Source organism: Mesorhizobium sp. B4-1-3, from assembly GCF_006439355.1.
Classification (GTDB): Bacteria; Pseudomonadota; Alphaproteobacteria; order Rhizobiales; family Rhizobiaceae; genus Mesorhizobium.
Genome location: NZ_VFTG01000035.1, coordinates 1 through 40,989 on the forward strand (window position 1 = coordinate 1; position 40,989 = coordinate 40,989).

Here is a 40,989-nt window from a genome sequence, read left to right on the forward strand (position 1 = left end):
CTGCTTCGAGAAAGCCTCTCAAGAATCCTTCTTTTGCTGCCTGGCAATAGACATTCGACTTATCTGCGATTCCCCTAGGCCCGATCGAAGCCGACATTTTCGCGCTCACTTGTTGGAGATTGGCCTACCACCAACGCCGGCGGCAAAGGCGTGTTGAGATTCGGGTCAAGCCGAGCCGAAAATAGCGGTCTCCGAGAACCGGAGCGGAGCGTACTTAAAAGTACGTGAGCACCGGAAGCGCAGGAGACTGCCATTTGCAGGCCGGCCTCACCCGAATCTCAACATGCCGTGGATGGTCTTCCGCCGCGTCCGCGCTATAGTCACAAGGAGCGCCGGCGCCTGCCGGCGCAAACCCCGACAAGGCAGGAGGACTCCATGGACCGCACCGCAAACGCCGTCTGGAAAGGCAATCTGAAGGAGGGCAACGGCACGCTGGACACCCAGAGCGGCACCTTGAACGGCACGCCCTATTCCTTCAAGGCGCGTTTCGAGGACGAGAGCGGCAAATCCGGCACCAACCCGGAGGAGTTGATCGCCGCAGCGCATGCCGGCTGCTACGCGATGCAGCTTTCGCACTTCCTCGCCGAAAACGGCACGCCGGCCGCCGAGCTCAACGCCAAGGCGGTGGTGACGCTGGTGCCCGGCACCGGCATCACCGGCAGCGCCATCACCTTGGTTGGCAAAGTGCCGGGCATCGACGCCGCGAAGTTCAAGGAACTGGCCGAGAAGGCCAAGGCCGAATGCCCCGTCTCGAAGGCGCTGGGGGCGATCAAGGTATCGCTGGATGCGAAGCTGGGGTGAGCGGCGTTTCTATCTGCAGGGGTTGCGATCCTTCGCGCCCCCTCTGGCCTGCCGGCCATCTCCCCCACTTTGGGGGGAGATCGGATGTCGCGCCGGCTTTCGCTAATCACCGCCGTTGAAAGAAGAGCGCCGACGCTGGAGCGCTAATCTCCCCCTTGTGGGTCCCTTGTGGGGGAGATGTCCGGCAGGACAGAGGGGGGCGCTGTCCCGCCAACATTTCGGTCAATGGACCTACAAACCCAGCGCCTCGATCTTCGCCCGTAGCGCCGCGACCTCTTCTTCCAACGCCTTCACCCGCGCCTCAAGGTCAGTATCCGTAACTGACGCCGCCGGCTGCCAAGGTCCCGCCGTCGCCGCCGCTTCCACCGGGCCGCTCAAGAGATGCACATAGCGCTCCTCGCGCTGCCCGGGCGCGCGTTCGAGCAGCTGGATCAGCGGCGGCCGGCGGCCGATCATCAAATCGAGATTGTCCCGCAGCTCCTCGATCGAAGCAAAGCGCGCCATGCGCTCTGAACGGGCAAGCAGCTCATGCGCCGTCTGCGCGCCGCGCAGCAGCAAAAGCCCGATCACCGCGATCTGCGGCGTGGTCAGCGAAAAGCGCTGCGCCATCAGGTGCTCGTAACGCTCGACGCGCGAAGCGAAGGCCTGCCGTACCAGACCCTTCTGCTCCAGCGTGCTCAGCGCCCGCCGGACCTCGGTCAATTCCAGCGCCATGACAGGCTCGCGCGCCGTCTTCTGGTTGGCGGCCTGATGCGCGCCGTTGAGCGTCAGCGGATAGACGTCCGGCGTCAGCTCCTTCTTCTCGATCAGCGAGCCGAGGACACGGGCTTCGACGGGTGAGAGGATGGGAAGATCTTCGCTCATTGAGTTGCCTATCCTTCGAGGTTGGAGGGACAGCACCCCTCTGTCCTGCCGGACATCTTCCCACAAGACAAGGGAGAGATCAGCTGTTGCAGCGCCGCTCGTCCATTGTTGCAACGCTGAAGATTGGCGAAAGCCGGAATGACGGCCAATCTGCCCCTTGCGGGCCCACAAGGGGGGAGATGTACGGCAGGACAGAGGGGGGTGTGACGGAACGCTACTTTTGCGATTTGGAAGCGACCACCTCTGGTAACTACACCCTTCTCTCCACCATCATCTTCTTGATCTCCGCGATCGCCTTGGCCGGATTGAGCCCCTTCGGGCAGGTCTGCGCGCAGTTCATGATGGTGTGGCAGCGATAGAGCCGGAAAGGGTCTTCGAGATTGTCGAGCCGTTCGCCCGTCGCCTCGTCGCGGCTGTCGATCAGCCAGCGATAGGCCTGCAGAAGGGTGGCCGGGCCGAGATAGCGGTCGCCGTTCCACCAGTAGCTCGGGCAGGAGGTTGAGCAGCAGGCGCACAGGATGCATTCATAAAGCCCATCGAGCTTCTCGCGATCTGCATGGCTCTGCAGCCATTCCTTGGCGGGTGTCGGTGACACGGTCTGCAGCCAGGGCTGGATCGAAGCGTGCTGGGCGTAGAAATTGGTGAGGTCGGGCACCAGGTCCTTGATCACCGGCATATGCGGCAGCGGATAGATCTTCACCGCGCCGGAAATATCGTCAGCGCCCTTGGTGCAGGCGAGCGTGTTCGAGCCGTCGATGTTCATGGCGCAGGAGCCGCAAATGCCCTCACGGCAGGAACGGCGCAGCGTCAGCGTCGGGTCGATCTTGTTCTTGATCCACAGAAGCGCGTCCAGCACCATCGGCCCGCAATCGTCCATGTCGACGAAATAAGTGTCCATGCGCGGGTTTTCGTCGTCGTCCGGGGACCAGCGGTAAATGCGATATTCGCGCAGATTGGTGGCGCCTTCCGGCTTCGGCCAGGTCTTGCCCTGCTTGATCTGCGAATTCTTGGGAAGCGTGAGTTCGACCATTACCTGCGGTCCTTTCGGATGACGAGCTTCAGCCCGGACCAGATTTCGTTGACGGCGGCGACCTTGACGTCGACCAGGTCGCGCTTCAGCGCCTCCGACCGGATGACGTCCTCGGTGATGTCTGTGGCGACCTTCGAGGCCTTCTTCGGCCAGGAGACCCAGACCATGCCGTCGCGCTTGATCGCCGTCTCGATGCCGGCCAGGCCGTCCTCGATTTCGGCGCGCTGCCGGGTGAAGGCGTGCACGGCATCGTATGTGCGGCTGCCCGAGATCACCGACCACTTCGGCAGCCGATCGACCTTGGCGAAGGACACCGCTTCAGCCAGATCGCCCAGTTCCGGCGGCAGCGCAATAAAAGCGGCGACCATGCCGTCCTTCAAGCCGAGCTTGGCCGGGAGGGGCGTGCCGGAATATCCGGTGGCCGCGAGCGCCATGATCAGTACACCCTGGCCTTCGGCGCGATCTTGGCCAGGCTGATGCCGCCGTCCTTTTCCGCCAGCAACGGCTCGGTGTGCACCGGCCGGTAGGTGAGCGTCACCTTGCCGTCCTCGCTCAGATGGGCAAGCGTATGCTTACGCCAGTTCGCGTCGTCGCGCTTGTCGAAATCCTCACGCGCATGCGCGCCCCGGCTCTCCTTGCGCGCCTCGGCGCCGTAGACCGTGGTGATGGCGTTGGCCATCAGGTTTTCCAGTTCCAGCGTTTCGACCAAGTCGGAATTCCAGATCATCGAGCGGTCGGTGACCTTGAGGTCCTTGAGCTCGCCCCAGAGCTCCGAGATGCGCTTGCAGCCGTTCTCGAGCGATTCCTGCGTGCGGAACACGGCGGCGTCTTCCTGCATGGCGCGCTGCATTCTCTCGCGCAGCACCGCGGTCGGGATCGAGCCGTTGGCGTGGCGCAGCCTGTCGAAGCGCTCCATGATCTTTTCGACCGAAGCTTCGTTGGGCGACGGGATCGCCGACTTGCGGTCGATCACCTGGCCGGCCCGGATAGCTGCCGCCCGGCCGAACACGACGAGATCGATCAGCGAGTTCGAGCCAAGCCGGTTGGCGCCGTGTACCGAAGCGCAGCCTGCCTCGCCGACCGCCATCAGGCCGGGCGACACGCGGTCCGGATTGTCGAAGGTCGGATTGAGCACCTCGCCCCAGTAATTGGTCGGCACGCCGCCCATATTGTAATGCACCGTCGGCAGCACCGGGATCGGCTCCTTGGTAAGGTCGACGCCGGCAAAGATCTTGGCCGATTCCGAGATGCCCGGCAGCCGTTCATGCAGCACGGCCGGATCGAGATGGTCGAGATGCAGGAAGATGTGGTCCTTCTTCTTGCCGACGCCGCGGCCTTCGCGGATCTCCAGCGTCATGCAGCGGGAAACCACGTCGCGAGAGGCAAGGTCCTTGGCAGACGGCGCATAGCGCTCCATGAAGCGCTCGCCCTCGGAATTGACGAGATAGCCGCCCTCGCCGCGCGCGCCTTCGGTGATCAGGCAGCCGGCTCCGTAGATGCCGGTCGGGTGGAACTGCACGAACTCCATGTCCTGGAGAGGAAGCCCAGCCCGCGCGGCCATGCCGCCGCCGTCGCCGGTGCAGGTATGCGCCGAGGTGGCGGAGAAATAGGCGCGGCCATACCCGCCGGTCGCCAGCACCACCATCTTGGCCGAGAAGCGGTGGATGGTGCCGTCATCGAGGTTCCAGGCCACCACGCCGGTGCAGGTGCCGTCCGGCTCCATGATCAGGTCGAGCGCGAAATACTCGATGAAGAACTGCGCGTTGTTCTTCAGCGACTGGCCGTAGAGCGTGTGCAGGATGGCGTGACCGGTGCGGTCGGCGGCAGCGCAGGTGCGCTGCACCGGCGGACCGTCGCCATAGTTCATCATGTGACCGCCGAACGGCCGCTGATAGATCTTGCCTTCCTCGGTGCGCGAGAACGGCACGCCGTAATGCTCGAGCTCGTAGACGGCGGCCGGCGCCTCGCGCACCATGTATTCCATGGCGTCGACATCGCCCAGCCAGTCCGACCCCTTGACGGTGTCGTACATGTGCCACTGCCACGAATCCGGACCCATGTTGGACAGCGAGGCGGCGATGCCGCCTTGCGCGGCCACCGTGTGCGAGCGGGTCGGGAACACCTTGGTGATGCAGGCGGTGCGCAGCCCCTGTTCGGCCATGCCGAGCGTGGCGCGCAGGCCGGCGCCGCCGGCACCGACGATCACGACGTCGAATTTGTGATCGACAAAGGTGTAGGCGGAAGCCGTGCCGGCTGTATTTGCGTTGGCCAAGACGTCAGCCTCCGAATGCGAGTTTGAGCAGGGCAAACAGCGAGGCAACGCCGACCGCGACTGCGAAGAATGTGTTGAGGGCGATCAGCGCCAGCTTCAGGCCTTCGCCATGCACATAATCCTCAATGATCACCTGCATGCCGATGCGCATATGATAGAGCGGCGAGATCAGCACCAGCCCGAGCATGACCACCACGAACGGGTTCGCAAGCGCCGCTCGCACCTCCGCGTAGCCATGGCCGTTGATCGCGATCAAGAAGCCGACGAAGAACAGGATCAAAGGAATATTGGCGATGGCGGTCAGCCGCTGCCGCCAGAAATGCCCGGTGCCTTCCCGGGCCGAACCGAGGCCGCGGACCCTCGCCAGCGGCGTGCGCATGTCCGAATTGTTGGTGGCCATCAGAATGCTCCCCGCGCCATATAGCCGGCGATCCAGATTAGCAGCGTGAGCACGATCGAACCGGCAAGCGTCGCCCAGGCGATCCTGGACGCGGTGTGTTTTTCAAGCCCCGCGCCGGTGTCCCAGATGAGGTGGCGCAGCCCGCCCAGCATGTGGTGCATCAGCGCCCAGGTGTAGCCGAAGAGAACCAGTCGGCCGAGCCACGAGCCGAAGGCCCAGTTGACCCAGTCGAAGGCGGCCTGCGAGCTCGCAGCAGCAATCAGCCAGGCCGCCACCAGCAGCGTCCCGAAATAGAGCGCGCCGCCGGTGATGCGATGGATAATCGACATCGTCATGGTGATCGGCGGCCGGTAGACCGTCAGATGCGGCGAGAGCGGCCTTTCACGTCTGGCAACTGCGCGGGTGGCTGGTGATTTGCTCATGGCTCCCCCAGATCGGCATCCTGGAAGCCGCGATGGGAATGCGGCGTTCGCCGCCTTCATATATGGCCCCGGACAGCCGGTTTCTAATGCTCTTTTTGCACCGCGTCAAAGCCGGAAAATCGTTTTGAAAACATCATTTAGTCTGACAAATTGACCGCCGCGCGCTTCAATCGATTAGCGGCTGTTTCGAAGCCGGCGCAATGTTTCGTTGCAGTGCAACAACATCGCGCGCCGGGTGGGTTGAGATTCAGGTCAGGCCGAGCCGGAGTCGAAGACGGGCGCGAAGCGACCAAACTGGGTGGCTTCCGAGAACCGGAGCGGAGCGTACTTAAAGTACGTGAGCACCGGAAGCGCAGGAAGCTGCCGTTTGCAGGCCGGCCTGACCTGAAGATCTGCCCACCCGCTATCTCCGACAGGTCTGCGGGGTCGATCCCCTCTTCATCACCAGCGCTTCGCGTCCGTCGATCACGATTGCGTCATGGGTGGCCGCTTCCTGGTAGCGGCTGCTCTGGTTGGCGGGCGAGGCCGCGAATTCCTCGGCCGTGCCGTCCGGGCGGACCACGCGCAGCGACGAGCCGAGATTCTGGATGGTGATCATGCCGCCATTGCCGCATCTGTAGGCCGCCGTGCCGATGCCGGACCGTGGCACGGTAAGGTCGGTGATGATCTTCGTCTCGGGCGCAAGCGTCTTGCCTGTTGCAGGTGGGGGGGCCGTTGTAGATACCGGGGCCGTCGCAGGGAGCGGAGGCGTGGCAGCCGCCGTCGGCACCACGGGTGCGGCGGACTGCGAGGCCGGGGCAGGCGAGGCGGCGGGCGCGGCATTCGCCGCCTTCGGCGCGTCGCCCTGCGGCACGCAGGCCGCGGCCGCGAGAAGCAGCGGGATGGTGATCGACACCCGAACCGTGTGGCCAAAGCTCATGCGCTGCCCTTTCGTGCGCGGCACGCTAGCCACGCGACGCATCAAGATCAAGCTCACCCAGAGTCAGCCGGCTGCATGCCCGCCCTGCGGCGGCAAGAGCCGGGCCCTCCAGAATTAACCATGTTCCTTAAGAACCGGCACCGAAGGCCCCCCGGCTCTTAACAAAGGTAAAGAAAGGGTTAATTTCCGATTCGAAGCGGAATCCGGGCGCGATCCATCGCGTCATCAAGGGAGAGCGACATGCGTTCGAATTCAGTGCGGGCAAGCGTTGCCGCCGCGGCGCTGGCGGGACTGGCGACGACAATCGCCGCGCCGGCAGAAGCCGGACTGCGCCATCACGACCGCGTCTATGCCGATTCCTTCAGCAATCTCGTCATCGACAGCGCCGCCGGCTACAAGCGCATCATCGTCGGCGAGGGCAAGCTTGCCAAGAAACTTTCCGAATACACCGGCGCCGGCCAGCCGGATGTCGTCTATGACGATGCGGACGAAGCCGGCGCGCCCGGCTGTTACCAGCCGCCGGTGCTGGTCAAGGGCCGCTCCTACATGTACGGGCTTTCCGACGGCGAGATGCCCAATCTCAGCCCTTGCCGTTGAGGATAGCCGGCGTCTGGCGCCGCCTGACACGCGCCTGGTGTCATGGACGGCAACCGCGGCGCCCCCAACAGCCTCGCGACAAGCAGGTTGATCATCAACTGAAGTCGGCGCTGCGCACATCCTCCTTCGTCGGACGTTCCGCGTCAGACTGCCTCAGCCGACGGCAGGCCGCTCGGCAGCGAAGGCGGTTTCAGGTCTCTCATAAGAAAGCCGCACGCTGTCGCGGCCGTTCTTCTTGGCCTTGTAGAGCGCCTCGTCGGCGCGCCGCATCAACGGCATCAGCCCTTCCTTGCCGGAGCGGGCAGCGACGCCGAAGCTCGCGGTGACCCTGGTGCCGGGCGGCAGGCCATCCACCGCGCCAGCTGAATAAAGGTTGCGGATCGCTTCGGCGAAAAGCCTTGCCGCCCCCAGGTCGCTCAGCGGCAGAAGCACGGCGAACTCCTCGCCGCCGATGCGGCCCGCGGCCCCGCGCGCGCCGGTGGCGGAGCGCAGCTTGGAAGCGAAGTCGGCGATCACGCGGTCGCCGGCCTCATGCCCATGCTGGTCGTTCAGCGCCTTGAAGTGATCGAGGTCGGCCAGCACCAGGGCGACGGGAAACCCGGCCTTGCCGCACTGGTCGAGCAAGAGGGCCGCTCGCTCCTCGAAACCGCGGCGGTTGAGGATGCCGGAGAGCGGATCGGTATGGTTCTCGGTCTTCAATGTCCTCATCACGTCGAGCGCCGCGGCCGTGAACAGGCTAAGCGCGATCAGCAGCGACAACAACGCGTGCGAGAGCAGCGCCGTCGTCCAGTAGGACGAGCCGTAGAAGCCGTCATAGCCGGGGAACGGCCCGTGCGCGATCACGACGATCAGTGTGCGGGCGATGAAGTTCAGCCCCGAAAGCAGCGACAGCGCGAACAGGATCTTTTCGGTCGGCCCGTAGCTGCGCACGGTCCTCAGTTCCGCCGCGACCAGCAGGCTGAGCGCGCCGAAGCCGAAATTCATGACCAGCACGCGCCAGGTGAGGTCCGGCTGGACGAACATGAACCAGATGAAGGCGGCGAGCCCGCCGCCGGTCGTGACGGCGATGCCGACATAGGGCACGCGCCGCCCGTAGCGCGCGATTATCGCGCTGGAAAGGCAGCAGGCCGCGATCGTGAAGCAGACGTTGGAGACCAGCTTGGTCAGCGCTACGCCGACCGGAAGCGTGAAATATTGCAGCAGGAAACCCGCTGCCGACAGGCAGTAGCTCGCGCCAAGCGCGGCCAGATACGGCCGATGGCGCTGATAGGACCACAGCACGAGGAACGCAGCGCCGAGCGCCAGCGCTATCGTCGGATTGAGCAGCGCTATGAGCAGACCGGTGTCCAAAGGACTGCGACTTTCCCCAACTTACCCAGGGGCAGATGCTAGGGCTTAAGCCCAAACAAGCGGTTAAGCCTCCGATAGATACGCCGTGAAGCCGTGCGGAACCGGCCTGCCGGAGCGGCGTTGTCCGGCCAGGATAGGAGACGCCAGACGGGAGACGATCGAGATGGCCGGCACAATCACTTTGACGAACCACGATGAAATCCGCTCCTGGGCAGCGGCGCGCGCCGGCTTCCCGGCCATCGTCGACGTCTCGCCCGAGGCCGGAACGCAGCCCATGCTGCGGCTGGTGTTCGGCCAGCAGGCCTATGAAGATACCGACCGCCCGGAACGTCCGATCAACAGCGGCGGCTACGAGCTTGTGGAGTGGGACGAGTGGTTCAGGATTTTCGACGAGCGGCAGCTGGCCTTGGTCGTCGCCGCCGACGAGCCCGGCCGGCGCGAGGAGTTTCACGAGATTATTCGCAGATAGAGCGCTGAAAGCAAAGGGCCCGGACGTCCAGTCCGGGCCTTTGTTGAGAGACGCAGCAGGCTGTTACTTCCAGTCCCGGATGTCGACGAAATGGCCGGCAATCGCGGCGGCCGCCGCCATGGCCGGCGACACCAGATGGGTGCGGCCCTTGAAGCCCTGCCGGCCCTCGAAATTGCGGTTCGAGGTCGAGGCGCAGCGTTCATGCGGCTTCAGCCGGTCGTCGTTCATGGCCAGGCACATCGAGCAGCCCGGTTCGCGCCAGTCGAAGCCGGCGGCGACGAAGATCTTGTCGAGGCCCTCGGCCTCGGCCTGTTCCTTGACCAGACCCGAACCCGGCACGATCATGGCGTTGACTCGCGGATTGACCTTCTTGCCCTCGACCACCTTGGCGGCGGCGCGCAGGTCCTCGATGCGGCCGTTGGTGCAGGAGCCGATGAAGACGCGGTCAAGCGCGATGTCGGTGATCTTGGTTCCCGGCGTCAGCCCCATATAGTCGAGCGCGCGGATCTTCGAGGTGCGCTTATTTTCGTCCGCAATCTCTTGCGGATCGGGCACGATGCCCTGCACCGAGACGACGTCTTCGGGCGAGGATCCCCAGGAGACAATCGGCGGCAGTTTTTGCGCGTCGAGCACCACGACCTTGTCGAAATGCGCGCCTTCGTCCGAATGCAGCGTCTTCCAATAGGCGAGCGCGGCATCCCAGGCGGCGCCCTTCGGGGCGCGCGGCTTGTCCTTCACATAGGCGAAGGTCGTCTCGTCCGGCGCGATCAGGCCGGCCCGCGCTCCGCCTTCGATCGACATGTTGCAGATCGTCATGCGGCCTTCCATCGACAGCGAGCGGATCGCTTCGCCGGCATATTCGATGACATAGCCGGTGCCGCCGGCGGTACCGATCTCGCCGATGATGGCCAGGATGATGTCCTTGGCGGTGACGCCTTCCGGCAGCTGGCCGTCGACGCGCACCAGCATATTCTTGGCCTTGCGCTGGATCAGCGTCTGCGTTGCCAGCACGTGCTCGACCTCGGACGTGCCGATGCCGTGCGCCAATGCCCCGAAAGCACCATGCGTGGAGGTGTGGCTGTCGCCGCACACGATGGTCATGCCCGGCAGCGTAAAACCCTGCTCCGGCCCGATGATGTGGACGATGCCCTGGCGGACGTCGTTCTCGGAATAGTATTCGATGCCGAAGTCCTTGGCGTTCTTGGCCAGCGCCTCGACCTGGATGCGGCTTTCCTCGTTCTTGATGCCGAACTTGCGCTCGGGCGAGGTCGGCACGTTGTGGTCGACCACGGCCAGCGTCTTTTCCGGATGCCGGACCTTGCGGTTCGACATGCGCAGGCCTTCGAAGGCCTGCGGGCTGGTGACCTCGTGCACCAGGTGGCGGTCGATATAGAGCAGGCAGGTTCCGTCGTCCTGGCGGTCGACCGTGTGGTCGTCGAAGATCTTGTCGTAGAGGGTGCGCGGTGCGCTCATGTGCGTAAATCCGTCGATACGAGAAATGGGAAAAGGACGCCGGCAACCGGCGCGACAACTGCGATCAGTCGGCCAGGCTAAGTCGGCTGGTGAGCGCGCCGCAGACCCGCGCGGAGAAACGCGACGGCAGGCGCTTCCTGTCCTGCAGCACGAAACCCTTATAGGCCGGATCGCTGAAAAGCTTTTCCATGGCGGGGTAGATAGCAATGTTTTGGCTTTTCGGCAATTAGCGGCCGGAACCTGGTTCCTCACTCCACGAAGTGGGCGAGGAACCGGTGCCAAGCTTATTCAAACCACCTCGAACACGAACGTCTTCACCAGCGCGTCCGGGTCGCCGATCGCATAGCAGCGGAACCACGGGCTCTGCTCGACCAGACGCCATTTCTTCGCCTGCGTCAGCTCGTCGAACACCGCCTGAAAGCCGCCGCTCTCGAACACCTGGTCGCGGACGGTGAAGATGGCGTGGCCGCCGCTCTTGGTGATTCGCACCAGTTCGTGCAGGCCGGAAGCAGGCGCGTGGCCGATGGTGAAGACGCCGGTCGAGAAGAAGGCGCGGAAATGCCGGTCGGGCCAGGGCAGCGGGCCGCCGAGCATCGCCTTCTTCAACGCGCTATAGGCCGGCTTGCCACTGGCCTGGCGGCTGCCGGCGATCTTCAGCATGTCGTCGGAGAGGTCGAGCCCGGCGATGTCGCCATAGCCAAGCGCCTTCAGCGACGGTCCCGACAGGCCCGTGCCGCAGCCGGCGTCGAGCAGCGGGCCTTCGCCGGCCGGCACGTGCCGCGCCACCCAAGCGGTGATCAGGAAGGGCAGGAGATAGCCGAGCGAGGCGGTCTCGCTGTCATAGGTCGCGGCCCAGTCGGCATAGGCCTTGGCGAGCCCTTCCGGCGAGTCGGCCGAGTAGACGGAATCCAGCGCCGCATTGGCCTTGTCGAAATTCATGGGGCGTGTCCTCCGCGATGATGAGCCGAAGGATCGTAGCGTGCTCCGAAGCCGCCGGCTATTCCTGATGCTGTCGGCGCAGCCGCTGTTCCAGCACACGCAGCGCCAGCGACAGGCCGACGGTCAGGATAAGGTAGATATAGGCGACGATCGAATAGGTCTCGAAGAAGCGGAACGAGCCCGCGGCATAAACCTTGCCCATCTGGGTGATGTCGGCGACGCCGAGCACGGAGACCAGCGAGGAATCCTTGACCATGGCGACGAAGTCGTTGCCGAGCGGCGGCAAGATGGTGCGGATCGCCTGCGGGAAGACGATCAGCCGAAAGCGCTGCGCCCGGCTGAGCCCGAGCGCCTTGGCCGCCTCGATCTGGCCCTTCTCGACCGACTGGATGCCGGCGCGGAACACCTCCGAGATGAAGGCCGAGTAGCCGATGGTCAAAGCCATGATGGCGCGCCAGAGCAGCGAGACGTCGCGCACCAGGAGTTCGCCGATCAGTCCGGCGCTCTGCAGCGGCGCGGTCAGCGCATTCCAGGCGGCGACGAAGGCCGGCGCGCCGGCAAAGGCGATCCAGAACAACAGCACCAGGATCGGCACGCCGCGGATGATCTCGACATAGAAACGCGCGATCTGGCGCAGCCACTGTGATCCCGACAGCGCCATAAGCGCGATGCCGAGCCCAAGCGCGGAGGCAAGCGCGAACGCGACTGCCGTGACGAAGATGGTGATGCCGATGCCCTTGGTGACGGTGGCGAAGACTTGCGCGTAGAGGTCGCTGGACGCGATGACGAGGGCGGCGGCAAGCGCCAGCACGGCGGACGCGGCCAGCCACCAGGGGAATTCGGGTTTGGAGGCAGACGCGGGCGCTGTCATCAGGAGATGCCATCGCGGCTATTTTTGCGATGGCAGCGCTCTACGAGACCCCCCTCTGTCCTGCCGGACATCTCCCCCTCAAGGGGGGAGATTGGCAGCTTCGGCCTCGCCCCCCATCCTGCAGCGTTGGAGATTGGCGAAAGCCGGCGCGATGTCCGATCTCGCCCCTTGAGGGGGAGACGGCCGGCAGGCCAGAGAGGGGGGCCTTGGCGCAACGTCAGCGCAATTTCCTGCAAACCCACTGCGCGCAACAAGACGAGCTCACTGCCCCATCTTGTAGTCGAGAAACCACTTCTTGTTGAGCTTGTCGAAGGTGCCGTCGGCCTTCAGCGCGGCTATGGCGGCGTTAACCGGCTTCACCAGGTCGGAGCCCTTCGGGAAGATGAAGCCGAAATCCTCGGTGCCGAGCGGTCCGCCGATCAGCTTCAGCTTGCCTTCGGAAGCGTCGACATAGCCCTGGCCGGCGGTGCCGTCGGTCAAGACGACATCGACGTCGCCCGTTTTCAGCGCCTGGACGGTCGCGCCGAAGGTCTCGAACAGTTTGATGCGCGGATTCTGCTCATTGCCGTCGAGCACGCTGTAAACGGCGGTGTAAAAGGGCGTGGTGCCGGGCTGGGCGCCGATCAGCCCATCCTTGAAGGCGGCGAAGCTCTTGGCGTCGGTGAAGCGGCTTTCGTCGCCGCGCACCAGCATGAACTGCTCCGAACGCATATAGGGATCGGAGAAGTCGACCTTCTCCTTGCGGTCGTCCTTGATGGTGATGCCGGTCATGCCGATATTGTACTGATTGTCGGAAACCGCCTGGATCATCGCGTCCCAGGAGCTGTTCTGGTACTCGACCTTGAAGTTCAGCCGCTTGGCGATCTCGTCCATGGCATCATATTCCCAGCCGATCTGCTTGCCGGTCTTCTTGTCGATGAACTGCAGCGGCGGATAGGCGTTTTCTGTCACCACCACGACCTTCTTGCCGCCGAGGTTGGGCAGGTTGTCGGCGAGCGCGGCGACAGGCGCGAGAAGCCAGGCCACCATGGCGACCAGCAGCAGTTTCGACTTGGTCATGACAATCTCCGAAGGTGATCGGCACACGGTTTCGGCGCGGCCGGGAAAATCCGGCGCCGACTTTAGAGCAATTCCAGGAAAAGTGTGAAGCGGTTTTCCGTCCGGAATTGCGTAAAAACAAGGAGATAGAGCGGCCGCCGTTTCGGTGAAACGGCGAACCGCTTTAGCTTGCCGCAAGCGCCTTGCAAGCCGGTCCGCTGCGACGTTGCGCCGTCTAGGCAAATGCAACGCTCTACCGGAATGGCTTGGAGGATGTCCGTTGCCGTGATCAGTCCCGATCGGCCGTGGCCTCGCGCAACCCGGCGACCAACCGCGTCAGCGTGCCGTGCAGGGCTTTGAGCTCAGTCCGCTCCAGCGGCATGCCGCAGCTCAGTCCTTCCTGCACGTCCTTCATCTTTGTCCGCAGCGCCTCGCCCTTGGCGGTCGGCTCGACCAGCACGCGGCGCTCGTCGGCGGCATCGCGCCGGCGCGTCACCAGGCCGCCTGCTTCCATCCGCTTGATGAGCGGCGTCAGCGTCGCCGAATCCAGACCGAGTGCCGCGCCGAGCTCACCGATCGTGCTCGGCGAATGCTGCCACAGCGCCAGCATCGCCAGATATTGCGGATAGGTAAGGCCGAGCGGATCGAGCAGCGGCCGGTAGAGCTTGGTCATCAGCCCGCTTGCCGAATAGAGCGCGAAGCAAAGCTGCTGGTCGAGGCGCGGCACGTCGGGCGCCCCGGCATCCTGCGCCGGGGCTTGCTTGGTCATTGGTTCGGTTGTCGTCGTCATGCAGCCTTTGCCGAGAGCGCCACGTCGATATTGCCCCGGATGGCGTTGGAATAAGGGCATATCTTGTGCGCTTCCGATACAAGCGCCTCGGCGCCCGCCTGATCAAGCCCCTTGATCTCGGCCGCCAGTGCGACGCCGAGCCGGAAGCCGCCCTGGTCGTTCGGGTAGAGGCTGACCGTGGAGGTGACCGATGCGTCCTCGAGCGGCAGCTTCTGCTGGCGGGCGACGAAGCGGACCGCGCTTTCGAAGCAGGCGGCATAGCCGACCGCGAAGAGCTGCTCGGGATTGGTGGCGCCACCCTTGCCGCCGAGTTCCTTCGGCATGGCCAGATCGACCCTGAGCAGGCCGTCGCTGGTCTCGCCGTGACCGTTTCGGCCGCCGCTGACGTGAGCCTGGGCAGTGTAGAGTGCAGACATTTTCATCTCCGTTAATTTGTACACGATTATTTTGTGCACTAGATAATTGGCTGTCAACCCCGATTTCGTCATCCACGGGCGGAGCGACGCGAAAGCGGACCGCAGACCCGAGGGGCAAAGCGCTGCTGCGGCGTGGAAACTTGAAACGCTGGGGGGCGGAAGGGAGCGAAGGAACGCTGGCCTATCGCCTTCGTCGTTCTAGGGCGGAGCAAGGAGCGAAGCGACGCGCGCGGACCCTAGAATGACGAAACGCGAGGGCTTCGATCAATTCCGAACGCTTGCGACAGCTGCCCAAACGAAAAAAGGCGGCCGAAGCCGCCTTTCTGGAACCTATTTCGCAAAACCTTATTCGGCCGAAGCGGCCTCGGCGGCAGCCTTCTTCTCGGCAGCTTCCTTGGCGGCCGTCTCGGCGGCCAGCGCCTGGGCGGCGGCGACCTTCTCTGCCTCGATGCGGGCGCGCTCGGCGTTCAGCGCATCGCGCTCTTCATCGTTCAGCTTGCGGGCGCGAACGCCGGTGTTTTCCGAAATGCGGGCCGACTTGCCGCGACGGTCACGCAGGTAATAGAGCTTGGCGCGGCGAACCTTGCCGCGGCGCACGATCTCGACGCCCTCGACCATCGGCGAATAGACCGGGAAAACGCGCTCGACGCCTTCGCCGTAGGAAATCTTGCGTACGGTGAAATTCTCCTGGAAGCCCGAGCCGGCGCGGGCGATGACGACGCCCTCATAGGCCTGGACGCGGGTGCGGGTGCCTTCAGTGACGCGCACCTGGACGCGCACGGTGTCGCCCGGCTGGAATTCGGGCAGCTTGCGCTTGGCTTCGATCTTGGCGGCCTGTTCGGCCTCGAGCTGACGGATGAGATCCATCTCAAATATCCACTTCTTGTTCTTCCGACAGTCAGAGCGTCCTCGGCTCGCCTTGCAGTTCCAATGACCGCTCGGCTATGCCCTTTGTCGAAACATCGGGCAGGGACGGCTACACCGCACTTGTTGACGGGTCCAGAAGATCGTTCTTCCGGTTCGGGCGGCGACATACAGCCATTTTGCCGCTTTGTCACGCCCTAATGCATGTCGACCGGACGTGTGCGCGGTTCCGGGATGACGACATGCATCAAATTTTTGCGCTCGCTGCCCCCATGACATTGACGTCGTGCCGGGTTGCGCTCGCACGGGAAGCTTTCTAAGCGGGGAAAATGAGTTTCTTCGACGCCGTCCTGCTTTTCTTCGCGGGTTTTACCTCGGGCGCCGCCAATGCGGTCGCCGGCGGAGGCACTTTCCTCACCTTCGGCGCCATGACGCTGGTCGGCCTGCCGCCGATCGTCGCCAACGCCACCTCCTCGGTGACGCAGCTGCCGGGCTACATCACCTCGACGCTCGCCTATTGGACCGATATCCGGCATTTCTGGCGCGGCGCTCTCCTGCTTTGCCTGATTTCCGCGCTCGGCGCGCTGGCCGGCTCGCTCATCCTGCTCGCGCTCTCCAACCCGTCCTTCCGCGCCCTTGTGCCCTGGTTGCTCATCGCCGCCACCGCGCTGTTTGCAGCCGGGCCGTGGCTGAAGCCTGCGGCGGGGCCGGAGCACCAGGCTTCGGTGGGCTCGCTCACCGGTTCGCTTGTTCAATTCGCGACCGCCGTCTATGGCGGCTTCTTCGGCGCCGGCATGGGCGTGATGATGCTGGCCACCCTCGGCCTGACGCAAGCCGGCGATTATCACCGGCTCAACGCGCTGAAGAACATGCTGTCCATCGTGATCGCGGTCGTCGCCATCCTGGTCTTCGTTTCCGGCGGCGTCGTCGCCTGGCCGCAGGCGATCGTCATGATCCCGGGCGTAGCGCTCGGCGGCTATGCCGGGGTGTGGATCGCCAAGCGCGTGCCGCAGAGCGTCGTTCGCGGCTTCGTCGTCGCCGTCGGCCTGCTCCTAGCGTTCTACTACTTCACCAAGGGCTAGATCATGATCCCGAAAAGTGGGAACCGGTTTTCGGAGAAAGATCATGCTCCAACAAAGAGTTAGATCGTGAGGGCGATTCAACGAAACGCCATCACGATCTAAGGCGCGAGCAGATCCGGCCGCCGCTCCTGCGTGAGCTTCTCGGCCTCGGCGCGCCGCCACTCGGCAATCTTCTTGTGGTTGCCGGAAATCAGCACATCCGGGATTTGCCTGCCCTCGAACTCCTGCGGCCGCGTATAATGCGGGTGCTCGAGCAGGCCATTCTCGAAGCTCTCCTCCTCGCCCGACACCGCATTGCCCATGACGCCCGGCAAAAGCCGCACCACGGCGTCGAGCAGCACCAGCGCCGCCGGCTCGCCGCCCGACAGGATGAAGTCGCCGATCGAGACTTCCTCCAGCCCCCGCGCGTCGATCACCCGCTGGTCGACGCCTTCGAAGCGGCCGCACAGGATGACCGCGCCCGGACCGGCGGCGAGCTGCCGCACGCGGGTTTGGGTCAGCGGTTTTCCGCGCGGGCTCATCAGCAGCCTCGGCCGCTCGTCGCCCGGCGGCGAGGCGTGGTCGATGGCCTTGGCCAGCACGTCGGCGCGCATCACCATTCCGGCGCCGCCGCCGGCCGGCGTGTCGTCGACGGTGCGATGCTTGTCGGTGGCGAAGTCGCGGATCTGGATCGCTTCCAGCGACCACGTGCCTGCCTCCAGCGCCCGTCCCGCCAGCGACAGGCCGAGCGCGCCCGGGAACATCTCGGGATAGAGCGTCAGCACCGAAGCGGCAAAGCTCAACGGTTGCCCCCGGCGTCCTTCGGCCCGCGTGGCCTGCCCTTGGGGTCGAAGCCGGAACGGCCAGGCGCCGCCCCTTCTTCCTCATCCTCGACCAGGCCTGCCGCGAGCGGTTCGATCTCGACGAAGCCGTCGGCGATCGAGACATGCGGCACCGCCGCCTGCGTGAACGGGATCAGCACACCCTTGCGGCCGGCAAGCGTGACGTCGAGTATGTCGCCGCCGCCGAAATTATGCACGGCGACGACCTTGCCGATGACGCCCGTATCGTCCCGGACGTCGAGGCCGATGAGATCGGCATGGTAGAACTCGTCCTCCTCGCCGTCGTCGGGCAGCACCGAGCGGTCGACGAAAAGCTCCGTGCCGGCCAAGGCCTCGGCGGCATTGCGATCGCTGACGCCCTTGAAGCGCACCACGACAACGGTGCCCGCCGGCCGAATGTCGAGAATCTGGAAGGCGCGGCCGTCCTTGGCATAGAGCGGGCCGTAATCGGCCAGCGCCAGCGGATCGCCGGTGAAGGTCTTCACCCTGAGTTCGCCCTTGATGCCGTGCGCGGCACCGATCACGGCCATCTGTACGGGGTTTTCGAGCTTCGACATCGGCGGCGCTTCCTTTGCCCTGCTCTAGCGCCGTCCCGTAGCCTTTTCAATGACGGCCTCTTCACTGCTTCCTAACCGGCATGCCCGAAACTGCCGAAAACGGAACAAGCCCATGCAGGAATTCCTCATCCCGGCAAAACCCGACCTCCAGGCGGCGCGCGAGACCTGGCTGAAGACGCTGGCGCATGAGCGCCGGCTGTCGCCCGAAACGGTCGAGGCCTATGAGCGCGACACCCGCCAGTTCCTGCATTTCCTGACCGGCCATTGCGGCGGCGCGCCGGGCATTTCCGACATCGCCGACCTGCGGCCGGCCGATCTGCGCGGCTTCCTCGCCAAGCGCCGCAATGACGGCGCCGGCGCGCGCACGCTGGGACGCGGCCTTGCCGGCATCCGCTCGCTGCTGCGCTTTCTCGAAAAACGCGGGATGGTGAATGCGGCCGCTGCTGCGGCGCTGCGCGCGCCGCGCCAGCCGAAGTCGCTGCCCAAGCCGCTGACGGCAAGCGACGCGAGACAAGTCGTGGCCGTGGACGGCCAGCTCGCGGAAGAGCCCTGGATCGCCGCCCGCAACGCCGCCGTGCTGACGCTGCTCTATGGCTCCGGCCTGCGCATTTCGGAAGCGCTGGGGTTGACCGGCGCCGATCTGGCCACGGAAGCCGACACCGTGCTGCGCGTCACCGGCAAGGGTGGCAAGACGCGCCTGGTGCCGGTGCTGCCGGTGGCCCGCAGGGCGGTCGCCGAATACCGTCGGCTCTGCCCTTTCCATATCGGTCCCGAGGGCTTGCTCTTCCGCGGCGCCCGCGGCGGCCCGCTCAACCCGGCCATCGTCCAGCGCGAGATGGCGAAGTTGCGCTCGGCACTCAACCTGCCGGACACCGCGACGCCGCACGCGCTGCGGCATTCCTTCGCCACCCATCTGCTCGGCCGCGGCGGCGACCTGCGCACCATCCAGGAACTGCTCGGCCACGCCAGCCTGTCGACCACGCAGATCTACACTGGCGTCGACACAGCAAGGCTGCTCGATATTTACGAGAAGGCGCATCCAAGGGCGTGAGCCCGTATCGCCGCGAAAATTTCGACCGTCCAATTAACCGTTTTGCCGCTTTTCGGCGCTAAGACGCTTTCCATGAAACGCGTCATCGCCATCGCCGACCGCGCGGCCCTTGTCTCGTTGAAGCTGCTCGCAGCGCTCAACCTGCTGTTTTTCCTGTCTTTCCTCGTCGTTCTGCTGCTTGCCGGCCGGGCGCATGCTGAAACGGCCAATTGCGTCGGCACCGATCTCTTGGCCGCGCTGGAAAAGAACGATCCCGCCGCCTTCAAGAAGGTCGAGGCCGAAGCGGCCGCCGTTCCCAACGGCAAGGGCCTGCTGTGGAAGCTGGAGAAACCAGGCGAAAAACCGTCCTACCTCTTCGGCACCATGCACATGACCGATACGCGCGTCACCACGCTGCCGGCCGCCGCGCAAAAGGCCTATGACGACGCCGGCACCATCGTCATCGAAACCACCGATGCGATGGACAAGGCCAAGATGATGGCCGCGATGGCCAGCGAACCCGGCCTGATGATGTTCACCGATAACACCACGCTGTCGTCGCTGCTCTCGCCCGACGACGCGGCGGCGCTGAACAGGGGGCTCGACGCCCGCGGCATCCCGCCGGCGACGGTCGCCAAGATGAAGCCGTGGATCCTGTCGGCGATGATGGCGCTGCCGGCCTGCGAGGTCGCGCGCCAGAGCGCCGGCGCGCCCGTGCTGGACGTCAAGCTGGCTTCCGACGCCAAGGCCACGGGCAAGGACGTCGAAGGGCTGGAGACCGCAGTCGATCAGTTGCGCGCCATGGCCTCGCTGCCGCTCGAGTTCCACATGAAAAGCCTGGTCGAGACGATGAAGCTCGGCGACAAGGTGAACGACGTCAACGAGACGATGATTGTGCTCTACCAGCGCGGCGAGGTCGGCATGTTCTGGCCGCTGTTCCGCGCCGTGATGCCGGACACGGCGGACGACAAGGCCGGCTATACCGCCTTCGAGCAGACCATGATCACCAGCCGCAACAAGGTGATGGCGGCGCATGCCGGGCCGATTTTGGCCAAGGGCAACGTCTTCATGGCCGTCGGCGCCATGCATCTTCCCGGCCCGGAAGGACTGGTCGAGGATTTTCGTAAGGCAGGGTATAGTGTTACCGCCGTCAAGTGAGTCGTCTGGCGGCTGGCGGACCTGAAAACGCCGGTTTTTCAGCGCTTTCCGTCCGTTTGCGTGAAACCCGATGCGGGATCAGCGCGTTGATGGCTGTTATTTTGATGACTTTCATCCAAGGAGGACACGTTTCATGGCGAACCCTAACGACCCCTTCACCCCTTCGAGCACGCCTCCCACGTCGAGTGGCGGTGGTGGTGGCAGCGGGTGGCTGATCGCCCTAGTTGTCATTATCCTGGCCATTGTTGCGTATTATGTCTTTGGCAGAAGCGGCGGCGAACACGCTCCCGCCCCGGCTGAGCCGCCGGCCGCCAGCACGCCGGCCCCGGCGCCCGCAACGCCCGCTCCGGCGCCCACGCCAGCACCCACCCCGGCTCCCGCGCCAACTCCGGCTCCTGCACCCGCGCCGACACCTGCTCCGGCGCCGGCCCCTGCCCCGGCTCAGTAATCGGGCTACAGCTTGACGACAAACGGCTCGCCGGAAGGCGGGCCGTTTTGGCTTGGGCAACTACGCCTTCGTCATATCCGGACTTGACCGGGTATCCATGCCGCGACCGTTGCCGTAGAGCGCAACAGCGCAAATTCGGTGATCGTTGCAAAGCTTTAGCGTCACGGCATGGATCCTCGGGTCTACGCGCGCCGCTTCGCTCCTTGCTTGGCCCTAAAGCGCGTCGCAATCTATCAGATTCGCTCCATGCGCTTTAGGTTCTTGATTTTGCGCCTCTCTTTATCCTGAAACCGGTTCCCACTTTCGGGAGACATGCTTTAGGATGACGAAGCGATGGGTTCTGCGCCGGCGCGCAGCTAAATATGAATCGGCTTGAAGAACGTCGCCAGCGCCGCTTCCTTCACCGCTTCCGACATTGTCGGATGCGCGTGGCAGGTGCGGGCGAGGTCTTCCGAGGAACCGCCGAATTCCATCAGCACCGCCGCCTCGTGGATCATCTCGCCGGCGCCGAAGCCGACGATGTGGACGCCGAGCACGCGATCGCTCGCCTTGTCGGCCAGGATCTTTACGAAGCCGTCGGTGTGCAGCATGGCGCGCGCGCGGCCATTGGCGCTGAACGGGAATTTGCCGGACTTGTAGTCGATGCCGGCCTTCTTCAGCTCTTCCTCGGTCTTGCCGACCGAAGCGATTTCCGGGCTGGTGTAGACGACGCTCGGAATGACGTCATAATTCACATGGCCGGCCTGGCCGGCGATGGTCTCGGCCACCGCGACGCCCTCGTCCTCGGCCTTGTGCGCCAGCATCGGCCCGGCCACCACGTCGCCGATGGCATAGATGCCAGGCACATTGGTCCTGAGATGCCCGTCGGTCTTGACCCGGCCGCGCTCGTCGACCTCGACGCCCGCGTCCCTCAGCCCCAGGCTGTCGGCATAGGGGCGCCGGCCGGTGGCGACCAGTACTACGTCGGCCTCGATGGTTTCCGCAGCGCCGCCCTTGACCGGCTCGAAGGTCACGGTCGCGCCTTTCTTGGCCTTGGTCACGCCCGTGACCTTGGCGCCGAGCTTGAACTCGAAGCCCTGCTTGGAGAGCAGCCGCTGGAACTGCTTCGACACCTCGCCGTCCATGCCGCCGAGGATGGTGTCAAGGAACTCGACCACGGTGACCTTGGCGCCGAGCCGGGCCCACACCGAGCCGAGCTCCAACCCGATGACGCCGCCGCCGACCACCACGAGGCTGGCGGGCACCTTGGCCAGCGATAGCGCGCCGGTGGAGGAGACGATCACCTTCTCGTCGAAATCGACCTTGACGCCCGGAATGCCGGCGATGTCCGAGCCGGTGGCGATGACAATGTTCTTGGTCTCGATTTCCTCGACCTTGCCGTCCTCGCCGGTCACCGAAACCTTGCCGGCCCCAACCACCTTGCCGGTGCCGCGAAAGGAATCGATCTTGTTCTTCTTGAACAGGAACGCGACGCCGTTGACGTTGGAGGCGACCGTCGTGTCCTTGTGCGCCATCATTTTCTTCAGATTGAGCTTCGGCGCCGGTAACTCGATGCCCAGCGTATCGAAGGCATGGCCGGCTTCGGCGAACATCTCGGAGGCATAGAGCAGCGCCTTCGACGGAATGCAGCCGATGTTGAGGCAAGTGCCGCCGAAGGTGGCGTTCTTCTCGACCACCGCCGTCTTCAGACCGAGCTGCGCCGCCTTGATGGCGCAGACATAGCCGCCCGGTCCCGATCCGATGATTACGACGTCATAAGCCATGATGGTGTCCTTCTGGTCAGGCCTTCAACGGCCGCCGCTCACATTGAGGATCGCGCCCGTTATATAGGAGGCCGCGTCCGACAGAAGATAGAAGACCGCGCTCGCGACTTCGTCCGCCGTGCCAGCCCGTTTCATCGGCAGCATGTCCTGCATCCGCGCCACGCGGTCCGGCTGGCCGCCGGAGGCATGGATTTCAGTCTCGGTGATGCCGGGGCTGACCGCGTTGACGCGAATGCCCTCCAGCGCGACTTCACGCGCGAGCCCGATGGTCATGGTGTCGATCGCGCCCTTGGAGGCGGCGTAGTCGACATATTCGCCGGGCGAGCCGAGCCTGGCGGCAGCGGAGGAGATGTTGACGATGGCGCCTCCTTTGCCGCCATGCCTCGTCGACATGCGCTTCACCGCCTCGCGGGCGCACAGGAACGAACCGACGACATTGATGCGCATCATGCGCTCCAGCCGCGCCACGCTCATCTCGTCGACCCGCGCTTTGACGTCGACGATGCCGGCATTGTTGACGAAGGCGTCCAGCCGGCCGAAGGCGCGGTCGACGGCTTCGAACAGCGCCGTGACATCGGCCTCGCTGCCGACATCGCCCTTGACCGCGAAGGCATCGCCGCCGGCAGCCTTGAGCTCGGCGACCAGCGCGTCCGCTGCGCCCTGGTTGGAGACGTAATTGACCGCCACGCGGTAGCCGGCCCGGTTCGCCTGCCGGCAGATGGCGGCGCCGATCCCGCGGCTGCCGCCGGTGACCAGCAGCGTCTTTTTCTCGGCGTTCATTCCTGGCAGCCTTTCAGCACGAAGATGTCCCATGGCACTTTGGAGAAGCCGGCAGGACCATAGGCCGCCGACATTTCGAGCGACGGCCCGAGATCGGGGAAGATCAGGCTTCTCGGCGCGTCGACGCCTTCCGCCGGCAGCAGGCCGACGCCGCCCTTCTCGTCGGCGCTGTAGATGACGCCCTCCCAGACCGTGCAAGCGGCGAGCTCCTCGCCGGTGATGTCGCCTGTCGGGCATTTGTACATCAGCGAGCCATGCGGCCGCGCGGCGCTGCCTTCAGTCCACATTGCGATGCCGTCGAGCACGACATTGTTGTCGAGGATCATGCGGAAATTGTTGGTGATCGTCGCCGAGGTGCCGGCCGGGGTGAAGTCGATCTCGGCGCCACTCCGGGCCTCGCCATAGACGGCTAGCTGGATCGGGCAGGCGGCCTGGGCATTGGAACCGGCTGCTACCAGAGTAGCCATAAATCCGATCGTGGGCGACGCGATGTTAGTCATTACGTCGCCCGGTTGCTTTCTCGGCCGTCGGCGTTTTCGAGCACTTCGAAGTCGGTCATCAGGAGCTGTGGTTCGCCGGATGCGTCCAACCCCCAGAAAGACCGATACGCGCCGTCGCCATAGCCAGTGTCGAACATCGCTACATTGATCGGGTTGCCTTCAATCGGACTGTCGATACAAAACCTGTCGATAGTGCACGCGACGTCGGCGAGATAATCGTCAAGTTCCTCTTGGTCAGACACTATCGTCAGGAACGACTTGTCCATAGACGACGCAACCGCGTCATCAACGATAAATTCAAACTCATAGTGCGATGGGCGGTCCCGAGCAAAGGTGGCCAATTCCCAACGCACCGGCAAGCCAGAGTCGAAACGTAGTGCCGCTACGGCAATCTTGGCCCGCACCTGAAGCAGTATGACCGGGTAGCGCCCCGGCTTTACCTTGCGGCTAAATGGCGGCCGTCCCAGTCCGGTGATGAGCGGGTCGCAGGCAACGATTTCGCCGGTGGGCAATTCAAGCTCACCGATCGTGGTGACGGTGATCTTCCGTTCCGCCATCTCGGCAGAGCTGAGAGCGAAGACGCCGAGATTGCTGCTGATCTCGGAGGCCTCCCAATCGGCGGGCGAAGCGACCACGGGCAAGTCGGAGAAAAGCCAGACGCGTCCACGCCGAACGAATCGGCGTAAGGCATCTGACCAACCACTCATTGCGGATCGGCTCCGATCACAGATCGAGCACCAGCCGCTCGGGATCCTCCAGGCTTTCCTTGACGCGCACCAGGAAGGTCACGGCTTCCTTGCCGTCGACGATACGGTGGTCGTAGCTGAGCGCCAGATACATCATCGGGCGGATGACGATCTGGCCGCCGACCACCACCGGCCGCTCCTGGATCTTATGCATGCCGAGAATGCCCGACTGCGGCGCGTTCAGGATCGGCGTCGACATCAGCGACCCGTAAACGCCGCCGTTGGAAATCGTGAACGTCCCGCCTTGCATATCCGCCACTGACAGCTTGCCGTCGCGCGCGGCGAGGCCCAGCCGGCCGATCTCCTTCTCGATCTCGGCGATGGACATCTGGTCGGCATCGCGCACCACCGGCACCACCAGGCCCTTGTCGGTGCCGACGGCGACGCCGACATGGGCAAAATTCTTGTAGATGATGTCGGTGCCGTCGATCTCGGCATTGACCGCCGGGATCTCCTTCAGCGCATGCGTCACCGCCTTGGTGAAGAAGCCCATGAAGCCGAGCTTCACGCCATGCTTCTTCTCGAACACGTCCTTGTATTTGGCCCTGAGCGCCATCACGGCGCTCATATCCACCTCGTTGAAGGTGGTGAGCATGGCGGCGGTCGACTGCGCTTCCTTCAAGCGGCGCGCGATGGTCTGGCGCAGCTTGGTCATGCGCACCCGCTCCTCGCGCGGCGCATCCTCGGCCGAGGACGGCGCGCGGGCGACGACCGGCGCCGCAGCCGCCTTCGGCGTCTCGGCCGGTTGCGACGGCGCCCCCCTGGCGATGGCGTCGAGCACATCGCCCTTCAGCACCTGGCCGCGCTTGCCGGAACCGGACAACTGGTCAACGGAGAGGTTGTTTTCCGCGATCAGCTTGGCCGCCGCCGGGGCCGGCGGCATGGTGCGCGGCTCGATCGGGCCAGCGTCGCCGGCCACCTTGGCTGTCTCGGCCGCAGCCTGCTTGGTTGTGGACGCGGCGTCCGGGCTGGAAGCCTGCGCCACCGCCTGCGGCTTGGTGGCCGGAGCGGCGGCCGCACCGCCGCCGGCCGAAATCGAGCCGAGCAACGCGCCGACATTGACCGTCTCGCCTTCCTTGACGGTGATCTCGGAGAGCGTCCCGGCGCCCGCGGCGGGCACTTCCACCGTCACCTTGTCGGTTTCGAGCTCGACCAGCGGCTCGTCCGCGGCGATCGCGTCGCCGACCTTCTTGAACCACTTGCCGACGGTCGCCTCGGTGACGGATTCGCCGAGAGTGGGGACGCGGATTTCGGTAGCCATTGTGCCTGTCCGTTGTCTTCTTGAGGTCTGTTTCGTCCGGTCTGCTTGCCCGCCCAGCGCCGTTATTCGCCGAGAGCGTCGTCGAGCAGCGCGGCCAGCTGGCTGAGATGCTTCGACATCAACCCCGTCGCCGGCGAGGCCGAGGCCGGCCGTCCAGTGTAGCGCACGCGCTGATGCTTGGCGTCGATATGCGCCAGCACCCATTCGAGATAGGGATCGATGAACGACCAGGCGCCCATGTTCTTCGGCTCTTCCTGGCACCACACCATTTCGGCATTGCGGAAGCGCGACAGCTCGGTGATCAGCGCCTTGGCCGGGAACGGATAGAGCTGTTCGACGCGCAAAAGGTAAATGTCGTTGATGCCGCGCTTCTCGCGCTCCTCATAGAGGTCGTAATAAACCTTGCCCGAGCACAGCACGACGCGACGGATCTTGGAATCCTTCACCAGCTTGATCGGCTGGTCGGCCAAGAGCTGCGCATCGTCCCACAACAGCCGGTGGAACGAGCTTTCGCCCGCCATCTCCGACAACGTCGACACCGCGCGCTTGTGGCGCAGCAGCGACTTCGGCGTCATCAGGATGAGCGGCTTGCGGAAATCGCGCTTCAGCTGCCGGCGCAGAATATGGAAATAGTTGGCCGGCGTGGTGACGTTGGCGACCTGCATGTTGTCTTCGGCGCAGAGCTGCAGGAAGCGCTCCAGCCGCGCCGACGAGTGCTCCGGCCCCTGGCCCTCATAGCCATGCGGCAACAGGCAGACGAGGCCCGACATTCTGAGCCACTTGCGCTCTCCGGATGAGATGAACTGGTCGAACACCACCTGGGCGCCGTTGGCAAAGTCGCCGAACTGCGCTTCCCAGAGCGTCAGCGCCTTGGGCTCGGCCAGGCTGTAGCCGTATTCGAAGCCGAGCACCGCCTCTTCCGACAGCATCGAGTTGATGACCTCGTAGCCGGCCTGCGCCGCCGAGAGGTTGTTGAGCGGGATGTAGCGGGTCTCGTCGCGCTGGTCGTAAAGCACCGAATGGCGCTGTGAGAAGGTGCCGCGCTCCGAGTCCTGGCCGGAAAGCCGGATCGGGTTGCCGTCGAGCAGTATGGCTCCGAAGGCCAGCGCCTCGGCCGTCGACCAGTCGATGCCTTCGCCCGATTCGATCGCCTGGCGGCGGTTCTCGAGGAAGCGCAGGATGGTCTTGTGCGCCTCGAAATCCTTCGGCACCTCGGTCAGCTTCTTGCCGATCTCCTTCAGCGTGCGCACCGGCACGGCGGTCTTGCCGCGCCGCTGTTCGTCCTGGTTGTCGGCGGTCCGCAGCCCGGACCAGGCGCCGTCCAGCCAGTCGGCCTTGTTCGGCTTGTAATGCTGACCGACTTCCCATTCGGCTTCCAGATGCGCGCGCCAGTCGGCCCGCATCTTGTCGACCTCGGCCTGGGTGACGTGACCTTCGGCGATCAGCCGGTCGGCATAGATCTGCACCGTCGTCTTATGGCTGCGGATGTTGCGGTACATGATCGGCTGGGTGAAGGACGGCTCGTCGCCCTCATTGTGGCCGAAGCGGCGGTAGCAGAACATGTCCACCACCACCGGCTTGTGGAATTTCATGCGGAACTCGGTCGCGACCTTGGCCGCATGCACCACCGCTTCCGGATCGTCGCCGTTGACGTGGAAGATCGGCGCCTCGATCATCTTGGCCACATCCGACGGATAGGGCGAGGAGCGCGAGAAGCGCGGATTGGTGGTGAAACCGATCTGGTTGTTGATGATGAAATGCAGCGTGCCGGCCACGCGATGGCCGCGCAGGCCCGACAGGCCGAGGATTTCGGCGATCACGCCTTGGCCGGCAAAGGCCGCGTCGCCGTGCAGCAGCAGCGGCATCACCTTGGCGCGCTCCGACAGCGGCACGATCTCGCCGCGCTCACGGCCAGACAACTGATCCTGCTTGGCGCGCGCCTTGCCCATCACGACCGGGTCGACGATTTCCAGATGCGAGGGATTGGCCGTCAGCGACAGGTGCACCTTGTTGCCGTCGAACTCACGGTCCGACGAGGCGCCGAGATGATACTTGACGTCGCCCGAGCCTTCGACCTCGTCGGGAGCCGCCGAGCCGCCCTTGAATTCGTGGAAGATGGCGCGGTGGGGCTTGGCCATCACTTGGGAAAGCACGTTGAGGCGGCCGCGGTGGGCCATGCCGAGCACGATTTCCTTGAGGCCGAGCTGACCGCCGCGCTTGACGATCTGCTCCAGCGCCGGGATCAGCGACTCGCCACCATCGAGGCCGAAGCGCTTTGTGCCCTTGTATTTGACGTCAATATATTGCTCGAACCCTTCGGCCTCGATCAGCTTCGACAGGATCGCCTTCTTGCCGGTGGCGGTGAAGGTGATTTCCTTGTCGGCGCCTTCGATGCGCGCCTGGATCCAGGCCTTCTCTTCCGGGTCGGAGATATGCATGAACTCGACGCCGAGCGTCGAGCAATAGGTGCGGGTGAGGATGTCCAGCATCTGCCGGATAGTGCCGAATTCCAGCCCCAACACATTGTCGAGGAAGATCGGCCGGTCGTAATCGGCTTCGGTGAAGCCGTAATTCTCGGGCGACAGCTCGTTATAGTCCTCGAGCGGCTTGGCAATGCCGAGCGGATCGAGATTGGCGTGCAGGTGGCCGCGCATGCGGTAGGCGCGGATCATCATGATGGCACGCACGGAATCGCGCGTCGCCTGGTGCACGTCGGCGTCGGAAAGCACGGCGCCGTTGACGACCGCCTTTTCCTTGACCTTTTTTTCGATCGTCTTTTCGACCAAGCCCCAATTGCCGTCGAGCGCCGAGACCAGCTCGCCATTGGCCGTGAGCGGCCAGGAAGGCTTCGCCCAGGAGGCGCCCTTGGCGTTCTTGCGGACGTCGCCCGCGTCGTCCTTCAGCGCCGCGAAGAAATCCTGCCACTCCGGGTCGACCGAAGCCGGATTGTCCTCATAGGCGGCATAGAGCGCGTCGATATAGTCGGCATTGCCGCCATAGAGGAACGAGGTGAGCGAGAATTGGTCGTTGGCCTGATCTTGTCTTGCCATTTTCGTCTGCGGAGCCTGGCTCCGTCTCCTTTTAGGGAATAGTGAGTAGGCAGTAGTGAGTAGAAAGATGAAAATCCCCGCTCAGCTGCTGCTCGCCCGTTCATCCCTTTTTCACTACTGACTACTGCCTACTCACTACTGCCTTAACCCTTGATCGCCTCGACCAGCGTCGTGCCGAGCCGTGCAGGCGAGGGCGAGACCTTGATGCCGGCCGATTCCATCGCCGCGATCTTGTCTTCCGCGCCGCCCTTGCCGCCCGAGATCACCGCGCCCGCATGGCCCATGGTGCGGCCGGCCGGCGCGGTGCGCCCGGCGATGAAGCCCGCCATCGGTTTCTTGCGGCCGCGCTTGGCTTCGTCCTTGAGGAACTGCGCGGCGTCTTCCTCGGCCGAGCCGCCGATCTCGCCGATCATGATGATCGACTTGGTCTCGTCGTCGGCGAGAAACATCTCCAGCACATCGATGAATTCGGTGCCCTTGACCGGGTCGCCGCCGATGCCGACCGCCGTGGTCTGGCCGAGGCCGACATTGGTGGTCTGGAAGACTGCCTCATAGGTAAGCGTTCCCGAGCGCGAAACAACGCCCACCGAGCCCTTGCGGAAGATGTTGCCGGGCATGATGCCGATCTTGCACTCGTCGGGCGTCAGCACGCCCGGGCAGTTGGGGCCGATCAGCCGCGAGGTCGAGCGGTCGAGCCGCGCCTTGACCTTGACCATGTCCATCACCGGGATGCCTTCGGTGATGCAGACGATCAGCGGGATCTCGGCCTCGATCGCCTCGATGATGGCCTCGCCCGCGCCTGCCGGCGGCACATAGATGACCGAGGCGTTGGCGCCGGTCCTTGCCTTGCCCTCGGCCACGGTGGCGAAGATCGGCAGGGTCTCGCCCTTGGCGCTGGCCCAGGTCTCGCCGCCCTTCTTCGGGTGGATGCCGCCCACCATCTTGGTGCCGTGATAGGCCAGCGCCTGCTCGGTGTGGAATGTGCCGGTCTTGCCGGTCAGACCCTGCACCAGCACCTTGGTATTCTTGTCGACGAGAATGGACATCGCGGCCCTTTTCTAAAAACCGTTGATCGAGGAAGGCGAAACGCGCCGGTAGAGCCCGCTCACCATGTCTTGCCAAGCATTGCTGCTCGTGGGCTTGAACTGAAGTTTCATGCGATAGGTATCGATGTCGTCAAAATTGTAGGTCACGCGAGCCGAGCCGCGCGGCGACGACCGTTCCAGCGCCAGTTCGCCGCCGTTCCACGTGCCCATGGCCGGTGACATCGGCACGAACCCCATCGAGTCGAACTGATGCATGGTGACGAGGCCGTTCTGCTGGTCGAAGCCGAACACATTGTGCGCGCCGAATGAAACCGTGCCGTCGCGACGCTGGCGATAGCGCTGCACCACGAACAAGCCGCCGAACTGCGCCTCCGCCAGCACTTCCGCAGTCGCCGTGCCGGCATCGGTCCATTGCGTCGCCGCGACCTCTTCCTCGCCGCGCCATGCGCCTGCCAGCGCCTGCAGGCGTTGGTGAGCATCCGAGAGGGAAGAGAAGGGCGACGCGTTCATGGCTCAGAGCCGCTTCAGGTCGGTAACGGTGAGGTCGCTCCGGGCATTGCCGGTATTGAGCGTCGTCGCCGGCTCGAACATCAGCACCACCGGTTCCGGGCTCAGCGAGCGCGGCCGGTGCTCGACGCCGCGCGGCACGACGATGAAGTCGCCCTCGCCGAGCTCGACCGGCCCGTCGCGGAAATCGATGGCGATCCGGCCGAGCAACACCAGGAAGGCCTCGTCCTCATTGTCATGCGCATGCCAGTCAAAGATCTCGCCGAACTTGGCGACCTTGGCCTGGGCATCGTTGACGTCGCCGGCGACATGCGGATCGAAGACCTTGGTGATCGTCCGATCCGCCGCCTCAAGCAGGTTTATCTTGCGCGGAGGCATCCGCTCATTCCTTTTCATCTGGCGTCCGCGAGGCGCTGGTCGCCAATCTCATCTCTCAGATAATGGTGAGGCATAAGGCCAAGAACGTTCTCTTTGCCGTACATCCAACCTCTCATTTTCATCGAAGGTTTGAACGGACTCTTCCCGCTTCCAACGACAACGTACCACTCGCGCCCAACCTCGTCTGATGCCCGGTACAGCCAGAAATGCCGCCCATCTTCCGTTTGCTCAGAGACCGCGCCGTGCACTTTGTAGTGCATCGGCTTCTCGTCCAACTTCCAACGATCGTGGCACCAACAAAGATACTGCTCGATTTCATCGATCGAATACGGACACGCGGCCGACTGATCAAGGCTTTGAACTTCTTCCTCCCAATGGACTGGGAAGCTACTCACGCAGCGCTCTCCTCGGTTAGCCCTTCACCGCCGCCACGATCTTCTTGGCCGCATCGTCGAGATCGTCGGCCGAGACGACGTTCAAGCCGCTGTCGTTGATGATCTTCTTGCCGAGCTCGGCATTGGTGCCTTCCAGCCGCACAACCAGCGGCACTTTCAGGCCTACTTCCTTGACCGCGGCGATCACGCCTTCGGCGATGACGTCGCATTTCATGATGCCGCCGAAGATGTTGATCAGGATGCCTTCGACCGCCGGATCCTTGGTGATGATCTTGAACGCCGCCGTGACCTTTTCCTTGGAGGCGCCGCCGCCGACGTCGAGGAAATTAGCCGGCTCGGCACCATAGAGCTTGATGATGTCCATCGTCGCCATGGCAAGGCCGGCGCCGTTGACCATGCAGCCGATATTGCCGTCGAGCGCGACATAGGCGAGGTCGTATTTCGACGCCTCGATCTCCTTCTCGTCCTCTTCGGTGGTGTCGCGCAATTCCATCACGTCCGGATGGCGGAAGAGCGCATTGTTGTCGAACGACACCTTTGCATCGAGCACGCGCAGATGCCCGTCCTTCATGACGATCAGCGGGTTGACCTCGAGCAGGCTCATGTCCTTCTCGACAAAGGCCTTGTAGAGCGTCGGGAAGAGCGAGGCGCCGTCCTTCGCCGCATCGCCGTCGAGCTTCAGCGCGGCGTTGAGCGTCTTCACGTCGTCCGCCGTCACGCCCTTTTCCGGGTCGATGGCGACCGTGACGATCTTTTCGGGCGTGTCATGCGCGACCGTCTCGATGTCCATGCCGCCCTCGGTGGAGACGACGAAGGCGATGCGGCCAACCGAACGGTCGACCAGGATCGACAGATAGAGCTCGCGGGCGATGTCGGCGCCGTCCTCGATATAGAGGCGGTTGACCTGCTTGCCGGCAGGCCCCGTCTGCTTGGTGACCAGCGTGTGGCCGAGCATCTCGTTGGCGTTGGCGACAACTTCCGCCGCCGATTTCGCCAGCCGCACGCCGCCCTTGGCGTCGGGACCGAGCTCCTTGAACTTGCCCTTGCCGCGGCCGCCGGCATGGATCTGGCTCTTCACGACATAGAGCGGACCGGGCAGCGCCTTGGCGGCGGCCTCGGCCTCGCTCGCCTTGAACACCGGAACGCCGCTTGCGACCGGCGCGCCGAACGTCTTCAGCAGCGCCTTGGCCTGATACTCATGGATGTTCATGCGCTTGGTCTCCGGGGAGGGTTACTTACCGGCGAGATTATTTGCCGGCGAGATGTGGGGCGATCTTGGTGCAGGCCTCGGTCAGGCCCTGGACGGCCGCGACTGAGCTATCGAACATCTTCTGCTCGGCCTTGGAGAGGTCGATCTCGATGACGCGCTCGACGCCGCCGGCGCCGATTACCACCGGCACGCCGACATAGGTGTTCTTCACGCCATACTGGCCGGAGAGATACGCCGCGCAGGGCAGCACGCGCTTCTTGTCCTTGAGGTAGGACTCGGCCATGGCGATCGCGGACGCCGCCGGTGCGTAATAGGCCGAGCCGGTCTTGAGCAGGCCGACGATCTCGGCACCGCCGTCGCGGGTGCGCTGCACGATCTGGTCGAGCTTCTCCTTGGAGGTCCAGCCCATCTTGACGAGGTCGGGCAGCGGGATGCCGGAGACGGTCGAATAGCGGATCATCGGCACCATCGAATCGCCGTGGCCGCCGAGCACGAAGGCGGTGACGTCCTCGACCGAGACCTTGAACTCCTCGGCCAGGAAATAGCGGAAGCGGGCGCTGTCGAGCACGCCGGCCATGCCCACGACATGGCTGGTCGGCAACCCGGAGAACTTCTGCAGGGCCCAGACCATGGCGTCGAGCGGGTTGGTGATGCAGATGACGAAGGCCTTCGGCGCGTACTTCTTCAGGCCGGCGCCGACCTGTTCCATGACCTTGAGGTTGATGCCGAGAAGATCGTCGCGGCTCATGCCCGGCTTGCGCGGCACGCCGGCGGTGACGATGCACACATCCGCCCCCTCGATGCCGGCATAGTCGTTGACGCCGGTCAGCCGGGAGTCGAAGCCGTCGACGGGGGAAGACTGCGCGATGTCGAGGCCCTTGCCCTGCGGAATTCCCTCGGCGATATCGAACAGCACCACGTCGCCGAGATCCTTGAGGCCGATCATATGGGCGAGCGTGCCGCCGATCATGCCCGAGCCGATGAGCGCTATCTTGTTGCGTGCCATGTGAGGATGTTTTCCTTTGTCTGTGACGAGGTCGTGACGGGCCGGGGAGGCCGAAAGGATGCGGGAAACCGCGAGCTTTGGTCGCACCGAATAGCGCCGGCCAAAGAAAAATTCAAACGGTTATTTCGACCTCAGTGTTTTCAATCGGTTAGATGCGTCGGGGATTACGTAAACGTCAAAATTTGCGAGCCGACCGAGGAGAATTTACACAATGAACGTCGAAACCCGAAGGCTTCATCCCGGCGATGACGCGGTTGTGATGCGGGCGGCCGACGAAGTGTTCGACGAGCCGGTGCGACCGGACCGCCTCGCTGCCTGTCTCGCTTCGCCAGGCCATTTCATGATCGTGGCCATGGTCGACGGCACTGTCGTCGGCCAATGCGCCGCTGTCATTCATCGCCATCCCGACAAGGTGAGCGAGCTCTACATCGACGAGGTCGGCGTGGCGCTGCTTTCCATCGGCACCGAGCCGGACAATCTTCCGGCGTGCGCGCTTTTATGAGACGCGAAAGGAGCCGCACGGGAAGGCGGAGGACTTCGTGATGTATGTGTATCGGCCTTCGAAGTTGGCCGAAACGCCCCCGCCCTCGTCATCCTAGGGCGGAGCAAGGAGCGAAGCGACGCGCACAGACCCTAGGATCCATCCGGTGACCCTAAAGCTTTGGAACGGTTCAGAATTCTGCTCCGCCGTGTTCCATGTTCGGACATCACGGGATGATCTCGGGCAAGCCCGAGGATGACGAAGGTGAGGAGGCTACCCCTTAGCCTGCCTTGCCTCGGCGGCCGGCGCGTCCGCATCCCGCCGTTCCGCCCAGCCATCCAGCCAGTCGCGGCTCTGCATTTCGACCAGACGCGAGGCGGTGCGCTCGAATTCGAACACTTCCGTGCCGCGCTTGGCCGTGTAGAGGCCCTCGGGTGGCGCCGCGGCGCTCATCACCAGCCGCTTATGGTGGTCGTATAGAGTGTCGATCAAAAGGATGAAGCGCTTGGCCTCGTTGCGCTTGCCTTGGCCCAGCACCGGCACATGATCGATGAAGACGGTCGAGAAACGGCCGGCGAGCGCCAGATAGTCGCGCGCGCCGAGCGGCTTTTCGCAAAGGTCGGCAAAGGAAAAGCGCGCCGCGTCGCCGGCGGCGCGCGGCACGACGAGCTGGCGGCCTTTCAGCGTCAGCGTCACCTCGCCGGTCGGCTGGCCGTGCGTCATCGCCTTCCAGGCCTCGTCCAATGCGCGCTCGGCCGCGGCGTCGTCCGGCGTTAAATAGACCGGCTGGCGGTTGAGCTTTTCCTGCCGGTAGTCCTTGTCGGCATCCAGCATCATCACATGGGCATTGCGCTCGAGCAGCGAGATGAACGGCAGGAAGAGCTGGCGGTTCAGCCCGTCGCGGTAGAGGTTCTCCGGCGCCACGTTGGAGGTGGCGACCAGCACCACGCCATTGGCAAACAGCGCCGAGAACAGGCGTGACAGGATCATCGCGTCGGCGATGTCAGTGACGGAGAACTCGTCGAAGCACAGCACCCAGGCCTGGTCGGCCAGCGCCCGCGCCACCGGCGGGATCGGATCGTCTTCCTTGACCGCGCCTTCCTTGCGCGCTTGTCGGTGCTTCTGGATACGGTCCTGCACATCGGCCATGAAGTCGTTGAAATGCACGCGGCGCTTGCGCCGGACCGGCAACAGCTCGAAGAACATGTCCATCAGCATGGTCTTGCCGCGACCGACGGCGCCATGGATGTAAAGGCCCTTGACCGGCTCGCGCGGCTGCCGCTTGGCCGCGAACAGCCAACCCAGCGCGCTCGATTTGTGCGCCAGCCTTTTGGCCGAGATCTCGTCGATCAGCCGGTCGAGCGCGGCGACGATGCGCTCCTGCGCCGGATCGCGCTCGACCGCGCCGCTCTCGACGAGATGATCGTAGCGCTGCCTGACGGTCGCATGGGTCTGGATACCGTCGCGCAGATGCATGGGTCACGTCATTTGCTTTGAGCAGGATGCTCTAAGGAGGCGCCAGGCTATGTTGGGATTCAGGTCAGGCCGAGCCGAGAAGGGCGGGTTCCGAGCACCGGAGCGGAGCGTACTTGAAGCACATGAGCACCGGAAGCGCAGGAAGCCGCCGTTCGCAGGCCGGCATCACCTGAATATCAGCATAGCCTACCTTGTAAGCGAGATCGGCTGCCCATTGGAAGTCTGGCCGTCGAACTTTTCGCCGCCGGACGAATAGAGCCTGGCCAGCGTGCCGCCATTTTCGCCGTAAAGCGTCAGCTGCTTGCCGGCGACATTCCATGACTTGATGCCGTCGATCGGCGCCGGGCAATGCAGCGGGCCGGCGCGGTAACCAGCGCCGAACTTGGTCTGCGGCGTCGCCACCTTGCAGCTCTGCCCGGAGACATTGACGTTCCACACGCCGGCGACGCTGGCCGCGGTGAGATCGGTGGCGCCGGCCGGCGCCGTGCCGTCCGGCGGCAGCGAGGCGACTTGAGTGTTCTTCGGCGCGGTCGGGAATTGCGACGGATCTGTGGTGCCGGGGGAAGCCGGCGGCGGCAGCTGATTCTGCGTCACCGTGCCGGACGGCGCCGGCGTCAGCGGCGCCGGCTGCTGGTCGTCCATCGACGAGAAGCGCGAGGTCGAGCATCCGCTCGCAGCCAGCGCGGCCAGCGATACGGCCACAAGGCCGCTCTTCGAAAAGAGGTGGCGCCGCGAAAAGGGGCGGGTCATCGAAAAATTCATCAAAACCTCCGTCGGATCCGGCCGGGGGGAGCCATCCGCGTAATCTTCGCTCCACCAAGATGGCGAAGGTGGCAGAATTTCAACCCGATATGGTTAAAATAGGGTTTTCGAGCCGGATGTTGCAAATTTATCGCAGTAAGCGAACGGTGCCGGAGGCGCGCTCGATTCGATCTTCCAAGCCATTGAAATCCCGGTGTTAAATTCGGGCGCTCGGCACGAACACATAGCCGTCCGGGCCGACGATGTAGCATTCGCGCAGCCCATGCGGCTTATCGATGGAGCCGGCCAGCACGACGTGGCCGAGCGCCGCCGCCTTTTTCTCGACCGCATCCGGATCGGCGCCGTAAAGGCGCAGTTCTATGCCGGCGCCGCGTGTTTCGGCACCCGCGGTGACACCGGTCATCGGATTGTCGAGAAAGCTATGGTCGGCATGGAGCATGAAGATCGAGCCCAGAAGCTCGATCGCCGCGAAATCCTCGTCGGCATAGATGATCCTGGCGCCGAGCACGTCCTGGCAGAAAGCCTCCATCGCCGCCATGTCGGTGACCAACAGGTTGACGCCGACCCCAAGCGGCAGCGAGCGGCCGAAATCCTCAGCCTTCATCCACGGTGTCTTGGTCCGCTTCATCGCCATGACGGTTCAACCCTCTCTCCCGATCCTAATTGAACCGGGCTTCGCCCGTTGGCATTCGCCAGCAAAATGCTTGCGCCAGACGGGCGCGTCCTTATCTCAGGAAAGACCGAGTCGACGGGAGAGTGAATGGCCGCGAGAACAAGAACCGCCAACCGCTATTACAACGGCCCGCCTAGCGATCATTTCGACGGCGCCTTGTTCTTCAATCCCGGCGGCAAGCCGCCCGGGCGCTTCAGCGATCTTCTCAGATGGCAGTTCGGCGGCAATCGGGCGAAATGGCCGGCCGCCTGGCCAAGCCCGCATCCGTCGGCAAAGCCGGACGAACGGTTGGATGGCGGCACGCTCAGGCTCACCATGGTCGGTCATGCCTCGCTTCTCATCCAGACCGCCGGGCTGAACATCCTGACCGATCCGGTGTGGTCGGAGCGCGCCTCGCCCTTCACCTTTGCCGGCCCGAGAAGGGTCAACGCGCCGGGAATCGTCTTTGCCGACCTGCCGCCGATCGATCTGGTCCTGGTCAGCCACAATCACTACGACCATCTCGACCTCGCCACGCTGAAGCGGCTGAAGGAGAGACACGACCCGCTGGTGATCACGCCGCTCGGCAACGACGCCATCATCGGCCGCGCGGTGCCCGGCATGCGGCTCGGCGTGTACGATTGGGGCGGCCAGGTCGATATCGGCGCGGCCGCCATTCATGTCGAGCCGGCGCATCACTGGTCGGCGCGCGGCGGACGCGACCGCCGCATGGCGCTGTGGGCCGGCTTCGTGATCGAGACCGCGAGCGGCAAGATCTATTTTGCCGGCGACACCGGCTTCCATGACGGCATCAACTACCGGCTGATGGGAAAAAAGCATGGTGGCTTCCGCCTCGCCATCCTGCCGATCGGCGCCTATGAGCCGCGCTGGTTCATGGCGCCGCAGCATCAGAATCCCGAGGAGGCCGTGCAGGGCATGAAGCTCTGCAACGCGGCCTTCGCGGCCGGCTGCCACTGGGGCACCTTCCATCTCACCGACGAGCCGATCGACGAGCCGGCGCAGAAGCTGGCCGAGGCGTTGGCCGCCGAAGACCTGCCACCGGAGCGTTTCCGTGCCATGCTGCCGGGAGAGCTGTGGGACGTGCCGGCCATCTACAAAGGAACCCAAACCGGCCAAACGCGTTGATCCGGCGACGCAATTTCGCCGGAGCTTCCCATGATCAGGTGGATCATCATTCTTCTCATCATTGCCGCCGCCGCAAGCTTGCTCGGCATGCCGGCTTTGGCTGGCGCGGCCGCTACCGGCGCGCGCATCCTGATCGGCATCGTGCTGATCATCTTTCTGCTGATCGTGCTCGGCGTCTTCGCCGTCACATAAGGCGCGGGCTGGACTGGTAATTCCGGGCCGTTTCAGCCATATAGCGGCCAAACGGAACTGGAATGACCGGCTGGATGGCAGGCACCGCCCCCTTCGCCAAGATGAACGGCATCGGCAACGAGATCATCGTTGCCGACATGCGCGGCCGTGCCGACAAGGTGTCGGCGGAAGCGGCAATCGCCCTCAACGCCGACACGGCGACCAAGTTCGACCAGATCATGGCGATCCATGACGCGCGCACGCCGGGCACCGCCTACTATATCGACATCCTGAATTCCGACGGCACCAGCGCGCAGGCCTGCGGCAACGGCACACGCTGCGTCGTCCAGGCTCTGGCCGCCGAAACCGGCCAGAAGAGCTTCACCTTCGAAACCCGCGCCGGCATCCTCAATGCTCAAGAGCATGCCGACGGCACGATCTCGGTCGACATGGGCAAGCCGCGCTTCGGCTGGCAGGAGATCCCGTTGGCGGAAGAGTTCCGCGACACTCGCATGATCGAATTGCAGATCGGCCCGATCGACGCGCCGGTTCTGCATTCGCCGTCAGCGGTATCGATGGGCAATCCGCACGCCATCTTCTGGGTCGACAATGACGTCTGGTCCTACGAGCTCGACCGTTTCGGCCCGTTGCTCGAGAACCATCCGATCTTCCCGGAGCGCGCCAACATCACCATCGCGCAGGTGACCTCGCCCGAGACGATGATCATCCGCACTTGGGAGCGAGGCGCCGGCCTCACCCAGGCCTGCGGCTCCGCCGCATGTGCCGCCGTGGTGGCGGCCGCCCGCACCAAGCGCACCGGCCGCAGCGTCTCGCTGCTGACGCCCGGCGGCGGCGAATTGCATGTCGAATGGCGCGACGACGACCACGTCATCCTGACCGGCGCTGCCGAGTGGGAGTTTTCCGGCAGCTTGGATCCCACGACCGGCGCCTGGGTCCGCGACACCGAAAGCGCCGCCTGATGTCCGCCCTTGAAAAAGGCGCGCCCCAGGCCCCCGCCGGCAAGGGCATCAACGTCGTCACCTTCGGCTGCCGCCTCAACACCTATGAATCGGAAGTGATGCGCCGCGAGGCCGAAAGCGCCGGCCTCGGCGCGCTCCAGGGCGGCGCCGTCATCTTCAACACCTGCGCCGTCACGGCCGAAGCGGTGCGCCAAGCCAAGCAGGCGATCCGCAAGGCGCGCCGCGAGAACCCTTCAGCCCGCATCATCGTCACCGGTTGCGCGGCGCAGACCGAGCCGCAGAATTTCGCCGCGATGGACGAGGTTGACCTCGTGCTCGGCAATGAGGAGAAGCTCAAGGCCAATTCCTATCGCGCGCTGCCCGATTTCGGCGTCAACGACACCGAGAAGGCGCGCGTCAACGACATCTTTTCGGTGCGCGAGACGGCAAGCCACATGGTCGACGCCATCGAGGGCCGGGCGCGCGCCTTCGTTCAGGTGCAGAATGGCTGCGACCATCGCTGCACCTTCTGCATTATCCCCTATGGCCGCGGCAACTCGCGCTCGGTGCCGATGGGCGCCGTGGTCGAGCAGGTCAAGCGTCTCGCCGGCAACGGCTATGCCGAGCTCGTTTTGACCGGCGTCGACATGACCAGCTTCGGCGCCGACCTGCCCGGCGCGCCAAAACTGGGAAAACTGGTGAAGACGATTCTTCGCCAAGTGCCGGATGTGAAGCGGCTCCGGCTGTCCTCGATCGATTCCATAGAGGCCGACGATGACCTGCTCGACGCGATCGCCACCGAACCAAGGCTGATGCCGCATCTGCATCTGTCGCTGCAATCGGGCGACGACATGATCCTGAAGCGCATGAAGCGCCGCCATCTGCGCGACCAGTCGATCCGCTTCTGCGAGGACGTGCGCAAGCTGCGCCCCGGCGTCGTCTTCGGCGCCGACATCATCGCCGGCTTTCCGACCGAGACCGAGGCGATGTTCGAGAATTCGGAGAAAATCGTCGAGGAATGCGGCTTGACGCATCTGCACGTCTTCCCGTTCTCGCCGCGTGAGGGCACGCCCGCCGCGCGCATGCCGCAGGTCCGCCGCGAGGTGGTGAAGGCGCGCGCCGCGAGGCTGCGCGCCGCCGGCGAGGCCGCCTATCGTCGTCATTTGTCGTCGCTCTCCGGCACGAGGCAGTCGATCCTCATCGAGCGCGACGGGCTCGGCCGCACCGAAGGCTTCACGCTGGCCGCGATCGCCGCCGGACAACCGGGCGAGATCGTCGAGGCCGTCATCACCGGCCATGACGGCGCCCGACTGATTGCGGCGCCCTTTGCCGCGCAAGCCGCCTGAGAACTGCGAGACGCATGGCTGGTTTCTTCAAGAAGATATTTTCGTTCGGCAGAAAAGAGGTCGTCGAGGAGCGTGCCGATGAGGCCGCCCCGCTGCCGCCGATCAAATGGGATCAGCTGGACGCGCTGAAGCCGGAGGCCGAGCAGGCGGCGCCGGCGGAAGTGCTGGCGCGCGAGCAGGAGCCTGCGGAGGCTGCGCCGGCGAGCGAACCCTCTCTCGAGCTTGCTCCCGCTCCGCTGCCTGAAGAGCCGAAGCCCGAGCCCTCTCCGACCGTTCCACCGGCGCCCGAGCCGATCGTTCCCGCGGAGCCGGAACCGCTGCCAGGGCCTGAACCGGAAGAAGAGCCCCAACCGGTGCCCGAGAAGCCCGGGCCGCCGGCGCCCGAAGAAGTGCCGCCGACACAACCCGAGCCTTTACCCGCGCCGGTACCGACACCCGAACCTGCGCCGCAGGAAGTGCCGGCACCCGCGCCGGCTCAGCCCGACATCGAGCCTTCGCGTCCGGAACCGCTGCCCGAGCCGGCGCCGGTCGAAGTGCCGACGCCGCCTGCCGAAGTCCCGGTCGAGCCGCCGGCGCCCATCGAGGTTCCACCAGCGGCGCCGCCCCCCATCGAGCCATCCTCGCAAGCCGGCGCCACCCCTCATCCGCCTGCCGGCACCTTCTCCCCGTATAGGGACGGGGAGAAGGAAGAAGCTCCAGCGCCCCACCCTCCCCTGGATGGGGAGGGTCGCCACGAAGTGGTG

General features: G+C 64.5%; 44 protein-coding genes and 1 pseudogene. 12 read left to right on the forward strand and 33 right to left on the reverse strand.

All coding sequences use genetic code 11. From position 1 onward, the window contains the following. The first annotated feature begins 375 nt into the window (after window positions 1-375). Complete coding sequence (locus FJW06_RS27255; RefSeq protein ID WP_140756385.1) at window positions 376-801, forward strand: OsmC family protein; 426 nt, start codon at window positions 376-378, stop codon at window positions 799-801. 231 nt (window positions 802-1,032) lie between these two features. On the opposite strand, the gene FJW06_RS27260 is transcribed toward FJW06_RS27255, so the two are convergent. The 7 genes from FJW06_RS27260 to FJW06_RS27290 all read right to left on the reverse strand — a co-directional run bounded on the left by FJW06_RS27260 (window position 1,033) and on the right by FJW06_RS27290 (window position 6,708). After that, window positions 1,033-1,665, reverse strand: coding sequence for a DUF480 domain-containing protein (locus tag FJW06_RS27260; protein ID WP_140756387.1), 633 nt, complete (start codon window positions 1,663-1,665; stop codon window positions 1,033-1,035). Window positions 1,666-1,915: 250 nt separating this feature from the next. Beyond that, the gene (locus FJW06_RS27265) at window positions 1,916-2,695 is read right to left on the reverse strand and encodes a succinate dehydrogenase iron-sulfur subunit (protein ID WP_140756389.1); all 780 of its coding nucleotides are present in this window, start codon (window positions 2,693-2,695) and stop codon (window positions 1,916-1,918) included. Then, window positions 2,695-3,129 (reverse strand): DUF3052 family protein, encoded by a 435-nt coding sequence (locus FJW06_RS27270; RefSeq protein ID WP_140756391.1) that lies wholly within the window; start codon window positions 3,127-3,129, stop codon window positions 2,695-2,697. The genes FJW06_RS27265 and FJW06_RS27270 overlap by 1 nt, the downstream gene beginning before the upstream one ends. 2 nt (window positions 3,130-3,131) lie before the next feature. Then, on the reverse strand, window positions 3,132-4,967 hold the full coding sequence (gene sdhA, locus FJW06_RS27275; RefSeq protein ID WP_140756393.1) for a succinate dehydrogenase flavoprotein subunit: 1,836 nt from the start codon (window positions 4,965-4,967) through the stop codon (window positions 3,132-3,134). 4 nt (window positions 4,968-4,971) lie between these two features. Then, a complete protein-coding gene (gene sdhD / locus FJW06_RS27280; protein WP_140756395.1) occupies window positions 4,972-5,367 on the reverse strand; it encodes a succinate dehydrogenase, hydrophobic membrane anchor protein in 396 nt (131 codons plus the stop codon). After that, the gene (gene sdhC / locus FJW06_RS27285) at window positions 5,367-5,789 is read right to left on the reverse strand and encodes a succinate dehydrogenase, cytochrome b556 subunit (protein WP_040996394.1); all 423 of its coding nucleotides are present in this window, start codon (window positions 5,787-5,789) and stop codon (window positions 5,367-5,369) included. Before sdhC ends, sdhD begins: the two co-directional genes overlap by 1 nt. 403 nt (window positions 5,790-6,192) lie before the next feature. Continuing rightward, the gene (locus tag FJW06_RS27290; RefSeq protein ID WP_140756397.1) at window positions 6,193-6,708 is read right to left on the reverse strand and encodes a hypothetical protein; all 516 of its coding nucleotides are present in this window, start codon (window positions 6,706-6,708) and stop codon (window positions 6,193-6,195) included. Between the two features lie 240 nt (window positions 6,709-6,948). Here FJW06_RS27290 and FJW06_RS27295 point away from each other — a divergent pair, with 240 nt between their 5' ends. Then, window positions 6,949-7,305 carry a hypothetical protein gene (locus FJW06_RS27295; protein WP_140756399.1) on the forward strand — a complete coding sequence of 119 codons (357 nt, stop codon included), beginning with the start codon at window positions 6,949-6,951 and terminating at the stop codon, window positions 7,303-7,305. A gap of 153 nt (window positions 7,306-7,458) precedes the next feature. On the opposite strand, the gene FJW06_RS27300 is transcribed toward FJW06_RS27295, so the two are convergent. After that, entirely contained in the window at window positions 7,459-8,655 is a 1,197-nt protein-coding gene (locus tag FJW06_RS27300) for a GGDEF domain-containing protein (protein WP_140756401.1), read from the reverse strand. 163 nt (window positions 8,656-8,818) lie between these two features. Here FJW06_RS27300 and FJW06_RS27305 point away from each other — a divergent pair, with 163 nt between their 5' ends. Beyond that, the gene (locus FJW06_RS27305; protein WP_095769553.1) at window positions 8,819-9,124 is read left to right on the forward strand and encodes a hypothetical protein; all 306 of its coding nucleotides are present in this window, start codon (window positions 8,819-8,821) and stop codon (window positions 9,122-9,124) included. A 63-nt stretch (window positions 9,125-9,187) separates the two neighbouring features. Here the strand turns inward: FJW06_RS27305 and leuC are convergent, their stop codons facing one another. From leuC to rplS, 8 genes are all read right to left on the reverse strand, one after another. Next, window positions 9,188-10,597 carry a 3-isopropylmalate dehydratase large subunit gene (gene leuC, locus FJW06_RS27310; RefSeq protein ID WP_140756402.1) on the reverse strand — a complete coding sequence of 470 codons (1,410 nt, stop codon included), beginning with the start codon at window positions 10,595-10,597 and terminating at the stop codon, window positions 9,188-9,190. A gap of 64 nt (window positions 10,598-10,661) precedes the next feature. After that, the gene (locus FJW06_RS30880) at window positions 10,662-10,787 is read right to left on the reverse strand and encodes a hypothetical protein (RefSeq protein ID WP_140756403.1); all 126 of its coding nucleotides are present in this window, start codon (window positions 10,785-10,787) and stop codon (window positions 10,662-10,664) included. A gap of 98 nt (window positions 10,788-10,885) precedes the next feature. Beyond that, window positions 10,886-11,536 (reverse strand): methyltransferase domain-containing protein, encoded by a 651-nt coding sequence (locus tag FJW06_RS27320; protein WP_140756404.1) that lies wholly within the window; start codon window positions 11,534-11,536, stop codon window positions 10,886-10,888. A 58-nt stretch (window positions 11,537-11,594) separates the two neighbouring features. Beyond that, window positions 11,595-12,407, reverse strand: coding sequence for an amino acid ABC transporter permease (locus FJW06_RS27325; protein WP_140756405.1), 813 nt, complete (start codon window positions 12,405-12,407; stop codon window positions 11,595-11,597). 261 nt (window positions 12,408-12,668) lie between these two features. Beyond that, window positions 12,669-13,466 carry a transporter substrate-binding domain-containing protein gene (locus tag FJW06_RS27335; RefSeq protein WP_140756406.1) on the reverse strand — a complete coding sequence of 266 codons (798 nt, stop codon included), beginning with the start codon at window positions 13,464-13,466 and terminating at the stop codon, window positions 12,669-12,671. Window positions 13,467-13,734: 268 nt separating this feature from the next. Next, on the reverse strand, window positions 13,735-14,214 hold the full coding sequence (locus FJW06_RS27340) for a MarR family winged helix-turn-helix transcriptional regulator (protein ID WP_246674871.1): 480 nt from the start codon (window positions 14,212-14,214) through the stop codon (window positions 13,735-13,737). 17 nt (window positions 14,215-14,231) lie between these two features. After that, the gene (locus FJW06_RS27345; RefSeq protein WP_210238998.1) at window positions 14,232-14,657 is read right to left on the reverse strand and encodes an organic hydroperoxide resistance protein; all 426 of its coding nucleotides are present in this window, start codon (window positions 14,655-14,657) and stop codon (window positions 14,232-14,234) included. A gap of 339 nt (window positions 14,658-14,996) precedes the next feature. Next, window positions 14,997-15,518, reverse strand: a complete 522-nt coding sequence (gene rplS, locus FJW06_RS27350) for a 50S ribosomal protein L19 (protein ID WP_095769549.1) — start codon at window positions 15,516-15,518, stop codon at window positions 14,997-14,999. Between the two features lie 326 nt (window positions 15,519-15,844). Between rplS and FJW06_RS27355 the strand changes: the two genes are divergently transcribed. After that, window positions 15,845-16,597 carry a sulfite exporter TauE/SafE family protein gene (locus tag FJW06_RS27355; protein WP_140756409.1) on the forward strand — a complete coding sequence of 251 codons (753 nt, stop codon included), beginning with the start codon at window positions 15,845-15,847 and terminating at the stop codon, window positions 16,595-16,597. 98 nt (window positions 16,598-16,695) lie between these two features. Here the strand turns inward: FJW06_RS27355 and trmD are convergent, their stop codons facing one another. Both trmD and rimM read right to left on the reverse strand, forming a co-directional pair. Next, on the reverse strand, window positions 16,696-17,379 hold the full coding sequence (gene trmD / locus FJW06_RS27360) for a tRNA (guanosine(37)-N1)-methyltransferase TrmD (protein ID WP_140756410.1): 684 nt from the start codon (window positions 17,377-17,379) through the stop codon (window positions 16,696-16,698). Then, window positions 17,376-17,975 carry a ribosome maturation factor RimM gene (gene rimM, locus FJW06_RS27365; RefSeq protein ID WP_140756411.1) on the reverse strand — a complete coding sequence of 200 codons (600 nt, stop codon included), beginning with the start codon at window positions 17,973-17,975 and terminating at the stop codon, window positions 17,376-17,378. Before rimM ends, trmD begins: the two co-directional genes overlap by 4 nt. Window positions 17,976-18,087: 112 nt before the next feature. Here rimM and FJW06_RS27370 point away from each other — a divergent pair, with 112 nt between their 5' ends. Beyond that, window positions 18,088-19,026: a tyrosine recombinase XerC gene (locus tag FJW06_RS27370; RefSeq protein WP_140756412.1), complete on the forward strand. Its 939-nt coding sequence runs from the start codon at window positions 18,088-18,090 to the stop codon at window positions 19,024-19,026. 72 nt (window positions 19,027-19,098) lie between these two features. Further along, window positions 19,099-20,163 (forward strand): TraB/GumN family protein, encoded by a 1,065-nt coding sequence (locus tag FJW06_RS27375; RefSeq protein WP_140756413.1) that lies wholly within the window; start codon window positions 19,099-19,101, stop codon window positions 20,161-20,163. An 804-nt stretch (window positions 20,164-20,967) separates the two neighbouring features. Here FJW06_RS27375 and lpdA read toward each other — a convergent pair. The 12 genes from lpdA to mdh form a co-directional block, all read right to left on the reverse strand. Next, on the reverse strand, window positions 20,968-22,374 hold the full coding sequence (gene lpdA / locus FJW06_RS27385; protein ID WP_140756415.1) for a dihydrolipoyl dehydrogenase: 1,407 nt from the start codon (window positions 22,372-22,374) through the stop codon (window positions 20,968-20,970). 24 nt (window positions 22,375-22,398) lie between these two features. Continuing rightward, a complete protein-coding gene (locus tag FJW06_RS27390; RefSeq protein ID WP_140756416.1) occupies window positions 22,399-23,154 on the reverse strand; it encodes an SDR family oxidoreductase in 756 nt (251 codons plus the stop codon). Next, complete coding sequence (locus FJW06_RS27395) at window positions 23,151-23,621, reverse strand: hypothetical protein (RefSeq protein WP_246674872.1); 471 nt, start codon at window positions 23,619-23,621, stop codon at window positions 23,151-23,153. The genes FJW06_RS27390 and FJW06_RS27395 overlap by 4 nt, the downstream gene beginning before the upstream one ends. A 32-nt stretch (window positions 23,622-23,653) precedes the next feature. Beyond that, window positions 23,654-24,289: a DUF4241 domain-containing protein gene (locus FJW06_RS27400; RefSeq protein ID WP_246674874.1), complete on the reverse strand. Its 636-nt coding sequence runs from the start codon at window positions 24,287-24,289 to the stop codon at window positions 23,654-23,656. Window positions 24,290-24,377: 88 nt separating this feature from the next. Beyond that, complete coding sequence (gene odhB / locus FJW06_RS27405; protein WP_140756421.1) at window positions 24,378-25,661, reverse strand: 2-oxoglutarate dehydrogenase complex dihydrolipoyllysine-residue succinyltransferase; 1,284 nt, start codon at window positions 25,659-25,661, stop codon at window positions 24,378-24,380. Between the two features lie 62 nt (window positions 25,662-25,723). Then, window positions 25,724-28,711, reverse strand: a complete 2,988-nt coding sequence (locus FJW06_RS27410; protein ID WP_140756424.1) for a 2-oxoglutarate dehydrogenase E1 component — start codon at window positions 28,709-28,711, stop codon at window positions 25,724-25,726. Window positions 28,712-28,854: 143 nt separating this feature from the next. Next, window positions 28,855-29,757, reverse strand: coding sequence for a succinate--CoA ligase subunit alpha (gene sucD, locus FJW06_RS27415; protein WP_140756426.1), 903 nt, complete (start codon window positions 29,755-29,757; stop codon window positions 28,855-28,857). A 12-nt stretch (window positions 29,758-29,769) separates the two neighbouring features. Then, the gene (locus tag FJW06_RS27420) at window positions 29,770-30,267 is read right to left on the reverse strand and encodes a DUF1579 family protein (RefSeq protein WP_140756429.1); all 498 of its coding nucleotides are present in this window, start codon (window positions 30,265-30,267) and stop codon (window positions 29,770-29,772) included. Between the two features lie 3 nt (window positions 30,268-30,270). Continuing rightward, on the reverse strand, window positions 30,271-30,642 hold the full coding sequence (locus FJW06_RS27425) for a cupin domain-containing protein (protein WP_140756431.1): 372 nt from the start codon (window positions 30,640-30,642) through the stop codon (window positions 30,271-30,273). A gap of 14 nt (window positions 30,643-30,656) precedes the next feature. Beyond that, the gene (locus FJW06_RS27430; RefSeq protein WP_140756433.1) at window positions 30,657-31,037 is read right to left on the reverse strand and encodes a hypothetical protein; all 381 of its coding nucleotides are present in this window, start codon (window positions 31,035-31,037) and stop codon (window positions 30,657-30,659) included. Between the two features lie 16 nt (window positions 31,038-31,053). Further along, complete coding sequence (gene sucC / locus FJW06_RS27435; protein ID WP_140756436.1) at window positions 31,054-32,247, reverse strand: ADP-forming succinate--CoA ligase subunit beta; 1,194 nt, start codon at window positions 32,245-32,247, stop codon at window positions 31,054-31,056. 37 nt (window positions 32,248-32,284) lie between these two features. Continuing rightward, window positions 32,285-33,253 (reverse strand): malate dehydrogenase, encoded by a 969-nt coding sequence (mdh, locus tag FJW06_RS27440; RefSeq protein WP_140756438.1) that lies wholly within the window; start codon window positions 33,251-33,253, stop codon window positions 32,285-32,287. Window positions 33,254-33,464: 211 nt separating this feature from the next. On the opposite strand from mdh, the gene FJW06_RS27445 reads away from it, so the two are divergent. Beyond that, window positions 33,465-33,755, forward strand: coding sequence for a GNAT family N-acetyltransferase (locus FJW06_RS27445; protein ID WP_246674876.1), 291 nt, complete (start codon window positions 33,465-33,467; stop codon window positions 33,753-33,755). Between the two features lie 252 nt (window positions 33,756-34,007). On the opposite strand, the gene zapE is transcribed toward FJW06_RS27445, so the two are convergent. The 3 genes from zapE to FJW06_RS27460 all read right to left on the reverse strand — a co-directional run bounded on the left by zapE (window position 34,008) and on the right by FJW06_RS27460 (window position 36,606). Then, on the reverse strand, window positions 34,008-35,210 hold the full coding sequence (gene zapE / locus FJW06_RS27450; RefSeq protein WP_140756440.1) for a cell division protein ZapE: 1,203 nt from the start codon (window positions 35,208-35,210) through the stop codon (window positions 34,008-34,010). Between the two features lie 186 nt (window positions 35,211-35,396). After that, window positions 35,397-35,972 carry a protease inhibitor Inh/omp19 family protein gene (locus FJW06_RS27455; RefSeq protein WP_246674877.1) on the reverse strand — a complete coding sequence of 192 codons (576 nt, stop codon included), beginning with the start codon at window positions 35,970-35,972 and terminating at the stop codon, window positions 35,397-35,399. Between the two features lie 196 nt (window positions 35,973-36,168). Continuing rightward, window positions 36,169-36,606, reverse strand: a complete 438-nt coding sequence (locus tag FJW06_RS27460) for a VOC family protein (RefSeq protein WP_140756442.1) — start codon at window positions 36,604-36,606, stop codon at window positions 36,169-36,171. Window positions 36,607-36,732: 126 nt separating this feature from the next. Here FJW06_RS27460 and FJW06_RS27465 point away from each other — a divergent pair, with 126 nt between their 5' ends. The 5 genes and pseudogenes from FJW06_RS27465 to FJW06_RS27485 form a co-directional block, all read left to right on the forward strand. Continuing rightward, on the forward strand, window positions 36,733-37,770 hold the full coding sequence (locus FJW06_RS27465) for an MBL fold metallo-hydrolase (RefSeq protein WP_140756444.1): 1,038 nt from the start codon (window positions 36,733-36,735) through the stop codon (window positions 37,768-37,770). Between the two features lie 30 nt (window positions 37,771-37,800). Next, entirely contained in the window at window positions 37,801-37,962 is a 162-nt protein-coding gene (locus FJW06_RS27470; RefSeq protein ID WP_031195454.1) for a DUF1328 family protein, read from the forward strand. 74 nt (window positions 37,963-38,036) lie between these two features. Continuing rightward, window positions 38,037-38,921, forward strand: a complete 885-nt coding sequence (dapF, locus tag FJW06_RS27475; protein ID WP_140756452.1) for a diaminopimelate epimerase — start codon at window positions 38,037-38,039, stop codon at window positions 38,919-38,921. After that, window positions 38,921-40,246 (forward strand): tRNA (N(6)-L-threonylcarbamoyladenosine(37)-C(2))-methylthiotransferase MtaB, encoded by a 1,326-nt coding sequence (gene mtaB / locus FJW06_RS27480; protein WP_140756446.1) that lies wholly within the window; start codon window positions 38,921-38,923, stop codon window positions 40,244-40,246. The genes dapF and mtaB overlap by 1 nt, the downstream gene beginning before the upstream one ends. A 14-nt stretch (window positions 40,247-40,260) precedes the next feature. Next, window positions 40,261-40,989: pseudogene (locus FJW06_RS27485) on the forward strand (signal recognition particle-docking protein FtsY); the annotation flags it as partial.

Bases quoted from the DNA above. Each gene is read 5' to 3' on its own strand.
- dapF (WP_140756452.1), top strand. From the start codon at position 38,037: ATGGCAGGCACCGCCCCCTTCGCCAAGATGAACGGCATCGGCAACGAG.
- leuC (WP_140756402.1), bottom strand. From the start codon at position 10,597: ATGAGCGCACCGCGCACCCTCTACGACAAGATCTTCGACGACCACACG.
- FJW06_RS27390 (WP_140756416.1), bottom strand. From the start codon at position 23,154: ATGAACGCCGAGAAAAAGACGCTGCTGGTCACCGGCGGCAGCCGCGGG.
- odhB (WP_140756421.1), bottom strand. From the start codon at position 25,661: ATGGCTACCGAAATCCGCGTCCCCACTCTCGGCGAATCCGTCACCGAG.
- FJW06_RS27255 (WP_140756385.1), top strand. From the start codon at position 376: ATGGACCGCACCGCAAACGCCGTCTGGAAAGGCAATCTGAAGGAGGGC.
- FJW06_RS27265 (WP_140756389.1), bottom strand. From the start codon at position 2,695: ATGGTCGAACTCACGCTTCCCAAGAATTCGCAGATCAAGCAGGGCAAG.
- FJW06_RS27445 (WP_246674876.1), top strand. From the start codon at position 33,465: ATGAACGTCGAAACCCGAAGGCTTCATCCCGGCGATGACGCGGTTGTG.
- mtaB (WP_140756446.1), top strand. From the start codon at position 38,921: ATGTCCGCCCTTGAAAAAGGCGCGCCCCAGGCCCCCGCCGGCAAGGGC.
- FJW06_RS27270 (WP_140756391.1), bottom strand. From the start codon at position 3,129: ATGGCGCTCGCGGCCACCGGATATTCCGGCACGCCCCTCCCGGCCAAG.
- FJW06_RS27425 (WP_140756431.1), bottom strand. From the start codon at position 30,642: ATGCCTCCGCGCAAGATAAACCTGCTTGAGGCGGCGGATCGGACGATC.
- FJW06_RS27370 (WP_140756412.1), top strand. From the start codon at position 18,088: ATGCAGGAATTCCTCATCCCGGCAAAACCCGACCTCCAGGCGGCGCGC.
- FJW06_RS27345 (WP_210238998.1), bottom strand. From the start codon at position 14,657: ATGAAAATGTCTGCACTCTACACTGCCCAGGCTCACGTCAGCGGCGGC.
- FJW06_RS27465 (WP_140756444.1), top strand. From the start codon at position 36,733: ATGGCCGCGAGAACAAGAACCGCCAACCGCTATTACAACGGCCCGCCT.
- FJW06_RS27420 (WP_140756429.1), bottom strand. From the start codon at position 30,267: ATGAACGCGTCGCCCTTCTCTTCCCTCTCGGATGCTCACCAACGCCTG.
- FJW06_RS27305 (WP_095769553.1), top strand. From the start codon at position 8,819: ATGGCCGGCACAATCACTTTGACGAACCACGATGAAATCCGCTCCTGG.
- lpdA (WP_140756415.1), bottom strand. From the start codon at position 22,374: ATGGCTTATGACGTCGTAATCATCGGATCGGGACCGGGCGGCTATGTC.
- FJW06_RS27470 (WP_031195454.1), top strand. From the start codon at position 37,801: ATGATCAGGTGGATCATCATTCTTCTCATCATTGCCGCCGCCGCAAGC.
- FJW06_RS27325 (WP_140756405.1), bottom strand. From the start codon at position 12,407: ATGACAGCGCCCGCGTCTGCCTCCAAACCCGAATTCCCCTGGTGGCTG.
- rimM (WP_140756411.1), bottom strand. From the start codon at position 17,975: ATGTCGAAGCTCGAAAACCCCGTACAGATGGCCGTGATCGGTGCCGCG.
- FJW06_RS27455 (WP_246674877.1), bottom strand. From the start codon at position 35,972: ATGAATTTTTCGATGACCCGCCCCTTTTCGCGGCGCCACCTCTTTTCG.
- FJW06_RS27410 (WP_140756424.1), bottom strand. From the start codon at position 28,711: ATGGCAAGACAAGATCAGGCCAACGACCAATTCTCGCTCACCTCGTTC.
- FJW06_RS27460 (WP_140756442.1), bottom strand. From the start codon at position 36,606: ATGGCGATGAAGCGGACCAAGACACCGTGGATGAAGGCTGAGGATTTC.
- FJW06_RS27335 (WP_140756406.1), bottom strand. From the start codon at position 13,466: ATGACCAAGTCGAAACTGCTGCTGGTCGCCATGGTGGCCTGGCTTCTC.
- FJW06_RS27340 (WP_246674871.1), bottom strand. From the start codon at position 14,214: ATGACCAAGCAAGCCCCGGCGCAGGATGCCGGGGCGCCCGACGTGCCG.
- sucD (WP_140756426.1), bottom strand. From the start codon at position 29,757: ATGTCCATTCTCGTCGACAAGAATACCAAGGTGCTGGTGCAGGGTCTG.
- FJW06_RS27375 (WP_140756413.1), top strand. From the start codon at position 19,099: ATGAAACGCGTCATCGCCATCGCCGACCGCGCGGCCCTTGTCTCGTTG.
- FJW06_RS27295 (WP_140756399.1), top strand. From the start codon at position 6,949: ATGCGTTCGAATTCAGTGCGGGCAAGCGTTGCCGCCGCGGCGCTGGCG.
- FJW06_RS27260 (WP_140756387.1), bottom strand. From the start codon at position 1,665: ATGAGCGAAGATCTTCCCATCCTCTCACCCGTCGAAGCCCGTGTCCTC.
- FJW06_RS27355 (WP_140756409.1), top strand. From the start codon at position 15,845: ATGAGTTTCTTCGACGCCGTCCTGCTTTTCTTCGCGGGTTTTACCTCG.
- sucC (WP_140756436.1), bottom strand. From the start codon at position 32,247: ATGAACATCCATGAGTATCAGGCCAAGGCGCTGCTGAAGACGTTCGGC.
- FJW06_RS27395 (WP_246674872.1), bottom strand. From the start codon at position 23,621: ATGGCTACTCTGGTAGCAGCCGGTTCCAATGCCCAGGCCGCCTGCCCG.
- zapE (WP_140756440.1), bottom strand. From the start codon at position 35,210: ATGCATCTGCGCGACGGTATCCAGACCCATGCGACCGTCAGGCAGCGC.
- sdhC (WP_040996394.1), bottom strand. From the start codon at position 5,789: ATGAGCAAATCACCAGCCACCCGCGCAGTTGCCAGACGTGAAAGGCCG.
- rplS (WP_095769549.1), bottom strand. From the start codon at position 15,518: ATGGATCTCATCCGTCAGCTCGAGGCCGAACAGGCCGCCAAGATCGAA.
- FJW06_RS27320 (WP_140756404.1), bottom strand. From the start codon at position 11,536: ATGAATTTCGACAAGGCCAATGCGGCGCTGGATTCCGTCTACTCGGCC.
- FJW06_RS27290 (WP_140756397.1), bottom strand. From the start codon at position 6,708: ATGAGCTTTGGCCACACGGTTCGGGTGTCGATCACCATCCCGCTGCTT.
- FJW06_RS30880 (WP_140756403.1), bottom strand. From the start codon at position 10,787: ATGGAAAAGCTTTTCAGCGATCCGGCCTATAAGGGTTTCGTGCTGCAG.
- mdh (WP_140756438.1), bottom strand. From the start codon at position 33,253: ATGGCACGCAACAAGATAGCGCTCATCGGCTCGGGCATGATCGGCGGC.
- sdhD (WP_140756395.1), bottom strand. From the start codon at position 5,367: ATGGCCACCAACAATTCGGACATGCGCACGCCGCTGGCGAGGGTCCGC.